Below are 57671 nucleotides of genomic sequence, written 5' to 3'. Positions count from 1 at the left end.
CATGCGGCGAGCGGCCACGCACCTGGCGCAGGTCGCCGACGCCTCCGGCAGGGTGCTGGGGCTGGTGGCCCTGGAGGACGTCCTGGAGCTGCTGGTGGGCGAGGTCCGTGACCCGGCCCACCGGGAGATGCCGGAGCCGCGGATGAGCGGGGAACCGGAGCAGGTGCTCGCTTCCTAGCCGGGGCGGTGGGAAGCCGCGCGGGTACGGGCCGGCCCGGCCCGCGCGGCGCAACCCGCCATGTCGAACACAGCCCCGCGCCCCTTCGGGGCGCTTCACATACCCGACGGGTCGTGCGGCCCGCGCCCCGACAGGACCTCTCCGTACGCCTGCATCAGGTCGGGCAACCGCAGCGTGGCCAGGTCCTCCCGGGACAGGGAACCCGGGTATGTCGACAGCCTGAGATCCCGGTAGGCGCAGCTCTTCTCGTACAGCGTCCGCAGGAACCGCCCGTTGCCCAGTTCGTCGATCCAGCCCTGTTCGACGACGTGCCCGGCGATCGAGCGCAGCTCCTCCAGCGCCTCCTCGTCCCACACGTCCCCGTTCTCCCCGGCCAGCACCTTGCCGATCTCGGTGAGCTCCTGCGGACGGTACGAGGGGAAGTCGACGCGGGTGGTGAAACGGGAGGACAGCCCGGGGTTCGCCGCCAGCAGCCGGTCCATGCCCTCCGGGTAGCCGGCGAGGATCACCACCAGATGGTCCCGGTTGTCCTCGGCCCGCTTCAGCAGCACCTGCAACGCCTCGTCACCGTAGGCGTCCCCCTTGCCGTACCCGGAGTTGGACAGCGAGTACGCCTCGTCCACGAACAGCACGCCGCCGATCGCGGAGTCGATCAGCTCGTTGGCCTTCACCGCCGTCTGCCCGAGGTACTCGCCGACCAGATCCGCCCGCTGGGCCTCCACCAGATGGTCGCCGCCGAGCAGCCCGAGCGCGTAGAACACCCGGCCCAGGATCCGGGCCACCGTCGTCTTCCCGGTGCCCGAGGGACCGGAGAAGACGAAGTGCCGCTTCGGCGGCTGCACCGGCAGCCCCTGCCCGGCCCGCAGCCGGGCCATGTTCAGCTGCGCGGACAACGCCTTGACCTGGCGTTTCACCGGTTCCAGGCCCACCATGCGCTCGAGTTCGGCGAGCGCCTCCTCCAGCAGGGCGGGGTCGGTCGGACCGGCCGGGATGGGCGAGGTGGACAGACCGGTCCTCATCCGCACCGCGGGATCGGCCACCGACGGCAGGGGCCCCGTCGGCAGGTCCGGCTCCGGCAGCCGCAGATCACGTCCCTCGGTGCCGAAGATCGGATCGAAACCGTCGGGGCCGTCCACGCTGTCCTGCCCGGCGCCGGTCAGCGTGATCGCGGCGAGGTCGGCGGTGTCGTCGTAGCCGTCGCCCTCGGCGATCGCGGCCAGCCGGGCCGAGGTGTCCATGAAGGCGGGGTCGACGCGGTGCACGGCCCGGTACAGGGGGAGGGCCGCCGCCGAGCGTCCGGTGCCCTCGTGCGCCCGCGCCAGCCAGTAGCGCAGCTCCTTGCGCTGCGGCTGCTCGCTGCGGCAGCGCATCAGCGCCGCCGACAGCAGGGGTTCGGCCTGGCCGTACATCTCCAGCCGGACCCGGGCCATGCCGCCGAACAGGCCCGCCTCGATGCCGAGCAGGGGATCGTCCAGCAGCGGATCGGTGTGCCGTACCAGCTGCTCCCAGTCCTTGACCAGGTAGGCGCGGCAGGCGTGCAGAAAGCGGACCTGGGGGTCGGTGTCGACCGGGGGCAGCCCGGCGAGGGCCCGGTCCAGCTCGGGCACGTGCCGGCCGTCCAGCCAGTGGGAGGCGTGCGCGAGCAGCAGGTCGCGCGGGCTCTCCAGCACCGGCTGCACCCACCAGCCCAGCCAGTACCAGGAGTTGAGCGACCTGCGGTGCCGGGCGCGCTGTTCCCCGAAGCGGTCGCGGTGCCGGAACATCCGCAGCAGCGAGGTCGTCGTGTCGACCCGGAGCGCGTGCAGTCCGAGCCAGCCGTCGGCCATCCCGGGGTCCATCCGCACCGCGGCGCGGAACTCCTCCTCCGCCTGGGGATAGGCGCCCATCGTGTAGGCGTCCACCCCCCGCAGCCAGGCCAGGTCGGCCGGGGCCTCGGGGCCCTGCGTGCCGAAGTCCATCCCGTCCCCCCACAGACCGTGTCCCCGTGGATCACCACCGGGCAGTCGCCCGACGGCCGCCGCGGTCGAACCGCTGTGCCGCGGACCGGAGTTGCCAGTGCGCGAGGCAGCCTCGAAGGTCGCACCGAGGGCATCGTACCCGCGCGGAGACCGCCTGCCGAAGGGTGCCGCACAGGCCGTTGGACGAGGTGGGAGCAGACGGGGCGCACAGGGCTCGGTGACCGTGGGTGAGCGGATCGGGGTGCGCGGGACCGGGGAAGGGGTGAAGCGGACAGAACGAAGCCCCCGATCACGGGGGAACAACCGGGGGCTTCGCGTCTGTGGCGGCTTCGCATCACCGCTCATTGAGAACGTAAGACCTGTACGGCCCCTGGGTCAAGCCGAGTTGGGACACTGGCGGAAGTTCCCCCGCAAGGGTCTTCACACGTTCACCACACCGCGGACGATCCATTACTGTGGGTGACATCTTGGTCCGGTCCAGTCGTTGACCCGGGCCCCGGAAGCACCCCGTATCCCTCGGGTGTCTGCAGCACCAGAAGATCGGCGTGGGGGCGTGAGGGGTCCCGGGCGAAGTGCGCGCGCTCCGCCGCGACCCAGCCCTGCCAGAACTCGCGCTGCTCCGGTCCGTCCCGCAGCCGGCCGCGTGCCCAGGACTCCTCCCGGGGCACCTCCATCCACAGCAGCAGGGCCAGATACGGCCGCAGCGCCCGGCGGCCCGCGCCGACGCCCTCCACGAGGACCACGGGCGCGGCCGGCAGCGGGCGGGGCGCGCCGAAAGTCCGGGCCCGCCAGTCGTAGGGCGTGTAGGAGGCGCTCTCGCCGCGGGCGAACGGCTGGACCACCTGGGTCATCAGCCGGCCGGTCCACTCGAAGAGCTGCTCGTGACTGGCGATGTCGTCGAGGTGCAGCACCGGAGCCCCGCCGAGCGCGGCGGCCACCTGCCCGGCGAAGGTGGACTTCCCCGAACCGGCGTGCCCGTCGACGCCGACCAGCCGGACCGGTCCGACAGAAGGAGGCAGCCCGCGCAGCCGGGCGGCGAGTTCACGAATGACGGTTCCCCCGGTTGCGGGTCGATGCGGGCGGTTGTCCGGAAACAGTGTAGTAGTGCCGTATAGAGGCCCGGTGTGACCCTTTGCCGCCGTACGGCAGGTACCGCGCGGAACCGAAAAAGTCGCGTTTTGAATCATCGGCGGGCGCCCGGTCATTGGCCTCGGATAAACATTCACGAAACCCCTGACCGATATGTCGAATCACCCGTTCCGGGTGTGCCCGGCACTGAGTAAGGTGCCTCCAGCACGACCGACCACGGGGACTGGCAGGGGGAGATGGCCGCGGAGTTATTCGAAGGGCACTATGTGTGGCACCCGGCGGCCGACGACCGTGTCCTCGCGAGCGCGTGCGTCGATGTGCGCGCCGGGCGTTATCGCTGCGCCCACGAAGCGCTCGCCGAGACGCGTTCCGACTTCGCCCTGCGCGCCCATCGCTCGCTGGTCCTCGCCTCCGAGGCGGCCGGGACCGATCTCGTCGAGCGCTGGCTCGCCGAGGAGCCGACGCCCGAGGCCGCGCTGATGTGGGCCAGGGTCGCGGTCCAGCGCGCGCTGCGGGCCGCCGACGCGCACGACGAGCGCGCCGAGGCGCTGGAGCGGATCGCCCTGACCGCCTGCGACCGGGCCGCCGCCATGGCCCCCAAGGACCCCACACCCTGGGTCGCCAGGCTCGCCATGGCCCGGCTGCACCGGCCCCGTGACCCGGCCCCGCACGGCCTGCTCACCTCGCCGACGGGCCCCTGGCGGCTGTTCGCGCACGTCCTGTCGCTCGACCCCTGGAACCGCGAGGGCCACCACCGCTTCCTGTCCTTCTTCTTCACGCGGCACGGCGGCTCGGTCAACGCGGCCTGGGACGTGGCCGCCTTCCTCAGCCAGCGGGCGCCCACCGACTCCGCCCTGCGGCTGCTGCCCCTCGTGGCCCTGGTGGAGAGCTACAACCCCACCCAGCTGCTCGCCGACCGCGTCTGGGAGCAGCCGCAGTGGCGCTCCACCGCGCTGGCGATCTACCAGAACTGGCTGCCGGCGGTGGCCGGTTACCGCTTCACCCCCGTGCTCGACCTGGCCTACCTCGCACACGCCCTGGTCATGGCCCAGCGCGCGTTCGAGGCCCGGGCCGTGCTCACGGCGATGGGCCCGTACGCCTCCCGCATGCCCTGGAGCGCCTTCGGCGACCCCACCGAGCAGCTCTCCCGGGCCCGGCGCGCCTGTGGCCTGCCCGTGCCGCGGCCCGACTGATCCGCATCTGCTCCGCCCCCCTTCCCCCGGATTCACTCAGAGAAAGGCCCATCTGTGTCGGAACGGACATCGAAGCCCCGGGCGCAGGCCCGCGCGGGCGCGGACCCGGTCGTACTCGACGACGACGCGACCCTGCATGCGATGGGTTATCCGCGAAAACTCACCCGGCGTTTCCAGGCGTTCGACAATTTCGCGATCTCCTTCACCATCATCAATATCCTCTCGGGTATCTTCTCGTCCTTCGGATTCGGTATGAACGCGGGCGGCCCCCGCATTCTCGTGTTCGGCTGGATCGGCGTCTGCGTCATGGTTCTGCTCATCGGCGCGTCCATGGCGGAAGTCGCCTCCGCCTATCCGACGAGCGGTGCCCTGTATTTCTCCGCCGGTAAACTCGCGAAGCGGCACAAGGGCGCCTGGTCCTGGTTCACCGGCTGGCTGAACTTCGTGGGCCAGATCGGCGGCACCGCCGCCACCGGCTATGCGGCCGCCACCTTCATCCAGGCGTTCGTGCAACTGCAGTGGCCCTCGTACCAGCCGACCGCGCACCAGACGGTGCTGATCACAGCCGTGATCATCGTCCTGCAGGGGCTCGCCAACACCTATACGGTGCAGCTCGTAGCCGTACTGAACCGTATTTCCGTGTGGTGGCTGCTGATCGGACTCGTGGTGATCGTGGGGGCACTGATAGTGATGCCCGATCATCATCAGTCGGTGTCCTTCGTGACGCATTTCGAGAACAACACCGGCTTCAGGAGCGGGCTTTACGGCGGCATGCTCGGCCTGCTGGTCACCAGCTGGACGTTCACCGGATTCGACGGCAGCTTCCACATGTCCGAGGAAACGGTGCACGCCACGGTGAACGCGCCGAAGGGGATCACCCGCGCCATCGGCTATTCCGCGATCACCGGCCTGATCCTGATGCTCGCACTGGTCTACAGCATCGGCGACTACGCCAAACAGGCGAGTGCCGACGCGCCTCCCGTCCAGATCCTCATCGACGGGCTCGGCCTCGGCGCCGCCAAGGTCATGCTCCTCATCGTCATCGGCGCGATGCTCTTCTGCGGGCTCGCCAACCTCACCAGCAACACCCGGCAGATCTTCGCCTTCTCCCGCGACGGCGCCATGCCGGGCTCCCGCTGGTGGCACTCGGTCTCGCCGCGCACCCGCACCCCCGTGAAGGCGGTGTGGCTCGCGGTCGCCTGCTCGCTGGCGCTGGTCGTGCCCGGCTGGTGGTCCCACACCGCGTTCACCGCGATCGTCAGCGTCAACGTGGTCGGTCTCTTCCTCGCCTACGCGGTGCCGATCTTCCTGCGGCTGCGGCTCGGTGACGCGTTCCAGCCGGGGCCGTGGCACCTGGGGCGCTGGGGGCGGCCGGTCGGCTGGCTCGCGGTGGTCTGGATCGTGCTCAGCAGCGTCCTGTTCATGCTGCCGCAGGCCTCGCCGATCACCGTCGACTCCTTCAACTACGCGCCGATCGCGCTCGCCGTCGTCCTCGTCGTGGCGACGGTGTGGTGGTTCGCCACGGCCCGCCGCCGCTTCCAGGGGCCGATCAGCTACGGCCGCCCGGACGAGGTGGCGGCGATGGACCTGGTCTGACCGGCACGCTCGGTGCAGGTGTGCGGGCGTGGGAGCCGGCCGCCCGGTCCCCGCGCCCCACCCGGCACGCACCGGCACCGCTCGGCCGTGGAAGGCGCTTTCACCGGTCCAGACCAATATTGGTGGCGCGGCATGCGTCGAAGTGCTGGCAGGGCCCTGCCGCCTGCTCCATAGTTGGCGCACAACCGCACCGGATCACCGGACACCTGGGGGTAATCGCGCCCATGAGCAGAGCCCAACAGCCGTCCCGCAGAAGCGTCCTCACCGCCGCCGTCGCCGCGGCGGTGGCCGGCGGCACGGCCCCCGCTGCCGCCGCCGCGCGGCGACCCGCCGCCGGTACGGGCGGCGCGCCGGCCCGCCCGATCGATTACCACGCCTGGACCACCTACCGCGAGTGGCGTCTCGGCACCGCCCAGGGCGTCCGGGCCGTCGCCGGCGCCCGCCCCGGCGTCATGATCGGCGCCCCCGCCGGCCGCACCGACTACACCGACCCGCACACCGGCACCACCGCCACCTGGGAGTACGCCGTCTGGACGTCTCCGGTGCACCGGCTCACCGTGCCCGCCACCGAGGCCGTCTCCTCCTGGAACGCGCACACCCCCGACGGCACCTGGCTCCAGGTGGAGCTGCAGGGCTCCTACTCCGACGGCACCGACACCCCCTGGTACGTGATGGGCCGCTGGGCGGCCGGCGACCAGGACATCAAGCGGACCTCGGTGGACGGCCAGAGCGACGGCAAGAGCAGCATCTGGACCGACACCTTCGCCATCGACGACGCGAGCACCGGCCTGCGCCTGACGTCGTACCGGCTGCGCCTGACCCTCTACCGCAGGCCCGGCACCCGTCTGACCCCCACCGTGTGGCGGCTCGGCGCCATGGGCTCCGACATCCCCGACCGCTTCACCGTGCCCGCCTCCACCCCGGGCCTCGCGCAGGAACTGGCCGTCCCGCGCTACTCGCAGGAGATCCACAAGGGCCAGTACCCGCAGTACGACGGCGGCGGCGAGGCCTGGTGCAGCCCCACCTCCTCGCAGATGATCATCGAGTACTGGGGCGGCCGGCTCACCCCCGAGCAGCTGTCCTGGGTCGACCCGGCGTACGCCGACCCCCAGGTGGACAACGCTGCCCGCTTCACCTACGACTACCAGTACGAGGGCTGCGGAAACTGGCCGTTCAACGCCGCCTACGCGGCCACGTTCGAGGGCCTGCAGGGCGTGGTCACCCGGCTCGCCTCGCTCACCGACCTGGAGACGCTGATCGCCGCCGGCATCCCGGCCATAACGTCCCAGTCGTTCCTCAAGACCGAGCTGACCGGCGCGGGTTACGGCACCTCGGGCCACTTGATGACGGTGATCGGCTTCACCGCGGACGGCGACGTGATCGCCAACGACCCCGCCTCGCCGAGCGACGACGCGGTCCGACGGGTGTATCTGCGCCGGGAGTTCGAGAACATCTGGCTGCGCACCAAGCGGTACAACGCCTCCGGCAACGTCGCCTCGGGCACCGGCGGAGTCTGCTACCTGTACTTCCCGGCCCATCCGACCCCGCTCCAGCGCAAGGCGCTCGCCGCGGTGGGCGTGCGCTGACCGTGTGAGCAAGCTCATCGCCGCGAACGCCGTCGCGGGTGGCAAGGTGGCCACATGGACACGACCGCACTCCCGGCCACCGTCACCCGCGCCCGCACCGGCGGCCCCCAGGACGACGGCCCGCGGATCCTCGAGCACGTCATGGGCTGGATCCTCGTGGCGGTCGTCGCGATGCTCGTGACCCGGCTCGGCCTGCTCTGACACGACCCGCTCACGTGTGCGGCATGTTCTGACATACTGCTCGGGTCCCGCCCACCGCCTGGAACAGGGCCGACCTTGAATACGCCGCACCAGCGTGCCGCCGTGTGTCCCCGGACCCGAGGCACCGAGCGCTCGGCAGCGCGCCGCGCCGAACTCATCGCCATCGGGCGGAAGCTGTTCGCCGACACGTCCTACGACGCGCTGTCCATGGACGACATCGCCCGCCAGGCCCATGTCGCCAAGGGGCTGATCTACTACTACTTCCAGTCCAAGCGCGGCTACTACCTGGCCATCGTCCGGGACTCCGTCGCCGACCTGGTCGCCTTCGCGGCGAGCGGGCTGGAACTGCCCGCCGTGGACCGTGTCCACCGCACCATCGACGGCTATCTGCGCTACGCCGAGAACCATCAGGCGGCCTACCGCACCATCGTCAGCGGCGGCGTCGGCTTCGACGCGGAGGTGCACGCCATCCGGGACGGGGTGCGCGAGGCGATCATCGCCACCATCGCCGAGGGCGCCTACGGCCGCGGCGACATCTCGCCGCTGGCCCGGATGAGCCTGCTGTCCTGGGTGTGCGGCGTGGAGGGCGCGACCCTGGACTGGATCGACCGCCCCCGGCTGTCCCGCACCGCCATGCGCGAACTGCTGGTGAAGACGCTCGGCGGAGCCCTGCGCGCCGTCGAGGAACTGGACCCCGCCTACCGCGCACCCGAGCCGGCCCGCCGCGACGCCTGAGGCCCCGGGGACGCAGGCGCGCAGCGGGCGCCACGGCCCCTTCCACGTCCCGTTCCGGCGCCGTACGGAGCCCTCGGCTGGATTATTGAAGTAAGCGGTCGTTAACTGGTGACGTGAAGTCGCTGATCGGGCATACTCACTGCGCAGCCGCTGGTCAGCCGCTTCCGCGACCCGGAAGAGGGCGCCTTCGGCCATCCGGAACGACCAGGCGGAGCCGCCCCCACCCGACGGGCCACACCGCCGGTGCCCGAAAGAGGGAGGAGACCGTCGCCATGTCCGAGCGCGACCCGCAGCCGGTGGAACGTCAGCTGCCGACGGAGGAGGCGCGGGATCTGCTCGCCCTCGTCCGGGACATCGCCCAGCGTGAGATCCGGCCGAGGGCCGCCGAGGAGGAGGACGCGGGACGCTTCCCGCGCGAGGTCTTCACCCTGCTGTCCGAGGCGGGCCTGCTCGGCCTGCCGTACGACTCCGAGTACGGCGGCGGCGACCAGCCGTACGAGGTCTACCTCCAGGTGCTGGAGGAGCTGGCGATGGCCCGGCTCACCGTGGGTCTCGGCGTCAGCGTGCACACGCTCGCGTCCTACGCGCTCGCCACCTACGGCACCAAGCAGCAGCAGGTCGAGTATCTGCCCGCCATGCTCGGCGGCGGTCTGCTCGGCGCCTACTGCCTCTCCGAGCCGTCCTCCGGCTCCGACGCGGCCTCGCTCCGCACGAAGGCCGTGCGCGACGACGGGGGAGACTGGGTGATCAACGGCACCAAGGCCTGGATCACGCACGGCGGCATCGCCGACTTCTACACCGTGATGGCCCGCACCGGCGAGGAGGGCCCGCGCGGGATCACCGCCTTCCTGGTCCCGGGGGACGCGCCCGGGGTGAGCGGCGCGGCGCCGGAGAAGAAGATGGGCCTGAAGGGCTCGCCCACCGCGCAGGTGCACTTCGACGCCGTCCGGGTCGGCGACGACCGCCGGATCGGCGAGGAGGGCCAGGGCTTCTTCATCGCCCTGTCCGCGCTCGACTCCGGCCGGCTCGGCATCGCCGCCTGCGCGATCGGGCTCGCCCAGGCCGCCCTGGACGAGGCGGTCGCCTACGCCACCCAGCGCCGGCAGTTCGGCCACCCCATCGCCGACTTCCAGGGTCTGCGCTTCATGCTCGCCGACATGGCCACCCAGATCGAGGCGGGCCGCGCCCTGTACCTCGCGGCGGCCCGGCTGCGCGACGCCGGCAAGCCGTTCGCCAAGCAGGCCGCCATGGCCAAGCTGCACTGCACCGACACGGCCATGAAGGTCACCACGGACGCCGTGCAGATACTCGGCGGCTACGGCTACACCGCGGACTTCCCGGCCGAGCGCTACATGCGCGAGGCCAAGGTGCTGCAGATCGTCGAGGGCACCAACCAGATCCAGCGGATGGTCATCGCCCGTCACGTGGCGGGACCCGAAGGTCGCTGAACTGCCCCTCGAGGACCGTCGGGGCCGCCAGCCTGATCCACTCCGGGTCGTGGCGGCCCGGCAGCGTCCGGCCCCGGTCGGCCCACGTCCGCATGAGATCACGGTAGATGGGCGGGTCCTGCGGCACGGGCGGCGGAACCGATTCTGCCGGGCGCGGGACGAAGATGCGGCGCTGACGCCCGGTGACCGAGTGCATGGGGGTCATGCCTGGCCAACGCCCGAGCCCCCGGACAGGTCACCGTCCGGCGGAATCGAGCGTCAGTTCAGCGGCGCCCACCCCCGGCTCCGGCCGCCCGGGGGCCGTCCGGCATGACGCCGGCCGGCCGTTCCCCGGCAGGGCTCCTCGCGTGGCCGGCGCACTGCGTGCGGTCGTGCGGTACGGGGCCCTACGGGGCCTTGTCCCGGCGGACCGGACACGCCTGCCCCCGACCACGACGGCCTGCGCGCCATGGTGCGGGGCAGGCCGGCTCGGGCGGTGCGGCGGCTCAGGCGGCCTGGCGGCGCATCGCCGGCACGCGCATCGGGCGTGTGCCCGGGCCGCCGACGTGCGAGAAGGGCTGCGTCCGCCAGTTCAGGCCCTGGGGGAGCGTCAGCAGCAGGGCGGTGTCCTGCTCCTGCGGCTCGGCGGACTCGTCCGCGGGGCGGGCGTCGGCCGCGGCCCGGCCCGTGCCGGCGCAGACCGTCAGTCCGAACGGGTTCCACGGCGAGGCGCACAGCGCGTGCTCCGGCAGGACCTGCTCGTCCGCCAGCAGCGCGATCGGCTGGGCGCAGTCCGGGCAGATCACCCGGTACATCTCGAAGGTGTCGTAGGCGTCCGGTTCGTCGTCGTAGGCGTCGGGTTCGACGCCCTCCGGCTCGGGCTCGACGACCGGCTGCTGCCGCTTGGACGCGGATCGACCAGGGCGATGGACACTCTGCATGGGATTCTCCCCCTAAGGCTGGGCCGTCAACGGCGCTGCGGCCTCGACCACAGCAAGCACTTCCCGTCCGCCCTCGGCGGTAATCACGGGAACATCTCGGAGGCCGCCCGCGCCGTGTGGCGTTCGTCACATGCCGCGTGCAGGTGCGCACTGTGGGCGGTTCGCGCCGGTTTTTGTATCGAAGCGGCCATGACCTGCGCCTCTCGGCTATCCCCGGAGATCAGGCGCACTGTAGGTTTTGGCGCCATGGAGGAGCTCGACCGACAGATCGTGCAGCTGCTCGTCAAGGACGGGCGGATGAGCTACACAGACCTGGGCAAGGCCACCGGCCTGTCCACGTCGGCCGTGCACCAGCGGGTGCGCCGGCTGGAACAGCGCGGCGTCATCCGCGGCTACGCCGCGGTGGTCGACCCCGAGGCCGTCGGGCTGCCGCTCACCGCGTTCATCTCGGTGAAACCGTTCGACCCCAGCGCCCCCGACGACATCGCGGACCGCCTCGCGGGCGTCCCCGAGATCGAGGCCTGCCACAGCGTCGCGGGCGACGAGAACTACATCCTCAAGGTGCGGGTGGCCACCCCGCACGAACTGGAGGAACTGCTGGCGCGGCTGCGCGGCCTGGCCGGGGTGTCCACCCGCACGACGGTGGTCCTGTCCACGCCGTACGAGGCCCGGCCGCCCCGGATCTGAGCACCGCACGGCGTGCCGTGCAGGTGCCCCGGGTGCGGCGGGCGCCGGCCGGCGCGGGAAACTGTCGCCATGAGTGACAGCACCGCCGAGCCCCCCAAGACCGTCCTGCTGCGCCGCGGCGAGGTGCACAGCCCCGCGGACCCCTTCGCCACGGCGATGGTGGTGGAACACGGCCATGTCGCCTGGGTCGGCTCCGAGGGCGCCGCCGACGCCTTCGCCGACGGTGTGGACGAGGTGATCGACCTCGACGGCGCCCTCGTCACCCCCGCCTTCACCGACGCCCATGTGCACACCACCGCCACCGGTCTCGCCCTGACCGGCCTGGACCTGTCCGGCGCCCCCTCCCTGGAGGCGGCCCTCGCCCTGGTGCGCGACTTCGCCGCCGCCCGCCCGGACGACCGCGTCCTGCTGGGCCACGGCTGGGACGCCGCCCGCTGGCCCGGCGGCCGCCCGCCGGCCCGCGCCGAACTCGACGAGGCCACCGGCGGTAGGCCGCTGTACCTCTCCCGCATCGACGTGCACTCGGCGGTCGTCACCACGGCGCTGCTCGACCTGGTGCCCGGAATCGCGCCGGGGGACGGCCCGTTGACCGCCGACGCCCACCACGCCGTGCGCGCGGCCGCGCTCGCCGCCGTCACCCCCGCCCAGCGCGCCGAGGCCCAGCGTGCCGCCCTCGCCCACGCGGCCTCGCTCGGCATCGGCTCGGTGCACGAGTGCGGCGGACCGCAGATCTCCTCCGAGGACGACTTCACCGGCCTGCTGAAGCTCGCCGCCGAGACGCCCGCGCCCCGGGTCATCGGCTACTGGGCCGAGCAGAACGCCGACAAGGCACGGGAACTGGGCGCGGCGGGCGCCGCCGGCGACCTCTTCGCCGACGGCGCCCTCGGCTCGCACACCGCCTGTCTGCACGAGCCGTACGCCGACGCCGGCCACACCGGCACCGCCTACCTGGACGCGGACGCGGTCGCGGACCACGTCGTCGCCTGCACCGAGGCGGGACTGCAGGCCGGGTTCCACGCCATCGGCGACGCGGCCGTGGCCGCCGTCGTGGCGGGCGTGCGCGCCGCCGCCGAGAAGCTCGGCCTCGCCCGGATCCGGGCCGCCCGCCACCGGGTCGAGCACGCCGAGATGCTCACCCCCGACACGATCGCCGGCTTCGCCGAGCTGGGCCTGATCGCCTCCGTGCAGCCCGCCTTCGACGCCCTGTGGGGCGGCGAGGACGGCATGTACGCCCGCCGCCTGGGCGCCGAACGAGCCCGCACCCTCAACCCCTTCGCGGCCCTGCTGCGCGCCGGGGTGCCGCTCGCCTTCGGCTCCGACAGCCCGGTCACCCCGCTCGACCCGTGGGGCACCGTCCGCGCCGCCGCGTTCCACCGCACGCCCGGGCACCGGGTCTCCGTCCGCGCCGCGTTCACCGCCCACACGCGCGGCGGCTGGCGGGCCGTGGGCCGGGACGACGCGGGCGTGCTGGTGCCGGGCGCGCCCGCCGACTACGCGGTCTGGCGCACCGACGAACTGGTCGTCCAGGCCCCCGACGACCGGGTGGCCCGCTGGTCGACGGACCCGCGCTCCGGCACGCCCGGCCTGCCCGATCTCACCCCGGGCCACGACCTGCCGGTCTGTCTGCGCACGGTCGTCGGCGGGCGGACGGTCTTCGTACGGCCGGGCGAGTGATCTACGGGGGTGGCGCGGCGGCGAGCGGCCGCCGCCGCTCCGCCGCCCCACCTGCGCATCCTCCCCGGCAAGCCCGCCCTTCCCCGCGTCGTGCCAGGTCAGACGGCTGTTGACAGTCGGCGGCCAGGGGCCGGTAGGTTCGTCCGAGTCCACCACCGGACGCCCGACCGGGGAGCGTTCGCGCAACTCGGCGCAGCGCCGCTGGGTCAGGGACGGTGTGCCGCACCGGGGCACCGCCACTGGGAGCCAGGCTCAGCGCCCGCGCCGCCGAGGGGACGCTTCGGCCGGTCGGCAAGGTGTGACCCGGGTGGGGCCCGTGCGCTCAGTAGACAACGGCTTTCGGTCGATCCGCAGCCAGCGGGTCCCAGGTCGGCCCGAAGGGCGCCGGGCCCCCATCCGCAGGGGGCCGCGAGGGTACCGAAAAGCGCATTCTTACCCCACTCTTGTGGAATCGACACCCCCATACGAACGACGTGTGCCGTCTTCCCCTACGGCGGCCACTATGGTGGACCCCTGCGTACGACCAGAAGGGGCAGCAGTGAACGACGGCGACGGGACCCGCGCGGCGAAGGCCCAGGGGAGGCAGTTCGGTCCGCTCGGCACGGCCTTGGTGATCATTCCGACCTACAACGAGGCGGAGAACATCAAGACCATCGTCGGCCGGGTACGCAAGGCCGTCCCAGAGGCGCACGTACTGATCGCGGACGACAACAGCCCCGACGGCACCGGCAAGCTCGCCGACGAACTGGCCGCCGAGGACGCCCATGTCCAGGTGATGCACCGCAAGGGCAAGGAGGGCCTCGGCGCCGCCTACCTGGCGGGCTTCCGCTGGGGCCTGGAGCGCGACTACGGCGTGCTGGTCGAGATGGACGCCGACGGCTCCCACCAGCCCGAGGAGCTGCCCCGGCTGCTCACCGCCCTGAAGAGCGCCGACCTGGTGCTCGGTTCCCGCTGGGTGCCCGGCGGCCGCGTGGTGAACTGGCCCAAGTCCCGCGAGTTCATCTCCCGGGGCGGCAGCCTGTACTCCCGGCTCGCCCTCGACCTCCCGCTGCGCGACATCACCGGCGGATACCGCGCCTTCCGCCGCGAGACCCTCGAGGGTCTCGGCCTGGACCAGGTCGCCTCGCAGGGCTACTGCTTCCAGGTCGACCTCGCCCGCCGCGCGGTCAAGGCCGGCTACCACGTCGTCGAGGTCCCGATCACCTTCGTCGAGCGCGAGCTGGGCGACTCCAAGATGAGCAAGGACATCCTCATCGAGGCGCTGTGGCGGGTGACCGCCTGGGGCGCGGGGGACCGGTTCGCCCGCCTCACCGGCAGGAACAAGAGCGCCGCGTAACCCGCGCCGGAGCGGCCGGTCAGCCTCTTATCCCGTGCTGAGCCGCCGCCAGGCACACTGGGGGCATGACGACTGGCGCTCCCACCTCTCCGTACACCGCCCGGCCCCGGCGTTCCCGGCTGCGCAGGTATCTGCCGCTGGGGGTCGCCGCCTGGCTGGTGCTGGAGATCTGGCTGCTGACCCTGGTCGCGGGCGCGGCCGGCGGGCTCGCCGTGTTCCTGCTGCTCGTCGCGGGCCTCGTGGCGGGCTCCGCGGTCATCAAGCGGGCGGGCCGGCGCGCCTTCCAGAGCCTGAACGAGGCGCTGCGGCGCGGCGGTTCGCCCGAGGGCGGCGGCAACGGCCTGATGATGCTCGGCGGACTGCTGCTGATGATCCCCGGTGTCCTGTCGGACGCCGCGGGTCTGCTCCTGCTGCTGCCGCCGGTGCAGCGCGCCGTGCGCCGGTACACGGAGAACGCACTGGACAAGCGGCTGCGCACCGCCGCCCCGGGCAGCCTCGGCGACGCCTTCCAGCAGGTCCGCATCCACCGCCCCGACGGCAAGGTGGTGCCGGGCGAGGTCGTCCGCGAGGACCGGCCGGGGCCGGGGGAGCAGCAGTGGCCGCCGCTGACGCGGTGAGCAGGGTCCGGACCGACGAAGACCGCGGGCGCCGTACGTGAATCCGTACGGCGCCCGCGGTCTTCGGAATGCGCTGTGTCCCGGCCCAGCCCCCGCGGGGACTACGCCGACTTCCGGCTGTCCCGGGGGTGAACCGCGATGTTCATCGCCCCCGAGCGCAGAACCGCCAGGCGCTCCTCGAGGACCTCTTCGAGCTCCTCACGGGTGCGCCGCTCCATCAGCATGTCCCAGTGGGTACGCGCGGGCTTGGCCTTCTTCTCCTCAGGGCCGTCGCCGTCGACGAGGAGTGCCTGGGCTCCGCAGACCTTGCACTCCCACTCCGGCGGGATCTCCGCCTCGACCGAGAAGGGCATCTCGAAGCGGTGCCCCTTCTCGCATGCGTACTCCACGGCCTGGCGCGGAGCCAGGTCGATACCGCGGTCCGTCTCGTAGCTGGTCACCACGAGGCGCGTACCGCGAAGAGCTCGCTCACTCATGAATCGTGCCTCCCGGGCTTGTCGCCCACAGGACAGGTGTCGCTGTCGTCGTCATCCGGTCAACGTCCGGTCGGCGGTAAAGATTCCCGTTCCGTGTCCCGTTCCGGGTCATGCGTCGCCGTCGTAGCCGCCCCTTGTTCTACCCACCGGCGCCCGGTTTGTCACATCTGCTAGCAGATGTCACCCAGCGTTTCGGCATCTTTGACGCGCAGTAACGGTACGCCTGGCAGGCCAAAGGCGTACACTACCGCCCTTTCGTGTTGAACGCTAAATCGGCGCTAAATCTTCTCCGGAACCGGATTCCCCGCGGCGCCGATCGCACGCCGCACCGGGACCCGGGCCAGCAGCACGAAACCGATGACGAAGAACGCCACCAGCGAGATGATCGCGGACCGATAACTCCCGGTCAGCTGGTAGGTCACGCCGAACAGCAGCGGTCCCAGCCAGCTCATCCCGCGGTCGCTCAGCTCGTACGCGGAGAAGTACTCCGCCTCCTTGCCGGGCGGCACGAGATGGGAGAACAGTGACCGGGACAGCGCCTGGCTGCCGCCCAGGACCAGCCCGATCCCGGCGGCCAGGACGAAGAAGAACACCGGGGCCTTCGGGGGCAGGAAGTAGCCGGCGGCCAGGGTGGCCGTCCACGCCACCAGCGAGCCGAGGATCGTGCGCTGCGCGCCGTACGTCCTCGCGAGCCGTCCCATCGCCAGCGCTCCGGCCACCGCCAGCACCTGCACCAGCAGCACGGCCGTGATCAGCGTCGACTGGCCGAGCCCCAGTTCCTGCGAGCCGTAGACGGAGGCCTGGGTGATCACCGTCTGGATGCCGTCGTTGTAGACGAGGTACGCCAGCAGGAAGGACAGCGTCAGCGGATGCCGGCGCATGTCCCGGACCGTCGCCGCCAGCTGCCGCAGGCCGGGCGCGGCCGAGCGCTCCACGCGCGCGTGCCGGTCGCGCAGCCTGCGCAGCGGTACGACCGTGAAGGCGCCCCACCACAGGCCCGCCGAGGCCAGGCAGACCCGGACCGCGGCCGTCTCGGTCAGGCCGAAGGAGCCGTGCGCCGAGTACAGGACCAGGTTGGCGACCAGGACCGTGGAGCCCGCGGCGTAGCCGAAGGCCCAGCCCCGTGAGGAGACCGCGTCGCGCTCCTCGGGCGGCGCGATCTGCGGCAGATAGGAGTTGTAGAGCATCATCCCGACGGACTGCGCCGCGTTCGCCACCACCAGCAGCAGCCCGCCGAGCAGATACCGGTCGCCGTCCAGGAAGAACATGCCCGTGGTCGCGGCAGCACCGGTGTACGCCGCCGCCGCGAGCAGAGGCTTCTTGCGGCCCGTGCGGTCGGCCAGGCTGCCCACGAGCGGCATCACCAGGACCGCGAGGATCACCGACAGCGACACCGAGTAGGCGAAGAAGGAGCCCGCCCGCACCGGGACGCCCAGGGGATGCACATAGCCGTCGGCGTCCGCGGCCCGCTCGGCGACCGCCGTGAGGTACGGCCCGAGGAACACCGTCACCACGCTCGTCGAATAGACCGAGCAGGCCCAGTCGTAGAAGTACCAGCCGCGCTGCTCGCGCCGGAGGCCCGCGGTTCCGGCCGCCGCCTCCGCGCGCACGGTGTCCGTGCCCACCCCTGCCCTCGCTTCCCCGCTCACCCGCTCAGGCGCGAAGGCTCGGGCCGGGCGCCGGCCGGTCAGACCCAGACGCCCCGCTCCTCCATGACCTTGCGCAACGTGTCGATGTGATCGGTCATGATGCCATCGACGCCCAGCTCCAGGAGCCGGTGCATCCGCTGGGGTTCGTTGACCGTCCACACGTGCACGTGCAGCCCGCGCGCGTGGGCGGCGCGGACGAAGCGGTGGTCGACCACCGGGACGCCCGACTGGGCCTCGGGCACCTGCGCGGCGACGGCGGACCGGCGCACGGCGGCCGGCAGCCCCCAGGAGCGCAGCCGCAGGTTCAGCACCCCGCGCGTGCCGAACGAGGTGGCCAGCCGCGGCCCGGCCAGCCGCTGGGCCCGCAGCACGCGCGCCTCGGAGAACGAGCCGACGCAGACCCGGTCCCAGGCGCCCATGCGCTCGATCAGGTCGAGGGTGGGGCGCAGGGCGGGCTCCGCCTTGACGTCGACGTTCCACCGCACCTCGGGGAAGGTCTCCAGCAACTCCTCGAACAGCGGCACCGGTTCACGGCCGGCCACGCGCGCCTGCCGCACCTCCTCCCACGGCAGGTCCGCGATCCGGCCCGCGCCGTCGGTGACGCGGTCCAGCGTCGCGTCGTGGAAGGCGACGAGCCGGCCGTCGGCCGTGGCGTGCACGTCGGTCTCCATGTAGCGGTAGCCCGTCTCCGCCGCGCGCCGGAACTGCGCGACGGTGTTCTCCAGCCCGTCGGCCGCCCCGCCCCGGTGGGCGAAGGCGATCGGTCCGGGATGGTCGAGATAGGGGTGGCGCAGGTGCGGGCTGGTGAGGGTCACGAACGCAGTATCGCCCCTTGCGGTGTCGTACCGGCAACGACCGTACTGCGACCCGGTGCCGGAGGGACGGCGAACACCCGCAGGAACAGCTGCGCCAGCGGGCCGATGGACACCGCGTACAGCACGGTGCCGACACCGACGGTCCCGCCCAGCAGGAACCCGGTGATCACCACCGCCACCTCGATGCCCGTCCGCAGCAGGCGGATCGAGCGGCCGGTGCGCCGGTGCAGTCCCGTCATCAGGCCGTCGCGCGGGCCCGGACCGAAGCTCGCCGCGATGTACAGGCCGGTCGCCGCGCCGTTCAGCACGATCCCCGCGAGCAGCAGGGGGACGCGCACGGTCAGCGTGTGCGGGTCGGGGACGAGCGCGAGCGTGCCGTCCATGGCGAGCCCGACGACGAAGACGTTCGAGACCGTGCCGAGCCCGGGGCGCTGGCGCAGCGGGATCCACAGCAGCAGCACCGCGGCCCCCACGACGATCGAGACGACGCCGATGGTCAGCCCGGTGAGTTCGGCGAGGCCCTGGTGCAGCACGTTCCAGGGCTCGAGGCCCAGGCCCGCCTCGACGAGCAGGGCGGAACTCGCGCCGTACAGCGCGAGCCCGGTGTACAGCTGGATCAACCGTCGTCCGAGACGGCGTGGAACGGACACGACGTACCCCCCTGGGTGGTGGCGGTGGCCTGGTGCATGCCACTCTGTGGCTTGCAAGCAATCGCCATCCATGGCCAATCCGGGGAAGGTGGACTGATCGTCATGGCGCAGTGGACCTCTGCGATGGGCGCCGCGCAGCTTGCCCGGCTGCTCAAGTCCCAGCAGGACCGCCCGGCCGGTCCCGGCACCCGCCGCCCCCCGGCCTACCGCGCCCTCGCCGACGGCATCCGGCTGCTGGTGCTCGAAGGGCGCGTGCCGGTGGCCGCCCGGCTGCCCGCCGAACGCGAACTGGCCCTCGCCCTGTCCGTGAGCCGCACCACCGTCGCCGCCGCGTACGAGGCACTGCGCACCGAGGGCTTCCTGGAGTCCCGGCGCGGAGCCGGCAGCTGGACCGCCGTGCCGGCCGGCAACCCGCTGCCCGCCAGGGGACTCGAGCCCCTGCCGCCGGAGGCCCTCGGCTCGATGATCGACCTCGGCTGCGCCTCCCTCCCCGCCCCCGAGCCCTGGCTCACCCGCGCCGTGCAGGGCGCCCTGGAGGAACTGCCCCCGTACGCCCACACGCACGGCGACTACCCGGCCGGGCTGCCCGCGCTGCGCGCGATGATCGCCGAGCGGTACACGTCGTGCGGGATCCCCACGATGCCCGAGCAGATCATGGTGACGACCGGCGCGATGGGCGCCATCGACGCCATCTGCCACCTCTTCGCGGGGCGCGGCGAGCGGATCGCCGTGGAGTCCCCCTCCTACGCCAACATCCTGCAGCTGATGCGGGAGGCGGGCGCCCGTCTGGTGCCCGTCGCGATGGCCGAGGGCCTGTCCGGCTGGGACCTGGACCGCTGGCGCCAGGTCCTGCGCGAGGCCGCGCCCCGGCTCGCCTACGTCGTCGCCGACTTCCACAACCCCACCGGCGCGCTCGCCGACGAGGACCAGCGGCGGCGTCTGGTGGACGCGGCGCGCTCGGCCGGCACGGTGCTCGTCGCCGACGAGACGATGACCGAGCTGTGGCTGGACGAGCAGTTCGCGGACGGCGGAATGCCGCGCCGGGTCTGCGCCTTCGACCCGGCCGGCTCGACCGTCATCACGGTCGGCTCGGCCAGCAAGGCGTTCTGGGCGGGCATGCGGATCGGCTGGGTGCGGGCCGCCCCGGACGTCATCCGCAGCCTGGTCGCCGCGCGGGCGTACGCCGATCTCGGTACGCCCGTGCTGGAACAGCTCGCCGTCAACTGGCTGTTCAGCACGGGCGGCTGGGAGCAGGCGGTGGAGCTGCGCCGGGCCCAGGCCCGGGAGAACCGGGACGCGCTGGTGGCGGCGATCCGGCGCGAGCTGCCGGCGTGGGAGTTCACCGTGCCTCAGGGTGGTCTGACCCTGTGGGTCCGTGCCGGCGGCCTGTCCGGCTCCCGGCTCGCCGAGGCGGGGGAGCGGACCGGCGTCCGCGTCCCGTCCGGCCCCCGGTTCGGCGTGGACGGCGCCTTCGAAGGCTATCTCCGGCTGCCGTTCACCGTCGGTGGAGCGGTGGCGGAGGAGGCAGCGGTCCGACTGGCGGCGGCGGCCCGCCTGGTGGAGACGGGCGGCACGGGGGGCACGGAGGCGCCGCGCACGTTCGTGGCGTGAGGGGGCGGCGCTCGGGTGTTTCGGGGGCGCGGGTTCCGGGACCGCAGGAGGGAAGCGTCCTACGGCTGCGGTGGCACCTGCGGCTGCGGCGGATGGCTCGGGGCGCGGTGCGCCGGCCTGTGTCCCTCACACCGTTCCCGGCGCGTGCAGGTGGCGGTCGCTCGCGTTGCCCGCGCCTGCCGGCCGTGGTTGCTCGTGCCTTCCGGTGCCCGCCCCGTACGGGTGCGGCTCCCCTCGTAGCCACGTGCCCGTCGGGGGCGGTCCGGCTGGGCGCAGGTACCGCGTCGGTGAGGAGCGTTGCCCCGACAGCGCCGGAACCCTACGAAGGTTCCGCCGCCATGACCTCCGCGCTCACCGGCGCCACGTCGGCCTCCGGCTTCGTGAGATCCGCCGGCTGAGGCGCCTCCGCGGCGGTCCGCGGAGGCAGCAGCTCCAGCACCGCCTGCCGGTCGGCATCGCTGGTCGCGTCGTCGTACGGATCCGGCGTACGCGGCACCTGCAGCCGGTGCACCGGTCCCGACCCGAGCCGTGCGTACCCCCGCCCCGGCGGCACGTGGCCCAGCGGCGTGGTGGGCGGCGGAGCGTCCAGCGCCTCCTCGACCTGCCGGGCCGCCACGGGCCCGAGCACGACACGCGCGCGCGTGTGCTGCCGTACCGGCTCGCTCAGCGCCTCCTCGCCGTCGAACTGCTCGGCCACCACGACCGTCACGTTCGCCGCCCGGCCGTGCCGCAGCGGCACCCGCAGCAGTGACTGCGGGTCCTTGCGGCCGTCCGCCATGGCGAGATGGGCGAAGACGGACGGGCGGTCCAGCAGGATCCACAGGGGGCGGCGCGCGTCGGCGGGCGGCGGGTCGCCGGCCTGCCGGGCCAGGTTGATCGCGATGAGCCGGCGTTCGGTCTCCTGCGCGGCCCACTCCAGGCTGGCCAGCGCCCCGGGCAGCGCGCACTCCACGGCCAGCACGCCGTCCCGGCCGGTCAGGCACGCGTACTCGCCGGTGCCACCGCCGTCGACGATCAGGACGTCGCCGAACCGCAGCACCTGCAGGGCGATGGAGCGCAGCAGGGTCGAGGCCCCGCTGCCGGGGTGTCCCAGGGCAAGCAGGTGCGGCTCGGTGGAGCGGATGCCGGTGCGCCAGACGACCGGCGGCACGTCGATCCGTTCCTCTCCGTAGGAGAGGGGGAGCGTGCGGTGGACCTCGCTCGCGTCGGTGAAGCCGAGCACGATCTCGCCGGGCGCGGTCACGAAGTGCTGGGCCGGGATGTCGGCGGGCAGCGGGGGCAGGGCGGTGACGGTGAGCTGGTTGCCCTCCTCGTCCCACGCGAAACGGTACTCGCGGCCCCGGCCGGCCTTCGCGGTGAGCAGGTGCTCGATCCGGGCCCGGGCCTCGGGCTCGCCGTCCGGGAAGTACGCGGGGTAGCGGATCACGAGATGGCCGACGCGTCCGGCGTCGTCGAACTCGTGCGAGGTGAACGCCTTCTCCCAGGCGCCGCCGTGCGCGTACAGGGGCGCCGGGTCGGCGGGGCTGGAGAAGTAGGGCACCAGGGCGTCGTAGAGCGACTGGAGCCGCTCGGTCCGGGACTCGTCGGGCTCCTCCGCGGCCGGCGGGGTGCGGTCGCGGCCGTGCCAGCCTGCTGCCGCCATCACGGCGATGACGGCGAGCAGGGGCCCGTACGGCATGAGGAACACGGCCAGGACCACGCAGGCCACCAGGAACAGCAGCGGCCCTCGCTTGTCCTTGGGCGTGTCGGCCCATCTGCGCCGCCCGGCCGAGGCCAGCCGGCGCAGCCCGCGCGTCACCGTGATCAGCGGATGGAGGACGTCGGTGGCGCCGTCGGCCGCCGTCCGGGCCAGCTCCCGGCTCCTGGCGAGCTGCGTCCGGGCGATCTGGGCGCTGTCCTTGCTCAGAATGCGGGGGAGAGGGCGCCGGGCCACTGCTGTCTCCTGTTGCCTGGTGGGTGCGGGTGGGCGGTGGGCGGACTCAGAACTTGATTCCGCCGAGGAGGCTCGCGAGGCTGTCCCCGCCTGCCTTGATGCTCGGGGCGATGCCTGTGCTCGACAGGTAGAAGCCGAACAGCGCCGACACGCACGCGTGCGAGCCCTTGAGGCCGTCCTTGCGGAAGAACAGGAACACGATGGTGCCGAGCAGGACGACGCCTGACATGGAGAGGATCATTTGAGGCCTCCTGGTGGGGAGAGGGGACAGTCACCATGAGTTCTTCCAGGATCACAGAATGTATCCATACGATTAAAGGTGCAACTGGGTGAATTTCGGGCGATTTCCCCCGGCTGGCGGAGGGCTCCTGCTCGCCCCGGCCGTCCGGTCCGCCCCGACGGGGCCATCGGTGATCTTTACCTCGGGCGGATCGGGTCATGTGCCGCACGAGCCAGTACCCTGGCGATTCACCCGTACGGCCGCGCTCCGCTCGCTTGCCGTACGCTCCCCGAAGTCCCGAAGTCCCGAAGTCTGCACGAGAGGCGGTCCGCCGATGAGTGAAGCCCCCGACCCCGAGGTCGTGGAGCTGGCGACCAAGATCTTCGACCTGGCCCGGCGCGGCCAGACCGAGGCGCTCGTGGCATACGTCGACGCCGGCGTTCCGGCCGACCTCACCAACGACCGCGGCGACTCCCTGGTGATGCTCGCCGCATACCACGGCCACGCCGACGCGGTGCGCGCCCTGCTCGCCCGGGGCGCGGCGGCCGACCAGGTCAACGACCGGGGTCAGACGCCGCTCGCGGGCGCCGTCTTCAAGGGGGAGACGGACGTGATCAAGGCCCTCCTGGAGGGCGGCGCCGACCCCGCCGCGGGCACGCCGTCGGCCGTGGACACCGCCCGCATGTTCGGCAAGACGGAACTTCTGGAGCTGTTCGGCGCGCACTGAAGCGCCCATCCTGACCAGGCACGACACGGAAAACGGGGGAGGCGGTACAAGGCCGCCGGAAATACGGTCGCGGCAGCGCAAAGCGCCGGGTCATCATGACGACGTGATTCACGGACGCGATGGCTGGGCAGGTGATGCCGCACCGCGCGGGCCGTGATGCGGTCCGCATGGGCCACCGACGAGAGGCAGAGAGAGATGGTCTACAGCAAGCAAGAGACGGCGGGCGCTCCGACGTTGTGTCACGCGGCCAGGTAAATGCGTGTTCACCGGTTGCGTCGACGCTTGATGTGAGGCTGTTTCCCATGTTCGATCCGGTCATAGCGCCCAGCGGTACGCTGCTCGGCCTGCTCCAGCGGGGCCGCGGCGACGGCACACTGCACGCGCTCACCGCCCCCCGCGCCGAAGCGCTTGCGGCCCTGAACCACTGCGTGCTGCGCGATCCCCGCCACGACTGGCAGGTGGAGAACCGCTCCCTGTACTACGCCCGCCTCTACCTCGACCTGAACGGCGAGCTGGACGCGGTCGAGGCGCATCTCTTCGACCCCGAGGACGTCCTCGACACCGACGAGTCCCGCACCGGCCTCGCCCTGGCCGTGCTCGGCCACCTCGCGTCCTACGGCAGGCGGGACGCGCTCGAACTGCTGCGCAGGTACGCCGCCCACGGCTCCAACTGGGCCTGGGCCCTGGACGAGCTGGCCCTGCGCGACGACGACGCCGGCCTGCGGGCCCTCGCGGCGCCCGTCCTGGCCCGGTTCCCGGCCGACCCCGAGGGCGAGGCGGAACTGGCGGCCGCCGTACGCGACGCCTTCGAGCCGCGGCCCTGGCGGCTGTGGGCCGAGGATCCGCGCCCGTCGGTCGCCGCACGCGTGCGTGCCGCGCAGGAGACCGGCTGCTTCGACCGCTGGCAGCGCCAGATGCGGCCCACCGGTCCCCGCCCGGACTGGAGCGTGCGCGCCGTCTTCGAATGGGCCCAGCAGGGACTGGACCGCGGTGCCGCCCTCCATGTGCCCGCCGCCCGCTGTCTGGTCGCCGTGGCCGGCCCCGAGGACCGGCCGGAGATCGTCCAGGCCGCCCGCACCGGCATCGACGGGGCCCGCTGCACGGCGTTGCGCTACCTCGCCGACGGCAACGACCCCGACGCCCTCGACCTGATCGAGGCCGCCGTCGCCGACGGCACCAGCGTCGTCGTCGAGGCCGCCGTCGACGCCTTCGAACGGATGCGCAGCGTCGCCGCCGTCGACCGCGCGCGCCGCTGGGCCCAGCGCCCCGATCCGCTCGGCGCCGCCGCCGGACGCATGCTCGCCTGCCGCGGCGGCGTGCGGGACCGCGACCTCGTCCTCGGCGCCCTGCGCGAGGCCGTACGCGGCGAGGGCCCCGACGCGCCCACGCTGTGGACCCTCGTCGACGGCGCCGGACGCCTCGGCATCGCCTGCGCGGCCCCGGTGCTGCGCCACATCTACCGCGAGACGGCCTCCTCGCACCTGCGCGGCCGCGCCGCCCGCGCCCTGGCCGCCACCGACCCCTCCTTCGCCACCGGCTTCGCCGTCGAATGCCTGTGGGACTGCGAGGAGACCACCCGCGAACTGGCCGCCCGGCACGCCGAGACCGGTGACGCCCGGGTCGTGGAGCGCCTGCGCCGCCTGGCCGCCGATCCTGCCGAGGAGGCGGAGGTGCAGACGGCGGTGCGCAGCCGCTTCGGACCCGACGCCGCCCTGGGCTGACCCCGCGCGCCCACGACCGGGGCGGACGACCGCCCGCCGGATGAACACCGGATGGCCCGCAGGTCAGGCGGTCATGACGGCCGTCTGACCTGCGCGGGTGCACAGCTCAACGCTCATGGGACGTTCCCCGCGCGGAAAGATCGACGTTGACGCGGCCACGTCCGGCACGGCGACAACACCCGTATGCGTGTCGTCATCGTGACCGAATCCTTTCCCCCCGATGTGAACGGCGTGGCCCACTGCGCGCTCCAGACCGCCCGGCACCTCGTAGATCGCGGTCACCATCCGCTCGTCGTCGCCCCCGCCCCGGCTCCGGGCAGCGGACCGGACACGGACGCCCCGTGCCCGGTCGTCCGGATCCCTTCCCTGCCGCTCCCCGGCTACCCCCAGGTCCGCGTCGCCCTGCCCAGCCGGCGGCTCGCCGCCGCGCTCGTCCAGCACCGCGCCGACCTGGTCCATCTCGCCAGCCCCTTCGTCCTCGGTGTGCGCGGCATGGCCGCCGCCGCCCGGCTCGGCATCCCCGCCGTCGCCGTCTACCAGACCGACCTGGCCGGATACGCCCGCACCTACATGGGCGCCGGCGAGGCCGCCGCATGGCGTCGCATCCGCTCCGTGCACGCCGCCGCCGACCGCACCCTCGCCCCCTCCAGCGCCTCCCTCGGCGACCTGGAGGCACACGGCGTGCCCCGGGTCCGGCTCTGGCCCCGCGGCGTGGACACCGAACGTTTCCGGCCAGATCTGCGGGACGAGACGCTGCGCCGCGAACTCGCCCCGAACGGCGAGCTGATCGTCGGCTACGTCGGCCGGCTCGCGCCCGAGAAACACGTCGAACTCCTCGCCGGCGCCTGCGCCCTGGAGGGCGTCAAGGTGGCGGTCGTCGGCGACGGCCCCAGCGACGCCCACCTCGCCGAGGCGCTGCCCGGCGCCGTCTTCCTCGGCCGCCGCACCGGCGGAGACCTCGCGCGGATCTTCGCCTCGCTGGACGTGTTCGTGCACACCGGCCCCTTCGAGACGTTCTGCCAGACCGTGCAGGAGGCCATGGCCAGCGGGGTGCCGGTCGTCGCACCCGCCGCCGGCGGCCCCCTCGACCTGGTCGCCCACGCCCGCACCGGGTACCTGGTCCCGCCGCGCGACGCCGACGCCGTCCAGGAGGCCGTCCGTGAACTGGCCGCCGACCCCGCCCGGCGCCTGGCCTTCGGCGCCGCCGCGCGCGCCATGGTCGAGGGCCGCACCTGGGCCGCCGTCGGGGACCAGCTGATCGCCCACTACGACGAGGTGCTCGCGGCACGCAGGACGGCGGTGGCGGCATGAGCGGGCAGTCCCTGCGCATCGTCCGGCTCGCCAACTTCGTCGCCCCGGCCTCCGGCGGCCTGCGCACCGCCCTGCGGGAACTGGGCAAGGGCTTCAAGGCGGCCGGCCACGAACCCGTCCTGATCGTGCCCGGCGAACGGCACACCGACCGCGACACCGAGCAGGGCCGGGTCATCACCCTGCCCGGCCCGCTGCTGCCCGGCACCGGCGGCTACCGCGTCCTCACCGACAAGCGGCGCGTGGCCGCCCTGCTGGAGGAACTGGCCCCGGACCGCCTGGAGGTGTCCGACCGGACCACCCTGCGCTGGACCGGCCGCTGGGCACGCCGCGCGCGCGTGCCCGCCGTGATGGTCTCCCACGAGACCGCCGACGGCGTGCTGCGCACCTGGGGCCTGCCCGAGAACGTCGCGCGCCGGTCCGCGGACGCCCTCAACATCCGTACCGCGCACGTCTATTCGCGGGTGGTGTGCACCACCGAGTTCGCCGAGCGGGAGTTCGTGCGCATCGGCGCCCGCAACGTCGTACGCGCCCCTCTGGGCGTCGACCTGATGGAACGCCACCCCGCCCTGCGCGACCCGGGTCTTCGCACCCTGCACGCGCGCGGGGGCGAGACGCTGCTCGTGATGTGCTCCAGGCTGTCCGTCGAGAAACGCCCCGGCACCGCCCTGGACGCCCTGGAGGCGCTGATACGGCGCGGGCGGCGGCCGGTGCTCGTGGTCGCCGGGGACGGGCCGCTCAGGCCCCGGCTGGAGCAGCGCGCGCGGGAGCACGGGCTGCCGGTGACGTTCCTCGGGCACGTCGCCGACCGTGCCGCCCTCGGCGCCCTCCAGGCGACCGCCGACATCGCCCTGCAGCCCGGCCCGGCCGAGACCTTCGGGCTCGCCGCGCTGGAGGCCATGGCCTGCGGCACGCCCGTCGTGGCCAGCCGGTCGTCGGCGCTGCCCGAGGTGATCGGCTCGGCCGGGGCGACCGCCGCCGACCGCGGCGAGGCGTTCGCCGACGCCGTGGAACTGCTCCTGGACCGTGCCGAGCCCGCACGCCGGGACGCGGCACGCGCGCGTGCGGAGTGCTTCGGCTGGGGCACGGCCGTGGAGGCGTTCCTCGCGGCCCACGACGCGGAGGTGCTCCGCCCGGCCGGCGCCCGCCGCACCGTCGCGGAGGGCGTGGCATGAGAACCGTCCGCTTCGTCGCCCTCGGGGACTCGCTGACCGAGGGCGTGGGCGACCCCGTCGGGGAGGGCCGGCGAGGCTGGGCGGCGCTCCTTGCGCCCTGTCTCGCCGAGACCGCCGGCGCCGTGCGGTTCACCAACCTCGCGGTCAGCGGCGCCCAGACCCGCGACGTGCTGACGCGCCAGACGCCGGCCGCCCTGCGACTCCGTCCCGACCTGGTGTCGGTGGTGATCGGCGTCAACGACACACTGCGCCGCACCTTCGACATCCGGGCGGTGACCGCCCACCTCGACGAGGTGTACGCGGCCGTCACCCGCCAGGGCGCCACCCTGCTCACCGCCTGTCTGCCCGACCCCGGCGCCATGCTCGGCCTCCCGGGTCCCCTGGCCCGTCCGCTGGCCCGCCGGCAGCGGGCCGTCAACACGGTCGTCCACGCGCTGTCCGAGCGCCACGGTGCCGTCCACCTGCACGCCGCGGACGGCGCCTGGATCAGCGACCGGACCCTGTGGAGCGCCGACCGGCTGCACCCGGGGGAGCGCGGGCACCGCCAACTCGCCGTCCGCTTCCACGCCCTGCTCGCCGAGGCCGGCCACGCGACGGGACAACCGCCGTCTCCGGAGCCGGAGTTCCCCCCGCCGACCCGGGCGGCGACCCTGCTGTGGCTGGCCACGGCCGGCACCGCCTGGGTGGTCCGGCGCTCCCAGGACCTGCTGCCGCAGCTGCTGCGCCTGGCCGCCGACGAGGTCCACCACCGGGCCCGCGGCACCAGCGCCCACCTCGACCTGCACGCCTCGGCCGCGGTCTCGGCGGCCCTGGCCGCCCTCCCGCACAGCACGGCCGTGGGCACCGGGGCTCGGCGGCGCCCCGGCGCCGGGAGCACACCGGCGATTCCACGGCAGGCCGTGCCGCTCGGCGCACCGGGCACGGGCTGCGCGGCTCCGGTGGTGAGCGCGTCCGGCGGGGCGGACGACGAGCCGCTGGTCGCGGTGGGATCCGCCGAGCCATGACGGCGTCGGCGCTCGCGGGGCCGGCGCGGCGCAGCGCCGGGCGGCCCCAGGAGCGCCGGCGGGTTCCGGGGCGTACGGCAGCGCGCACGCCGCACACACGCGCGTGCGTGCCGTGAAACCGGGGCCGTCTCCCCTCCGCACCGAGGCGGGCCCCTGCCTCAGTCGACGCCGACCAGCCGGTACTGCTCGTCGCGGGCGTCGGTCAGGAACATCTGGCCCGGCGCGTGGGTGATGGCGAACGGCGGCCGGGAGGCCGTCACCGCCGCCTGCGGGGTCACTCCGCAGGCCCAGAACACCGGGATGTCACCGGGTCCGAAGGTCACCGGGTCGCCGAAGTCGGGCCGGGAGAGGTTCGCGATGCCGAGCCCCGCGGGGTCCCCGCAGTGCACGGGACCGCCGTGCACGGCCGGCAGCAGGGTGCTCTCCCGGATCGCGACGCGCAGGTGCTCCGGCGGCACCGGCCGCATCGACACCACCATCGGCCCGCGCAGCCGCCCCGCCGGCCGGCACTCGCGCGTGGTCACGTACATCGGCACGTTGCGGCCCTGCTCGACATGCCGGATCGGCACGCCCGCCCGGGCCAGCGCCCACTCGAAGGTGAAGCTGCACCCGAGCAGGAACGACACCAGGTCGTCCCGCCAGTACGCCCGCACATCGGTGGGCTCCTCGACCAGTTCGCCGTCCCGCCAGATCCGGTAGCGCGGCAGATCGGTACGCAGGTCCGCGCCTTCGGCGAGGACGGTCGACGTGGCGCCCGCGTCCGTCACGTCCAGCACCGGGCACGGCCTGGGGTTGCGCTGGCAGAACACCAGCATGTCGTACGCCCAGTCGGCGGGCACGGAGATCAGATTGGCCTGCGTGTGGCCCGCCGCGACCCCGGCGGTGGGCCCCGGCAGGCCCTCCCGGAAGCGGGCCCGCGCGGTTTTCGGACTCCACGCGTGCGCGTGCTCGTCGACTGCGATGACCGGGAGGTCCTGGACACGCGAGGTCTGCGTCATGCCGGCTCCTCGAGGAGGTGGGCGGTGCCGTTCCCAGCACGGTAGAGGATTGTTCAACGATCCCTCAATACCCATGTTGTTTCGTTCCGGTCCGTGCGATTGAATTCCCGGCATGGCAGAGCAGCTGACGGCACTGGCCGACGACCGTGCGCTCCTGGGGCGTACCAGCACGGCGGAGCGCGTTTCGGACATCCTCCGGACCCGCATCGCCGACGGGTACTTCCCGCCCGGCACCCGGCTGTCCGAGGACGGCATCGGCGGGGCGCTCGGGGTCTCCCGCAACACCCTGCGGGAGGCGTTCCGGCTGCTCACCCACGAGCGCCTGCTGGTCCACGAGCTCAACCGCGGCGTCTTCGTACGTGTCCTGACCGTCGAGGACGTCGAGGACATCTACCGCACGCGCTCGCTGGTCGAGTGCGCCGTCGTACGCGGGCTCGGCCGGCCGCCGTACCCGCTGGACGGCGTGGCAGCGGCGGTCGCCGAGGGCGAGGCGGCGACGGCGGAGCGCGACTGGAAGGCGCTGGGCACCGCCAACATCCACTTCCACCGGGAACTCGTCGCCCTCGCGGGCAGCGAACGCACCGACGAACTGATGCGCAGTGTCTTCGCCGAACTGCGGCTCGCCTTCCACGTCGTCGACGACCCGCGCCGGCTGCACGAGCCCTACCTCGTCCGCAACCGCGAGATCCTGCGGGCGCTGCAGGCGGGGGACAACCGCGAGGCCGAGCGTCTGCTGGAGACCTACCTCGCGGACTCGCTGGAGCGGGTGGTCGAGGTCTACCGCCGCCGGGTCGCCCCGTAACGCGGGGCGGCGACTCCGCGGTGGGAAGCGCCCCGGCCAATCCGGCGGAGCCGCTCGTTTGGGTCGATGTCAGACCCAGGACCTAATCTGTGCACCGTGACTTCGCCTGCATCGACGGACAGCGTTCCGCCCCAGCTCAGCGCGGGGCCGCGCCCGGCTCCGGGCCCGGCCGCCGACGAGGGGCTGGCGCGGCGGCTGCGCGCGCTCGCCTGCACCGCGCCGCTGCACGACCTCGACGCGCGCAAGGCCAACCTCGCCGGTGAGTACTCGGTGTACGGCATGGCCGAGGTGGCCCTCGCCGCGATCGACCTCGTCACGCTCAACATGGACTTCGACACCGGCGCAGACCACGAGCAGATCGTCGCCCGGCTCGTCCCGCGCATCGCCGCGCAGGCCCCGCACCGGCCGGCCGCCGAGCACGAGCGCGTGGCCCGCTGGGTCCTGGAGAACCTGATCAACGTCGGCAGCGCGGACCGCGGCTTCCGCGCCGTCTACGGCACCTTCGCCCCGGACGGCACCTACGTCCGGCGGGACTACGACTTCAAGCTGATCGAGGAGGTCCCGGGCCCCGGCGGCACGGTCTACCTGCGCACGACGGACGAAGCGGTCAACGTCCTGGTCGGCGCCCTCGACACCGACGTCACCAGCGCCCAGATCGCCGCCGAGGTCAAGCTGGAGGTGCTCATCAACCGCGGCCGGCTGGCCGACGCCCAGCTCGCCGCCGAGCAGGCCCGCTACCGCACCGTGCAGTACTCGGAGAGCCTGCGCCGGGCCCTGGAGGCCACCCGGCGCAACGTCCGCGCGGTGGACTGGCTCAACGCCGTGCCCGACATGATCGCCGAGGCCCTGGACCACGTCGCCGACCGCTACCGCCACGAGAACGCGATCCTCACCAACATCCGCAAGGCCCGCGACGAGACCGAGGAGCCCGAGCACAAGCGGCGCGCCGCCGAGCTGGTCGACATCGTCAAGGACTGCATCCGGCGCCACACCCAGCTGCAGTCCAGGCTCCTGGAGGCGGGCCCGCTGTTCCGCGCCGAGCAGGACCGGCAGGCCTTCGCCACGCCCGCCACGACGTCCGGGACGGACCTGTACGGCCATCTCCTCGCCCCCGTCCTGCCGCTGCCCCTGGAGCAGGCCATCCAGGTCACCGACGCGTTCTTCGCGCACGGCACGGGCTTGCGCACGCCGGTCTCCGTCCGGGTGACGGACCTCGTCGACATACTGCTGACCCCGCCCGTCGAGCGGGAGCACCTGGGCGCGGAGATGCCCGAGCCCGACCTGATCGCCACACCGGACGACAGCAGGTTCAGCGAGGAGCAGCTGGCCGCCGCCATGGAGCTGCTGGACCTACCGGCCGACGCTCCGCGCAGACTGTCGGGACTCCTGGCCGAGGCCCGGCGCACCGGTGATCCGGACCTGGCCTATCTGGTCGCCCTGCTCGCCGTCCACGCGGCCAGCCCCGCGGTCGGCACGGCCTACCGGCAGGGCGAGGAGAAGCTGCTGTTCGCCGTCGACGACGGGACCGAGCTGGACGATCCGGAGTTCGGCGGAGCCGATCTGATCGTGGGAACCGCGCTGCTGGACGCGGCGGGGATGGCCGCGGGCCGGACCGAAGCAGCATGAGTGAGCACCGATGCGACAAGGAGTCACAGCCGTGAGCGAGCACGTCGAGTGGAGTGAGGCGGAGCCGTCCGCCCCGCCGGCGCCCGCCGCCGTCACCCCGGCCGACGCCGCCGACGCGGCCCGGCTCGTCGCCTTCGGGCTCCAGCCCAAGCTGCAGCCCGCCCGGGACCAGGAGTACACGGAGCTGCTGCGGCGCTACCGCGAGGACCCGGCGTTCGCGCGGCTCGCCGACGCCGTCGCCGCCGGTCTGGGGCTCGTCGTCCTCGAGGTGTCCCCGCGCGCCGGGATGGCCGTGACCGCCGCCGAGGACTCGGTGTTCGCCGTCCGCATGGGCGACTACGCGCGTCGCACAGCCGCCGACTCCGGCGACCGCTTCCTGCACGGACTCGCCCATCTCGCCGTGGCCGCACTGGCGTTCCCGCGCCCCGAGGACCTCGCCGACGACACCTACATCGGCCGCGTCACCGTCAACGGCGTCGACGCCTTCGTACGCCAGGCCTGCCGCCGCCTGGAGGAGCGGGCCGAGGAACGCGGCGAGAACACCGACCCGGCGACCGACGCGCCCGGCCTCGAGGCCGCCTGGCGGATCTGGGCCAGACGCAGCGCCACCGGAGCCACCAAGGACGCCCGGCGCCCGGCCGCCTCCACCACCGGCATCGTCGCCAAGGCCCTCGCCTTCCTCACCGACTCGGGCTTCCTGCAGCGCACCGGCGACGACAACGGCGGCACGTACCGCACCACGGCCCGCTACCAGCTCCAGGTCCGCGACATGGCCGGCAGCGCCGCCCTTGCCGAACTGCTGGAGCTGGGCGTCGTCCCGGTGACCGACGGCTCGGCCAGCCTGCTGCCCGCCGAGGACACCGACGACCTGGAGCTGGTGGCCGACGCCGGGCTGCCGTTCCACTCCTGACCTCCCGCACCCCCGCACGTTTCCCGAAGACTTACGACGAGAGTCCGCCATGTACGAGCTGTCCCGGGTCCGCCTCTACTCCATCGGTCCCGCCGGTGCGCGCTACGCCGACACCGTGCTTGACCTGAGGGGCGTCGGCGAGCCCGTGCCCGACCCGGCGCCCACGCAGGCGGAGTTCTTCGAGGAGGAGCCGTCCGGCCCGCCGCGCCGGCCCGCACCCGCGGGCGTGCTCTTCCTGGAGAACGGCGGCGGCAAGTCCGTGCTGCTCAAGCTGATCTTCTCGGTGATGCTGCCGGGCCACCGCAACACGCTCGGCGGCGCCAGCTCGGGCGTGCTGCGCAAGTTCCTGCTCGCCGACGACTGCGGGCACGTGGCGCTGGAGTGGCAGCACGTGCAGACCGGCGAGTGCGTGGTCGTCGGCAAGGTGAGCGAGTGGCGCGGACGGCAGGTGTCCAGCGACCCGCGCAAGTTCGCCGAGGCCTGGTACTCGTTCCGGCCCGGACCGGGGCTGAGCCTGGACAACCTCCCGGTCGCCGAGTCCACCGCCGTACGGCCGCCCGCCGAGGGCACCTCGGGCGCCCAGGGCCGCCGCCGCACCATGAAGGGCTTCCGCGACGCCCTGACGGAGGCCGGGAAGGCCTACCCGCACCTGGAGGTGCACTGGGAGGAGATCCACGACCGCTGGATCGAGCACCTCGGCGACCTCGGCCTCGACCCCGAGCTCTTCCGCTACCAGCGGGAGATGAACGCCGACGAGGGCGAGGCGGCCGGCCTCTTCGCGGTCAAGAAGGACTCCGACTTCACCGACCTGCTGCTGCGCGCCGTCACCGACACCCGGGACACCGACGGCCTCGCCGACCTCGTCAGCGGCTTCGGCAACAAGCTCGGCCGGCGCGCCGAGCTGATCGCCGAACGCGACTTCACCGCCGGCTCCGTCGACCTGCTCGGGCGGATCGTCGAGGCCGCCGAGGCACGCGCACGCGCGCGTGAGGTCCACGCCGGCGCCGAGCGCCGTACCCGCACCCTCGCCCGGCGGCTGTCCGCGCGGGCGGTGCGGGAGCGGGTGCGCGCCGCCGACCTCGCCCAGCGGGTCACCGCGGCCGCCTACGCCGTCACCCACTCCGAGGGCGCCCGCGAGCGCAGCGCCCTGATCGCCGCCGAACTCGCCTACCGGCACGCCTCCCTGGCGCTCGCCGCAGCCGAGAAGTCCGCCGCCGCGCAGAAGCGCGAGCTGGCCGACGCCCGCACCCTGCACTCCGCCTGGCAGGCCGCCGAGGCCGTGCTGCGGCACCGCGCCGCCGCCGACCGCGTCGCGCGCGTGTCCGCCGCCATCCAGGAGGCCGAACGGGACGCCGCGCCCGCGCTCGCCGCCCGCGCCAAGGCCGCCGTGGACCTCGTACGGGCCCTGCACGCGGCCGCCGAACGCGCCGAAGTCCTCGCCAACGAGGAGGAGGAGCGCTCCGCCTCCCTCCAGGAGGCCTCCGACTCCGCCTACCGCGACTCCACCACCGCCGCCACCGAGGCACAGCGCGCCCGCAGCGAGGCCGGGCATCTGCGCCAGCGCCTCGCCGAGGTCGAACAGGAGACCGCCGAGGCCGTCCGCGCGGGCTGGCTCGACGACAGCGCCCCGGACGCCGACCCGGCGCGCGCCGCCCTCGCCGCGAGCGACGCCGAGAAGAGCGCCGTCGCCGCCTGGGACGCGGCCCGCGAGGCGGCCCGCAAGGCCACCGAGCACGCGCGCGAGGCCGCGGCCGCCGAGTCCCGCGCCGAACTGACCGCGGCCCGCGCTGCGGACGCCGCCACGGCCGCCCGGCGCGCCTACGACGCCGAGCGGCGCCTCGCCGAGTCCCTGGCCGCCGAAGAGCGGCTCGCGGAACTGCTCAGCCTGCCCGGCGCGCCCGCCGCCGGCCGGCCCGGAGTGCCCGGCCCCCGCTCCGGGACCGACGACGCGATGGGCGCCCGGGGCGGCGCGCGCGCCGGGCAGGGCACTGCCGCGGAAGCGCCCGCGAGCCCGCGTGACGGCGCCGCACCGCCGGCGGGACCGGACGCCCACGGCACCGCCCGCCCGCTCGCCGAAGGCCCCCTCACCCCCGAGGAACTGGACCGCTTCGCCGACGAGTTGCGCGAACTCCTCGACGACGCCGTCTCGGCCGCCGAACGCCACCTGTTCGAACTGCGCACCGCCGCCGCCGACGACTCCCGGATCCTCGGCGCGCTCGGCGACGGCGGACTGCTGCCGCCCGGCCCCGACGTCCTCGCGACGGTGGAGTTCCTCGGCGAACACGGCATCCCGGCGCTGCCCGGCTGGCGCTACCTCGCCCAGGCCGTCGACCCCGCCGACCACGCGCGCGTGCTCGCCGCCCGCCCCGAGCTGGTCGACGGCGTCATCATCACCGACCCGGACACGCACGCGCGTGCCCGTGAGGCCCTCGAAGACGCCGCCCTGCTGCCCCGCTCCGCCGTCGCCGTCGGCACGGCCGCCGCCCTGCTCGCCCCGGCCCCCGGCGCCGACGCCGCCCCGGGCGACGTCTTCCTCGTGCCGCCGAACCCGGCCATGCACGACGAACACGCCGCCGACGAGGAACGCCGGGCGCTGCGCGCCCGGGCCACCGAGCGCGACGAGGAGATCCGCGCCCTCGCCGCCCGGCTCGGCAAGGACCGCGAACTGGCCGCCCGGCTCGCCTCCTGGCGCACCGGCTGCCCCGCCGGACGCCTCACCGAACTGGCCCGGGCGGCCGAGGAGACCCACGCGTTCGCCGAGGAGGCCGAGGCCGAGCTGGCCACGGCCCGCACCGTCCGCGCGGAGGCCGACGAGGCCGCCGCCGAGGCCGTGCAGGTCCGCGACGAGCGGCAGGAGGCCGCGCAGAAGGCCCGCCGCGCCGCCGACGCCCTCGCCGGACTCGCCCACCGGCTCCGCGAGCGCGCCGGCTGGCAGGCCCGGCTGCGCGAACTCGCCGACGAGGCCGCCGAGTCCGAGGCCCGCGCCCAGACCTGTCTGGAGCGCGCCCGCGCCGCCGACGAGGACCGCCGCGCCGCCCAGCGCGCCGCCGACGACGCCCGCCGCACCGCGCGCGCCCTGCGCGCCGAGCGCTCCGAGATCGCCGGCGCCCCCGACGACGTACCGGTCGAGGACGCCGGCGCCCCCCAGGCCTCCCTGCCCGCCCTCCGCGAGGCCTACCGGGCCGCCTCCCAGGTGTACGAGAAGGTCGGCGTCGGCGCCGATCTGCGCGCCGAGCAGGCCCGCGCGGAGAGCGACGAGAGCGCCGCCCGCGCCGAACTCGACCGGCTCAGCAACAAGGTCCGCACCCGCGCCGAGCAGCTGCTCCAGTCGCCCGACGGCTCCGACGGGCCCTCCCGGCAGGCCGCCGCCGCACGCGCGGAGGAGCTGGTGCAGCTCCTGGAGACCCGCATGTCCAGCGCGAGCGAACAGCTCGGCCGGCTGCGCGGCGAGGCCGAACGGCACGCCCCCGACGACGGCGAGGCGCACACCGAGCTGCCCGGGGAACTCGTCCCGCGCGACGCCGAGCACGCCCAGGCCCTGCTGCGCACCGCGACGGCCGAACTCGCCGCCCGCACCGAGGCGCTGGCCGAGGCCCGCGAGGCGCACGCCGAGCTGCTTCAGGCCCACCGGGCCGCCGAGGACGCGGCCGGCGGCTTCGACGAGATCGCCGCGATGCTCCGCGACCTGCTGCGCGAGCACACCCCCGACGAGGAGCCGGAGGAGCCGGAGCCGTACCCCGGCAGCCTGGAGGAGGCCCGGCACTCCGCCGCCGAGGCCCGCCGCTCGCTGCGCGGCTGCGCCGCCGACCTGTCCGCCGCCGAGGCGGCCGTGCGCGAGGCGAGCGACGTCCTGGTCCGGCACGCCAACTCCACGCGCTACGAACAGGTCCGCACCCCCGCCCGGCAGCAGATCCGCGAACTGCCCGCGTCCGCGCTGCCCGAGCACGCGCAGAAGTGGGCCGACGCCTTCGCGCCCCGGCTGCGCGTTCTGACCGACGAGCTGGCCCAGCTCGAACGCAACCGCGACTCCATCGTGGACCGCCTCCGGGGCCTGGTGGAGTCCGCTCTCGCCACCCTGAGGTCCGCGCAGCGGCTGTCCCGGCTGCCCGAGGGCCTCGGCGAGTGGTCCGGCCAGGAGTTCCTGCGCATCCGCTTCGAGGAGCCCGACCAGGCCACCCTCACCGAACGCCTCGGCGAGGTCATCGACGACGCCACCCGCGCCGCCGTCAAGAAGAACTCCGACCTGCGCCGGGACGGCATGTCGCTGCTGCTGCGCGGCGTCGCGGCGGCGCTCCAGCCCAAGGGCGTGGCCGTCGAGATCCTCAAGCCCGACGCCGTACTGCGCGCCGAGCGCGTCCCCGTCGGGCAGATGGGCGACGTCTTCTCCGGCGGCCAGCTGCTCACCGCGGCCATCGCCCTCTACTGCACGATGGCCGCGCTGCGCAGCAACGACCGGGGCCGGGACAAGCACCGCCACGCCGGCACGCTGTTCCTGGACAACCCGATCGGCCGCGCCAACGCCACCTATCTGCTGGAGCTGCAGCGCGCCGTGGCGGACGCCCTCGGGGTGCAGCTGCTCTACACCACCGGGCTGTTCGACACGACCGCCCTGGCCGAGTTCCCGCTGGTCATCCGCCTGCGCAACGACGCCGACCTCAGGGCCGGCCTGAAGTACATCAGCGTGGAGGAACATCTCAGGCCCGGACTGCCCCGGCAGCCCCAGGCCGGGGAAGCGGTGCACAGCGAGATCACGGCGACGCGGATGTTCAAGAAGCCGGCGCCGGCCACGCCGTAGCGGCGCGGCCCGGACGGCTCACGGGTGGGACAGCTGCCCGGCGCCGCCCCGCCGGCGTATCCGGCCCTGCTCGCGCAGGGCCGCGCGCTCCTCGCGTCGCCGGACGCGCCGCTCACGGCGCAGCGCACGGGCCGTGCTGCTCGGCTCGGAGACCACGCCGTACCGCTGGTTCCACACCTGGCGGGTCACCCACACGTCGACCGCGGCCCAGGTGGCCACCACCGTGCTCACCACGCTGCTGATCACCATGGGAAATGCCGGCCAGGTACCGGCCATCGTGCACAGGAACGCCACCATCGCCTGAATCAGCGTCACCGCGACGATCAGCAGCGCCCGCACCGCCGCCGCACGCACCGGATCCGGCAGCGGATGCCGCTTGGCCGGCTCCTCGACCCACAACGGCCGGTAGTACTGCGACGCGGCGGCCTCCTCGGCGCGCCGAGGCGCCGGAATGCCGCGATCCGGTGCCCCGAGGCCCCGCCCCGCCGCCGAGCGTCCCGCCACGCTCTCCTCAGGCGCTTCGCGCCGCTCCGCAGTGCCCATCACCGTGTCACTCCCCACCGCCGGCCGCTCACCCCGGCGTCACAAGACTCCGACTCCCCAGTGGCTGCCCGGCTTGCGCTGTTTTACGCCGCCCGGGTGCGGGATGCGGCTCCTGTGGCCCATTCCGCCCCCGTTTCCCGTAGAGAAGGACGAACGAGATCACCCGATGATTCCCGGTCGGCGAAAAATTCCAGCCAACCACCCGGTAACGACGTGTCGGTCCCTCCATGCTCGGGTGCCGGATCGCGGGGGCAATCTCCCGCAATGCCCGGACAACTCGCCCTGTCTCGCCGCCGCAGCGGAAGTTCGCCCTCCGGACATGCCTTCGAGTTAACTGTGAGGCGGTAGTAGGCTCGCGCCGTTTGTTGACGCACATGTGCACCCCCGGCCGGCGGGGGTCGAGCTGGGGGAGGCCATGCGCTTTCGCGGGAAGTCCATCCGCCGGAAGATCGTGGCGCTGCTTCTCGTGCCGCTGGTGTCCCTGACCGCCATCTGGGGCTTCGCGACGGTACTCACGGGCCGCGAGGCGGCCCGGCTGTTCCAGGTGACGGACGTCCAGCAGGACATCGCCTACCCCGCCGAGGACGCCATCCGCGTCCTGCAGCAGGAACGCCGTCAGACCCTCGTCTACCTCGCCGATCCCAGAGCCGCCGACGCCGTCTCCGCGCTGCGGCGCACCCGCGCCGCGACCGACCGCGCCATCGCCAGGATCCGCAGGAACGCCGGCGGCAAGCACATCTTCGACGGCCTGGACGTGGCCGACAACGAGCGCCTGACCGCCGTCCTGGACGCCTTCGAGGGCCTCGACTCACTGCGCCACGGCGTCGAGCAGGGCACGGTCACCCGGGCCCAGGCCTACGATCTCTACAACCGCCTCGTCGACCCCTGTTTCACGCTGCTCGCCTCCCTCGAAGGCATCGACGACGTCACACTGGACGCGCAGGCACGCGCGATGGTCACCATCGGCCGCGCCCGCGAACTGCTCTCCCGTGAGGACGCTCTCCTCGGCTCCTCGCTCGTCGTCGGCAGGCTGACCCACGCCGAGCAGCGCGACATCGCCGGCCTCGCCGCCCAGCGCACCGCCCTGTACGACGTCAGCCTGCCGCTGCTGCCCGCCGCCGAGCGGGACCGCTACGAAGGCTTCTGGAAGAACGCCGCCTCCGCCCCGCTGCGCACGGCCGAACGGACCGTCGTCGACGCGGAGTCCGGCACCCCGCGCGGTGTCACCGCGCAGAGCTGGGACTCCGCCGCCGCGAGCGCCCTGGACGACCTCGGCACCCTCGACGACCAGGTCGGCGACCGCCTCCAGGACCGTACGCGCCCGGTGGCCGTCGGCGTCATCCTGCAGGCGGCCGTCGCCGGGCTGCTCGGCCTGGTCGCGCTCGTCGCCTCCCTCGTCGTGTCGGTCCGGATCGGCCGCCGCCTCGTCCGCGACCTGCGCCGGCTGCGCATGGAGGCGCACGAGGCCTCCGGAGTCCGGCTGCCCAGCGTGATGCGCCGGCTCTCCGCGGGCGAAAAGGTCGACGTCGAGACCGAGGTGCCGCGCCTGGAGTACGACAAGAACGAGATCGGCGAGGTCGGGCAGGCCCTCAACACGCTCCAGCGCGCCGCCGTCGAGGCCGCCGTCAAACAGGCCGAACTGCGCGCCGGCGTCTCCGAGGTCTTCGTCAACCTCGCCCGCCGCAGCCAGGTGCTGCTGCACAAGCAGCTCACCCTCCTCGACACCATGGAGCGCCGCACCGAGGACACCGACGAACTCGCCGATCTCTTCCGCCTGGACCACCTCACCACCCGCATGCGCCGGCACGCCGAGGGCCTGGTGATCCTCTCCGGCGCCGCGCCCTCCCGGCAGTGGCGCCGCCCGGTGCAGCTGATGGACGTCGTGCGGGCCGCCGTCGCCGAGGTCGAGGACTACGAACGCGTCGAGGTACGGCGCCTGCCCCGGGTCGCCGTCACCGGTCCGGCCGTCGCCGACCTCACCCACCTCGTGGCGGAACTCCTGGAGAACGCCACGGTCTTCTCGCCCCCGCACACCGCGGTGCAGGTGCTCGGCGAGCGGGTCGCCAACGGCTTCACGCTGGAGATCCACGACCGGGGGCTCGGCATGACGGCCGAGGCGCTCCTGGAGGCCAACCTGCGCCTCGCCGAGACGCCCGAGTTCGAACTGTCCGACACCGACCGGCTCGGCCTGTTCGTGGTCAGCCGGCTCGCCCAGCGGCAGAACGTCCGTGTCTCCCTCCAGCCGTCGCCGTACGGCGGCACCACCGCCGTCGTCTTCATCCCGGACGCGCTGCTGTCCGACGACGTACCGGACACCAACGGCCTCGGCTTCCGCCTCGACCGGGACCGGCCGGCGAAGGGCAGCGCGCAGACGGGCCTGGCGGGCGTACGGTCCATGGCGCCGGCGCAGCTGCCCGGACTGCCCACCTCGCTGCTCGACGGCCCGGTCGAGCTGGAGGCGCCGGTGGATCTCGACGCCGTCGACGACTTCCCCGGCGTCCTGGCCGACGAGGACAGCACGCGCGGCGGACTGTTCCGGCCCCGCCGCTCCCGCTCCGGCGCGGACGACGCGGCGCCCGCCCCGTCCGCCGAGGCCGACGACACCAAGCCCGGCACCGGGCCCATACCGCTGCCGCGTCGGCAGACGCCGAAACTGGTCAGCTCGCACGGCAGGCCCGTCACCGGCCGGCGCTCCCGCCGGGACGAGCCGGACCAGCCATCCTCCGCCGGTTCCCGCAGCCCCGGCGCCGAAGGACCGGCCCCCCTCCCGACCCGCCGGCGCACCACCGCCCCCGGACAGCCCGCCGACGCCGCGGGCCGGGCCGGAGGGCGCGAGGCGGCCGCCCCGGAGCGCACCGACGTGCCCGTGCTGCCGCGCCGCACCCGCACCACGCCCTTCGCCGAGCCGCCCGGCCGAAGCGCCGAGGACCGCGAGGCGCCCGCCGCGCAGGACACCGACACGATGCCCGACGCCGCCGCCCTGCCCCGGCGTACCCGGCCGACGACCTCCGCCGAGGGCGCCGAGGCGACGCCGGATGCCGCCGCCCTGCCCCGGCCTGCCAAGCCCACCACCCCGGCCGACGGCGACGACGCGGTGCCCGGCATACCCGCCCTGCCCCGGCGCACCCGCTCCGCAGCCCCTGCCCGCACGGAACACTCCGACCCCGGAGCCCCGGCCGACTCCCGTGCCCCGGCCGCCGACGGTGCGGCCCCGGTGGGCGGCGGCGCCGGTTACGGCGGTCACACGGCCGGTGACTCGGGCGCTGCGGAACCGGCGGAGTCCGGCGCGCCCGGCACTGCCGCACCGGCCACCGGCGCCCTGCCCCGGCGCATCCGTCAGGCCAGTCTGGCCCCCCAGCTCAAGCAGGACACCGCGCCGCGCGCCGAGCGCGGGGCGCAGCCCGCCGACCGCGACGCCGAGGAGGTCCGCAGCCGGATGGCCTCGCTCCAGCGCGGCTGGCAGCGCGGCCGGCGGGAGAACGCCGCGGGCGACGACGCCCACGACGGCACAGCACAAGGAACGACAAAGGGGGACGGTCGATGACCGCACCGAAGGCGACCGGCCACACGGCGACCGACAAGGGAGGGCTGAACTGGCTCCTGGACGACCTGGTCGACCGGGTTGCCAGCATCCGCAAGGCCGTCATCCTGTCCGGCGACGGGCTCCCGACGGGTGTGTCCAAGGACCTGACCCGCGAGGACGGCGAGCATCTGGCCGCCGTCGCCTCCGGGTTCCACAGCCTGGCCAAGGGCGTGGGCCGCCACTTCGACGCGGGCGGGGTCCGGCAGACGGTGGTCGAGCTGGACGACGCCTTCCTGTTCGTCACGGCCGCCGGGGACGGCAGCTGCCTCGCCGTCCTGTCCGACGCCGACTCCGACGTCGGACAGGTCGCCTACGAGATGACCCTGCTGGTCAAGCGGGTCGGCGCACATCTGGGCAGCGCACCGCGCACCGATCTGCCCGCCGGCGGGTAGTGAGATGTCATGAGCACAGACGGTCAGGGAAGAAACCACTGGTTCGACGACGAGGCCGGACCGGTCGTCCGTCCCTACGCCATGACGCGCGGCCGGACCACGAGTCCGGGCCAGCACCGGCTCGACCTGATCGCGGTGGTCGTCACGGAACCCGGCGTCGACGACCCGGAAACGGATCCGACGCTGGCGCCGGAGCACGTGGAGATCATCGGGCTGTGCCGCCGCGAACCGCAGTCGGTCGCCGAACTCGCCGCCGAACTCGACCTGCCGGTCGGGGTGGTGCGTGTCCTCGTCGGCGACCTCGTGCACGCGGAACTCGTCCATGTCACGCGTCCGGTGCCACCGGCCGAGTTGCCGGACGAGCGGATCCTGCGCGACGTGATCAGCGGCCTCAGGGCCCTGTGACACCGGCCGGGATCCCTCGACCAGGCTCCCTCGACAACGATCCCTTCAAGCAGGACCCCTCAAGCAGGACCCCTGAAGCAGGAGAAGAGACCGATGATCTTCGGGCGTACTGAGCGCGGCACGTCCCCGGTCGAGCCCGTCACGCTCAAGATCCTGGTGGCCGGCGGCTTCGGCGTGGGCAAGACGACCCTCGTCGGCGCCGTCAGCGAGATCAGGCCGCTGCGGACCGAGGAACTGCTCACCGAGGCGGGCCGCCCGGTCGACGACACCAGCGGGGTGGAGGGCAAGCACACCACCACCGTGGCCATGGACTTCGGCCGGATCACCCTGCGCGAGGACCTGGTGCTGTACCTGTTCGGCACGCCCGGACAGGAACGGTTCTGGTTCATGTGGGACGAGCTGTCCGAGGGCGCGCTCGGCGCCGTGGTGCTGGCCGACACCCGCCGTCTCGAGGACTGCTTCGCCGCCGTCGACTACTTCGAGCGGCGCGGCATCCCCTTCCTCGTCGCCGTCAACTGCTTCGAGGGGGCGGCTCGTTACCCGGACGAGGCGGTCCGGCAGGCCCTCGACCTGGACGACGGCGTTCCGGTGCTGCTGTGCGACGCGCGGGAGCGGGAGTCGGTCAAGGAGGTGCTCGTCGGAGTCGTCCAGCACGCGATGGACCAGGCCGCGGACCGCCGCCAGGCCGCCCTGCGCTGACCGCTGAGGGGTCTCTCCGCTGCCTCGCGGGCACGGCCCGTACCCCCGCCGACCGGGGTACGAGCCGTGGTCCGGTGAGGAGCCCGCGAGCCCGCTACGCGTCGCCCTCCTCCAGCCAGCCGAAGCTCTTCTCCACCGCCTTGCGCCAGTTGCGGTACTCGCGGTCGCGTACCGACGGCTCCATCGCCGGTGTCCACTCCGCGTCCCGCTGCCAGTGGGACTTCAGCTCGTCCAGATCGTTCCACACACCCGTCGCCAGACCGGCGGCGTACGCGGCGCCCAGACAGGTCGTCTCCGACACCCGGGGCCGGATGACCGGTACGCCGAGGACGTCCGCCTGGTGCTGCATGAGCAGGTTGTTCCCGGTCATGCCGCCGTCGACCTTCAGGGTGCTGATGCGCACCCCGGAGTCCTGGTGCATGGCGTCCACGACCTCCCGGGTCTGCCAGCTCGTCGCCTCCAGCACCGCACGCGCGAGGTGCGCCTTCGTGACGTACCGGGTGAGGCCGGTGACGACGCCGCGCGCGTCGGAGCGCCAGTAGGGCGCGAACAGACCCGAGAACGCGGGCACGATGTAGGCGCCGCCGTTGTCCTCGACGCTCGCCGCGAGCGTCTCGATCTCGTCGGCGGTACGGATGATCCCGAGCTGGTCGCGGAACCACTGGACGAGCGCGCCCGTTATCGCGATGGAGCCCTCCAGGCAGTAGACCGGCGCCTCCCCGCCGATCTTGTACCCCATCGTCGTCAGCAGCCCGCTCTTGGACGGCACCGGCCGGTCACCGGTGTTCAGCAGCAGGAAACTGCCGGTGCCGTAGGTGTTCTTCGCGGTGCCCACGTCGTAGCAGGCCTGCCCGAAGACGGCGGCCTGCTGGTCGCCCAGCGCGGAGGCGACGGGCACCCCGGCGAGCTGTCCGACGGCCGTGCCGTACACCTCGGCGGACGACCGGATCTCCGGCAGCATCGCCGCGGGGATGTCCATGGCGGACAGGATGGCCGGATCCCACTGGAGGGTCTGGAGGTTCATCAGCATGGTGCGGCCGGCGTTCGTGACGTCGGTGACGTGGCGGCCGCCCCCGGTGCCGCCGGTGAGGTTCCAGATCAGCCAGGAGTCGATGGTCCCGAAGGCGATCTCGCCGCGCTCGGCGCGTTCCCTCAGGCCGGGTACGTTGTCCAGCAGCCAGGCCGCCTTTGGCCCGGAGAAGTAGCTGGCGAGCGGCAGTCCGGTCTGCTCCCGGAAGCGGTCCTGGCCGTCCGTGCCGCCCAGTTCGCCGCACAGGGCCGCGGTGCGGGTGTCCTGCCAGACGATCGCGTTGTGCACGGGTTTGCCCGTGGCGCGGTCCCACAGGACGGTGGTCTCCCGCTGGTTGGTGATGCCGAGGGCGCTCAGCTGGTCGGCGCGCAGCCCGGCCTTGGCGAGCGCACCGGCCACCACGGCCTGCACCTTGGACCAGATCTCGGTCGCGTCGTGCTCCACCCAGCCCGGCTTGGGGAAGATCTGGCGGTGTTCGCGCTGGTCGACGGCGACGATGGCGCCGCTGTGGTCGAAGACGATGCAACGGCTTGACGTGGTGCCCTGGTCGATGGCGGCGACGTAGGTGTCGGTGGTGTCCGTCATGGCGGTCCCCTGGGTCGCTGGGTCGGGTCGCTGGTCTGCGGGGCGCGGTACGGGGAGGGGGGGAGAAGCGGGCGTGCGGGGCCGGAGGGAGGGATACGGCGGATCAGAAGGCCGCGTTGTACAGGCCACCGGCGATGGCTCCGCCGATCAGCGGCCCGACGACCGGTATCCAGGCGTAACCCCAGTCGGAGGTGCCCTTGTGGGGGATCGGCAGGAAGGTGTGCACGATGCGCGGGCCGAGGTCGCGGGCGGGGTTGATGGCGTAACCGGTGGGCCCGCCCAGGGAGAGCCCGATGCCGACGACGAGCAGGGAGACGATCAGCACGGTGGTGCCGGACTCGCCGAGTCCCTTGGTCAGTCCGAAGGCGAGGATCGGCAGCACCAGGGCGACGGTCGCGATGATCTCGGTGACCAGGTTGGCGAGCGGGTTCCGGATCTCGGGGATGGTCGAGAAGATGCCGAGCGTCGGCACCGGTTCGTCGGCCGTGCCCTCGGTGGTGCCCTCCTTGCGGACGTTGGCCTGGAACTGGGCGAGGTACACCAGATAGGCGAGCACGGCGCCGAGCATCGCGCCGACGAGCTGGCCCAGCAGATACACCCACACCTTGCCCCACTTGCCGGTGTCGATGGCGATGCCGATGGTGACCGCGGGGTTGAGCTGGCCGCCGGAGAGCGGGGCGGCGGTGTACGCGCCCGCGAGGACGCCGAAGCCCCAGCCGAACGCGATGACCACCCAGCCGGAGGCCCGTGCCTTGGAGTATCTGAGGGTGACGGCGGCGCAGACTCCGGCGCCGAAGAGGATCAGGATCGCGGTGCCGATGACTTCGCCGACGAAAATGTCTCCGTTGCTCATGGCGGCTCCCTTGGCGCCTTTCGGGGCGGGCGGCCCCGGACTTCCGTGCGGGAAAGCTCCGTTGGCGTCTGCGGCCGGAGGCGGGGAGTCCTTGGGACCGCCCGGCGTCCGTGACGAGCGTGCCGTCGCAGCCGTATCGCCGGGCAAGGACCGGTCGTGGAGCAGGACAGACCGGTGGCGCAGTGCCTGATAACGCCGAGAATGTACGGCGATGTCGGCTGACACCGGGAAGTGTTCACCGGCGCCCGGGGGGCGTCAAGGTGGCCGACGGTGACGGTGACATCGACGTGCCGCCGCCCGGGTCACCGGCGCCGGGCGCGGCGGACATGTGGTCCGGCCGGCGCGCCGCTCACCCGGGGTGTGCCGCAACGGGCGGGCGCGGCAGGGATCTTCACCGCCCAGGCTCCACCACCGCGTACCCGGCCGGCGCCGGCGCCGCCCCCGAGCCGCGCCGGACCTCGTGACCGGGCAGGCCGGCCCGCCCCAGCACCCAGCTCGCGCCGCGCAGGGCCTTGGCCGCCTGCTTCAGCGGTGCCAGCTCTGCGGCGGCCTGCCGGTGGTCGCCCACGCTGCCCGGTGCGCACACCACGGTCGCCAGCGACAGCGTGACCGGCCGGCCCCCGGCCGACCAGGGCGCGTCGAGCACGGCGGCGACCAGCGGACCGAGCGCCTCCTCGTCGGCCAGCACCAGGAAGTCGTCGCCCCCGATGTGCCCCACGCGCGCGTGCCCCGGGGCCGCCTGTTGCAGCGCCCGTCCGACCGACCGGATCAGCTCGTCGCCCGCGGCGAACCCGGCGCCGTCGTTGACCTGCTTGAAGTGGTCGATGTCCAGCCAGCTGAGCGCGAAGGCGCGGCCGTCCGCGATCCGCCGGTCCACCTCGCCGGTGATAGCGTCCGAACCGGGCAGCCGGGTCAGCGGGTTGAGCCCGGCCGCCTCCTCGACTCTGCTCTCGGCCAGCGCCCGCACCAGGTCCGCGAGCCGTACGACGCCGACGCACCGGCCGTGCCGGTCGACCACCGCGACATCGTCGGACGTGCGGTCCCGGCCACCGACCGCGACGACGTCCAGCACCTCCCAGGCGGTCGCGTCGACGCCGACCGTCCGGGGCGCGTCGCCGAGCTTGAACGCCGGCCGGTCGGCGTACAGTGCGTGCCCGTAGCGGCCGGACATCGACAGCAGGAACCGGGACCGGTGCACCGAGCGCACGGGCCGGCCCGCCTGGTCCACCAGCAGCACCCCGGACACCTCCGGCGACCCGGTCAGCAGCGCCCGCACCTGTCCCGCCGAGGCGGTCACCGGCAGTACGGCGGCCGGGCGCACGAACTCCCGCACCGACGGCCCCGACCGGGGCACACCGACCGTGCCGGAGGAGCGCGGCGGAACGTATACGTCCGCGGCGGGGATCCGGGCCGGCGGCGCGAACAGCTCGCCCTGGCCGAGCTGCGCCCCGGCCGACAGCGCCGCCGCGTACTGCAGTTCCGTCTCCACGCCCTCCACCGCTACCAGGGCGCCCAGTTCCTCGCACAGCGTGCGCATCGCCCGCACCGCGGCCGGCCGCCCCAGCAGGCAGGCGTCCAGCTTGACCAGGTCGGGGGAGAGGTCGGTGAGCAGCCGAAGCGGTACGTCACCGTCCCCGACGCCGTCGGCGCTGATCCGGAACCCCTGTTCGCGCAGCGCGGCCACCGCCTCCAGCAGGGCCCGCTGCGGCACGTGCGTGTACGGCGGGACCACGTCCAGCGTCACCTCCCAGGGCAGCCGTCCGGCCGCGCGCACGGCGTCGTGCAGCGGGGTGAGGCCGCCGAGGTCGGCGAGCGTGGCCGCGAACACGTTCAGGTGCAGCGGCAGCAGGGTCTCCTTGTGCACCGCGGCACGCAGCGCCGACACCGCGAGTCTCCCGTCGAGTTCGGGATCCCGGCGGGCCTCGGCCAGGATGTCGCCCGTCTCCGGGCGGGCGAGTGTCTCCAGTGCGGCGACCGCGCCCGTCCTCAGGTTGACCACCGGCTGGAAGGCGAAGCGGAGAGTATCCGTCCAGGAGTGCACGGGAGCATGATGGCGCTGCCCGCGTACGCCCAGGCGCAGTTCATGAGACGTTCACGCAGCATTCCGGGTCGGTCACTCAGCGTGGAACCACAGGGGTCACCATCGCCTCCCCGACCTCACCGGTGCTCAGCGCCGCCGGTCCGGAAAGGGACACAGAGCTTCCCGGCCGCATTGCGCACCTGATAGATGCAGGAGACATGACACGACTCACCAGTGCAGTCCGCGGTCTCGTCACCGCCCTCGCCGCCCTGCTGGCCGTGACCACCGCCCCCGCGACCGCCGGGGCGACGACGGAGCCCAGGGCGCCCGCGGACTTCGTGGCCCTGAGCAGCGTGGATCCCACGATCATCCAGGAGATCCGCTACTTCACCCCGCACAACTTCGTGGGCGAGCGCATCGACGGCTACGAGCAGCCCCTGTGCATCCTCACCCGCCCCGCCGCCGAGGCCCTCCACAAGGCCCAGCGCCTCCTGCTGCGCAAGGGCTACACCCTCAAGGTGTACGACTGCTACCGGCCGCAGCGTGCCGTGAACCACTTCGTCCGCTGGGCGAAGGATCTCGACGACCAGGCGATGAAGGCCGAGTTCTACCCGAACGTCGACAAGACCCGGCTCTTCGCGGACGGTTACATCGCCGAGAAGTCCGGCCACAGCCGCGGCTCGACCATGGACCTCACGATCGTGAAGCTCCCCGCGCGGCCGACCCGCCCCTACCACCCCGGACAGCCGCTCGTGCCCTGCTACGCGCCCAAGGACGAGCGTTTCCCCGACAACTCCGTCGACATGGGCACCGGATTCGACTGCTTCGACACCCTCGCGCACACCCTCGACCCGCGCATCCAGGGCGTACAGCGCGCCAACCGCCTGCTGCTCAAGAACACGATGGAGAGCCTCGGATTCGTGAACCTCGCCGAGGAGTGGTGGCACTACACGTACCAGCCCGAGCCGTACCCGGACACCTACTTCGACTTCCCCGTGTCCCGGAAGTCGCTCACCAGCGGACACTGACCGCCTGCCCAAGACGACCCACTTCCGATCGGATACAGTCCGCGCGTGTCCGAAACTCAGCATTCAACTGCCAATTCCGCACCGGACTCGCATTGTTCGAGGTGCGGAGCGCCCTATGGAGAGGGCGTTTCCGGCTGGCCGCGTACCTGCCCCGCGTGCGGAACCGTCGCCTACCGCAACCCGCTGCCGGTCGCGATCGCGCTCCAGCCCGTGTACGACACCAAGGGCACGGCCCTCGTCGTCATCACCCGGACCGTCGCCCCCGCGCGCGGGGGCACGGCCCTGCCCGGCGGCTACATCGACGACCGGGAGGACTGGAAGCAGGCCGTCGTGCGCGAACTCAAGGAGGAGACCGGCATCGACGCGGCCGCGCGCGACGTGCGGCTCGTGGACGCCATGAGCTCCCCCGACGGGCACCTGCTGCTGTTCGGGCTCCTCCCGGAGCGCCCGGTGGAAGGCCTCCCGCCCGCCGGCCCCACGGACGAGACCGAGGGCTGGGAGCTGCTGCGCCGGCCCGAGGAACTCGCCTTCCCGCTGCACACCCTGGCGGTCAGGGCCTGGTTCGAGGGCCGGTACGTCTGACCGGGGCGGCTCAGCCGAGCCCCTGCACCCGCACCGGGTACGGCGGCTCGGCGGAACCTCCCTCCCCGTCCCGCGTGACCATCACCCGGGCGCCCTGGCGGCGGGCGACGTACCGCTCGGCCTCCGGCTCCTCCCACCCGTCGCCCGCGTCCGGCACCACCAGACCGCCGCCCGTACGGCCGTGCGCGGGCGCCCACACCTCCAGTTCGAGGCCGCCGTCGGCGCCCCGCACGGGGACGACCGCCCCCGCGCGCGCGAACACCGGTATCCGCGACAGCGGCGCGTCGACGACGACACGGGCCGGGCCGTCGTACGCCTCCTGCGTCACGGTGTCGTACCACCGGCCCCGCGGCAGCCGCACCGCGCGCCGTTCGGTGCCGGGATCGAGCACCGGAGCCACCAGCAGAGCCTCCCCGAGCAGAAACGCGTCATCGCAGTCGCGCAGCGCCCGGTCCTCCGGTGCCGACCACCACAGCGGCCGCACATAGGGAGCGCCGGTGCGCCGGGCCAGATGCGCCAGCGTCATGAAGTACGGCAGCAGCCGCCGCCGTTCGAGCAGCGCCACGCGCGCGTGCTCCAGCACCTCGGGACCGAACTCCCAGGGCTCCCGGCGCCCCGCCCGCAGGCTCGCGTGGGTGCGGAACAGCGGCAGATACGCCCCCAGCTGGAACCATCTGAGAAACAGCTCCGGCGACGGATCACCGTCGAAACCGCCCACGTCCGGGCCCGAGTACGGCACCCCGCACAACCCGAGCCCCAGCACCAGCGACAGCGACGCCCGCAGCCCCGGCCAGCCCGTCGCCACGTCCCCGGACCAGGTGCCCCCGTAGCGCTGCAGCCCCGCCCAGCCCGACCGCGAGAACAAGAACGGCCGCTTGCCGGGCGACAGTTCGCGCAGCGCCTCGTAGCCCGCGCGGGCCATGCAGAGCGCGTACACGTTGTGCGCCTCACGGTGATCGCCGCCGCACCCCTCCAGCGCGTGCCGGGCCGAACGCGGCAGGGTCGGCTCGCCGAAGGCGGTGAAGGACGTCGGCTCGTTCATGTCGTGCCAGAAGCCCGCGAAGCCCTGCCCCAGCCGCTCCTCGTAGAGCCCGCCCCACCACTTGCGCACGCGCGTGTGCGTGAAGTCCGGGAAGACCGACTCCCCGGCCCACACCACACCGCGCACCGTGCGCCCGGAGGCGTCCCGCACGAACGCGTCCACGGCCGACCCGCTGTCGTACACCGCGTTGCCCGGCACCGCCCTCACCGCCGGGTCGACGATCGACACCAGCCGGATCCCGTCCCGGCCCAGCTCCTCGGCGAGCTGCGGCAGCTTCGGGAACCGCTCCTGGTCGACCGTGAACACCTGGTGGTCGTCGTAGTGGTCGATGTCCAGGTGCACGGCGTCCAGCGGCAGCCCGCGCTCCCGGTAGCCCGCGACGATCCGGCGGACCTCCTGCTCACTGCCGAACCCCCACCGCGCGTGCTGGTGACCGAGCGCCCACGCGGGCGGCACCGCGGGCGCCCCGGTGAGCGAGGCCCACGTGTGCAGCACGCGCGCGGGGGTGCCCACGATCACCCAGCAGCGCAGCGGGCCGCCGTCCATCCGCAGCTCGCAGCGCCCCGCCCGGTCGTGCCCCGACCCGGCCCCCTCCTCACCCTCGCGCAGCACCACCGCGCCGTCCCAGGTCGTGTCGTGGAACACCAGATGCGTGCCGGCGTCCGCCACCACCAGCTGCACCGGCATGGTCAGGTACAGCGGATCGTCGCCGGGTCCGAACGCCCGGCCGGGATCGGTGTTCCACAGCCGGTACGCCCCGTCCCGCAGCCGGGGACCGGACGCCCGGCCGCCCAGACCGAAGAAGCGGGCGTCCGCCGGCACCTCCGACCGCTGCATCCAGCGCGCCGGGCCGCCGCCGACCGGCTCCCACCAGCGCGGCGGCAGGTCCCGCCGCAGGGTCACCCCGCCGGGCGTGCGCACCTCCACCGCGCCGTGCCGCGACACGGCGACCGTCACCCGCTCGGCGACCACGCGCCAGCCACCGTCCTTGTCCGGCTCCAGCACGGCACGCGGATCCGGCTCCGGGCAGCTCCCGTCGAGCGCGTACGACGGCTGCGGACCCGCCTCGTCCCAGCTCCAGAACACGGCCCCGTTCACCGCGACGGTGATCCGCAGCTCGGACCGTGCGAACCGGATCAGCCCGCCGCCCGGTCCCGGCTCCGCCCTCTCCAGCCGCCCCGGGACCCGTGCCCGCTCCGCTCCCCGCGGCGGCAGCGCGGCGGCGTCGATCCGCCGCCTGCGCCACGCCGCCCGGACGGTACGCAACCCCCGAGCCGCCCTCCCCGCACCGACTCCACCCACCGAACGCACCAGGTCACGACCGTCCATGCTGCTCACCCTGCCACTGCGCGCGCCACGCGCGCGTGTCGTTCAACTGCCGTTCACCCGTGGCGGGACCACATCTTCACGACACGGACTGTGTGGGGCACACCCTGGTGCAGAAGTCGATCACATGGCATCGTCCCTGTCAGCCGCGTCACGCGCACACCCCAGCCGTGCGCGGACCGACGCACACGACGCGCACAGCCCGGGAGCCGCCACCATGTCGACCGCGAACCCCCAGCCGCTCTGGCAGCCCGATCCCGAGCGGATCGACCAGGCCCGCATCACCCGGTTCCAGGCCTGGGCCGCCGAGCACCACGGCGCCCCCGCCGAGGGCGGCTACCCCGCCCTGCACCAGTGGTCCGTCGACCACCTGGAGACGTTCTGGGAAGCCGTCACCGAGTGGTTCGACGTCCGCTTCTCCACGCCCTACGCGCGCGTGCTCGGCGACCGCGCGATGCCCGGCGCCCAGTGGTTCCCCGGAGCCACCCTCAACTACGCCGAGCACGCCCTGCGCGCCGCCGCCGACCGCGCGGACGAGCCCGCCCTCCTCCATGTCGACGAGACCCACGAACCGCGCCCGGTGACCTGGTCCGAGCTGCGCCGCCAGGTCGGCTCCCTCGCCGCCGAACTCCGCGCCCTCGGCGTCCGGCCCGGCGACCGGGTCAGCGGCTACCTGCCCAACATCCCGCAGGCCGTCGTCGCCCTGCTAGCCACGGCCGCCGTCGGCGCCGTGTGGACCTCCTGCGCCCCCGACTTCGGCGCCCGCAGCGTCCTGGACCGCTTCCAGCAGGTCGAACCCGTCGTGCTGTTCACCGTCGACGGCTACCGCTACGGCGGAAAACAGCACGACCGCCGCGAGATCGTCGCCGAACTGCGCCGCGAGCTGCCCACCCTGCGCGGCGTCGTCCACATCCCGCTGCTCGGCGCACCGGCGCCCGAGGGCGCCCTGGAGTGGTCGGCGCTGACCGCGGGCGACACCGAGCCGGTCTTCGAGCAGGTCCCGTTCGACCACCCGCTGTGGGTGCTGTACTCCTCCGGCACCACCGGCCTGCCCAAGGCCATCGTCCAGTCCCAGGGCGGCATCCTGGTCGAGCACCTCAAGCAGCTCGGCCTGCACTGCGACCTGGGCCCCGAGGACCGCTTCTTCTGGTACACCTCGACCGGCTGGATGATGTGGAACTTCCTCGTCTCCGGCCTGCTCACCGGCACGACGATCGTCCTGTACGACGGCAGCCCCGGCTACCCGGACACGGGCGCCCAGTGGCGGGTCGCCGAACGCACCGGCGCCACCCTCTACGGCACCTCCGCCGCCTACGTCATGGCCTGCCGCAAGGCCGGCGTCCACCCCGCGCGCGACTACGACCTGTCCGCCGTCAAGTGCGTCGCCACCACCGGCTCCCCGCTGCCGCCCGACGGCTTCCGCTGGCTGCACGACGAGGTGCGCGACGACCTGTGGATCGCCTCCGTCAGCGGCGGCACGGACGTCTGCTCCTGCTTCGCCGGCGGCGTACCGACCCTGCCCGTGTACACCGGCGAACTCCAGGCGCCCGGCCTCGGCACCGATCTCCAGGCCTGGGACCCGAGCGGCAAGCCGGTCGTCGACGAGGTCGGCGAACTCGTCGTCACGAACCCGATGCCCTCGATGCCGATCCGCTTCTGGAACGACCCGGACGGCAGCCGCTACCACGACAGCTACTTCGCCACCTACCCCGGCGTCTGGCGGCACGGCGACTGGATCACCGTCACCTCGCGCGGCACCGTGATCATCCACGGCCGTTCCGACTCCACCCTCAACCGGCAGGGCGTCCGCATGGGCTCGGCCGACATCTACGAGGTCGTCGAACGGCTGCCGGAGATCAAGGAGTCCCTGGTCATCGGCATCGAGCAGCCCGACGGCGGCTACTGGATGCCGCTGTTCGTGCACCTCGCACCCGGCGCCGTCCTCGACGAGGCCCTGCTGAACCGGATCAGGCAGACGATCCGCGAACAGCTCTCGCCGCGCCACGTGCCCGACGAGATCATCGAGGTGCCCGGCGTCCCGCACACCCTCACCGGCAAGCGCATCGAGGTGCCCGTCAAGCGCCTCCTGCAGGGCACCCCGCTGGAGAAGGCGGTCAACCCCGGCTCCATCGACGACCTCGACCTGCTCGGCTTCTACGAGGAACTCGCCCGCAAGCGCGGCTGACCCCCGTCCCGCGCGCCTCACCCACCGCAGGCGGCCCCGGACTCGCCCGGTACGGCGGCGAAGCCCGGGGCCGGCCGCGCGGCCGGCCCCCCTCACGGCAGCCCGTTGTCAGTGCCGCCGGTTACGGTGAGTGAGCATTGATCGACTGCGCACTCAGGGGGAAACATGGCGCACACCGACCACCAGAGCATGCGACGCGTCCTGCGCCGCGAGATCGCCGGCACCATCGGCCTGCTCACCGACGAACACGACTTCCGCGCCATGCGGCGCTACCGCAGCTTCACCTTCGACGACCACCAGACCTACCTCCGGCAGGTGGAAGCCGTCCTCAGGGCCCGCGCCGCCCAGGGCACCCACACCACACTCGCCCTCTTCGACCCCGAGGACTACGCCGCCTACTGCGCGCAGGCCGGCCTCGACCCCGAAGACCCGGCCAGCCGGAGCCGCTTCACCGCGGAACTCGCTGCGACGGGCCCCACCATCCCCTACGACGGCCGGCCCCTCGCCACCCTCGTCCCCGCCCTCGTCGACGAAGCAGTACGACAGGCGACCTGGGAGTACGCCACCACCCTGCTCTCCCGTCTCGGCCCCTGCCCCACCTGCGGCGAGGACATCGGCAAGGCCGCCTTCACCCGCGCCTCCGAACTGCTGATCCGCATCCTCGACACCGCACCACCCGGCGACCGCCACCTCGTGTGCAGCGTCTCCGGACCACCCGAAACCCTGATCGCCGTCCTCCACGGCGATCGCGACGCCGACGACGGCATCCGCCTCGACGAGGCCGAGGTCCTGGAATTCACCAGTGTCCTCGCACTCGGCCTCGCGACCCGAAGCCCCGGCGGACTCGTCCTGCGCGCCGACGCCCCGGACACCCCCGACCGGGTCTACGGCTGGCGGTTGCGCTGCGGCCGCCTCGAACCGCTCACCGCCGCCGAAGTCTTCGACGCCTACTGCACCGACGTCGAATCCGGCGACCTCATCTCCCCGGAATCCGGCGTCGACTACTGCGAGCCGCCCGACCTCGGAGCCGAGAGCGACACAGCGGACCACCGGCACTGAGCGCGCCCACGGCGACAGCGCCGCCGAACGCGCCAGGGGCGCCCCACCCGAAGGCGGGACGCCCCTGATCCCGGCACACACACGCGCGCGCGAGGCGCGGCTACGGCCTACTCGCCGGACAGCACCGCCTGAGCCGCGGCCCGCGCCTCCTCGGCACTGTCCGCGGCACGCGCCGCCGCCGCGGCCCGCTCGCACTGCGCCAGCGTGTACTTCGCCAGCGTCGCCCGGACATAGGGAATCGACGCCGCACCCATCGACAGGGAGGTGACGCCCAGACCGGTCAGCACACACGCCAGCAGCGGGTCGGAAGCGGCCTCGCCGCACACGCCGCAGCTCTTGCCCTCGGCCTTCGCCGCCTCCGCGGACAGGGCCACCAGGTCCAGCAGCGCCGGCTGCCACGGGTCCTGAAGCCGGGACACCGCGCCCACCTGCCGGTCGGCCGCGAACGTGTACTGCGCGAGGTCATTGGTCCCCAGCGAAAGGAACTCCACCTCCTGCAGGATCGAACGCGCCCGCAGCGCGGCCGACGGGATCTCCACCATCGCGCCGAACTTCGCCTGCAGCCCGGCCGCACGGCAGGCGTCCGCGAACGCCTTCGCGTCCGTACGGTCCGCCACCATCGGCGCCATGACCTCGAGGTAGACCGGCAGACCCTCGGCGGCCTTCGCCAGCGCGGTCAGCTGCGTGCGCAGGATCTCCGGGTGGTCCAGCAGCGTCCGCAGACCCCGCACGCCCAGCGCCGGGTTCGGCTCGTCGGAAGGAGTCAGGAAGTCCAGCGGCTTGTCCGCGCCCGCGTCCAGCACCCGCACCACCACACGGCCCTCGGGGAACGCCTCCAGCACCTGCCGGTAGGCCTCCACCTGCTTCGCCTCGGAAGGAGCGTTCTTGCTGTCGTCCAGGAACAGGAACTCGGTACGGAACAGACCGACACCCTCGGCCCCGGCCTCGACCGCGGCCGGCACGTCCGCCGGACCGCCCACGTTGGCCAGCAGCGGCACCTTGTGACCGTCCGCCGTCGCCCCCGGCCCCGTCGACGCGGCCAGCGCCGCCCTGCGCTCGGCGGCAGCGGCCTGCAGCTGCGCCTTCTTCTCCTCGCTCGGGTTCACGAAGATGTCGCCGGTGCTGCCGTCGACGGCGATCACCGTCCCCTCGGCCAGCTCACCGGCACCCGGCAGCGCCACGACCGCCGGCACGCCCAGCGCCCGCGCCAGGATCGCGCTGTGGCTGGTCGGCCCGCCCTCCTCGGTCACGAAGCCGAGCACCAGCGAGGGGTCCAGCAGCGCGGTGTCCGCCGGCGCCAGATCCCGGGCCACGAGGACATAGGGCTGGTCGCTGTCCGGGACACCCGGCATCGGCACGCCCAGCAGCCGGGCGACGATACGGTTCCGCACGTCATCGAGGTCGGCCACCCGGCCGGCGAGGTACTCACCGGCACCGGCCAGCAGCTCCCGGTAGGCCGCGAACGCGTCGTACACCGCGCGCTCCGCCGTGCTGCCGACGGCGATCCGCCGGTCCACATCGGCCATCAGTTCGGGGTCCTGGGCCATCATGGCCTGCGCCTCGAGCACCGCCTGGGCCTCGCCCCCGGCCAGGTTGCCGCGCGCCATGAGATCGGCGGCCACGGCGTCCACGGCCTGACGGGCGCGCCCCTGCTCCCGCTCGGCCTCCTCCGCAGGTATCTGCTTGGCCGGCGGCTCCAGCACCGCCGTGCCCATGTGCCGGACCTCGCCGATGGCCACGCCATGGCTCACGCCGACGCCTCGCAGCGTTGTCTCCATGTCACCCGTCTCCGATAGTGCGGCGGGCCCCGCCGCCGCGGTGGTTGTGCTGATCGCCGCCCGATGACGGCACTGCCGTCAGTTCCAGGCGAAGAGGCTGTCGCCGGCCTTCACGTCTCCGCTGTCACGCAGGCCGGACAGGGACTCGGCCGTGGCTTCGAGTGCGACGACGGGGCAGACCGGCGACTTGCCCGCGGCCTCGACCGCGGCCGGGTTCCAGCGGACCACGGCCTGGCCGCGCGTCACGGTGTCGCCCTTGCTCACGAGCAGCTCGAAACCCTCGCCGTTGAGCTGCACGGTGTCGATGCCGAGGTGGGTGAGCACGCCGCGCCCGCTCTCGTCCACCACGACGAAGGCGTGCGGATGCAGGGAGATGATGACGCCGTCCACCGGCGCAACGGCCTCGGAAGGCTCACGCACGGGGTCGATCGCGGTGCCCGGGCCGACCATGGCCCCGGAGAAGACCGGATCCGGCACTTCGGCCAGTCCGATGGCACGTCCGGCGAGAGGGGACGTCACGGTGGTCATGGGAAGCCTCCCAAGGAGTGGAGCTGCTCAAGGGCCGTCACTGCGTGTCCCGGACGGCGCACTGGCAGCAGCGTATGTCATATGAACTGGCGGTTCCGGATAGAAGCTACCAGCTAGTGGTCTAGACCACCAACCCCATGGATTTGCACCGTCTCCGAGGCTCCGTGTACAGTCGTACTCCTGCCTGGGGCGGTGGCCTGCGCAAGCGCCATCGTCGGGTAGAACCCAAACTCATCAGATCCTATCTCTGGATCCGCTTCTGCATGCTCGCAGAGTGGTGGTCAGAGAGACGGAAAAAGCCTGATAGAGTCGGAAACACCGAAGGGAAGCGCCCGGAGGAAAGCCCGAGAGGGTGAGTACGAAGGAAGCGACCGTTCCTTGAGAACTCAACAGCG

At 73.4% G+C, this 57671-nt stretch carries 46 protein-coding genes (1 of these 46 running past the window's edge); 29 read left to right on the top strand and 17 right to left on the bottom strand.

Going from position 1 to position 57671, the window contains the following annotated elements; translation table 11 throughout:
- Positions 1 to 178, top strand: partial view of a hemolysin family protein gene (locus ACGFZN_RS20310; RefSeq protein ID WP_393859859.1) — the 3' portion only. The gene continues 896 nt to the left of window position 1, outside the view; 178 of the gene's 1074 nt are visible here — the last part of the coding sequence; its start codon lies beyond the left edge, outside the window; it ends in the stop codon at positions 176 to 178.
- A gap of 95 nt (positions 179 to 273) precedes the next feature.
- On the opposite strand, the gene ACGFZN_RS20305 is transcribed toward ACGFZN_RS20310, so the two are convergent.
- Both ACGFZN_RS20305 and ACGFZN_RS20300 read right to left on the bottom strand, forming a co-directional pair.
- On the bottom strand, positions 274 to 2136 hold the full coding sequence (locus ACGFZN_RS20305; RefSeq protein WP_393859858.1) for an AAA family ATPase: 1863 nt from the start codon (positions 2134 to 2136) through the stop codon (positions 274 to 276).
- A 428-nt stretch (positions 2137 to 2564) separates the two neighbouring features.
- A complete protein-coding gene (locus ACGFZN_RS20300; protein ID WP_393860198.1) occupies positions 2565 to 3233 on the bottom strand; it encodes a uridine kinase in 669 nt (222 codons plus the stop codon).
- A 228-nt stretch (positions 3234 to 3461) separates the two neighbouring features.
- Here ACGFZN_RS20300 and ACGFZN_RS20295 point away from each other — a divergent pair, with 228 nt between their 5' ends.
- The 6 genes from ACGFZN_RS20295 to ACGFZN_RS20270 all read left to right on the top strand — a co-directional run bounded on the left by ACGFZN_RS20295 (position 3462) and on the right by ACGFZN_RS20270 (position 9984).
- Positions 3462 to 4418: a hypothetical protein gene (locus tag ACGFZN_RS20295; protein WP_393859857.1), complete on the top strand. Its 957-nt coding sequence runs from the start codon at positions 3462 to 3464 to the stop codon at positions 4416 to 4418.
- A gap of 54 nt (positions 4419 to 4472) precedes the next feature.
- Positions 4473 to 6014, top strand: a complete 1542-nt coding sequence (locus tag ACGFZN_RS20290; protein WP_393859856.1) for an amino acid permease — start codon at positions 4473 to 4475, stop codon at positions 6012 to 6014.
- Positions 6015 to 6238: 224 nt separating this feature from the next.
- Entirely contained in the window at positions 6239 to 7600 is a 1362-nt protein-coding gene (locus ACGFZN_RS20285; RefSeq protein WP_393859855.1) for a peptidase C39 family protein, read from the top strand.
- 54 nt (positions 7601 to 7654) lie between these two features.
- Positions 7655 to 7801, top strand: coding sequence for an SCO1431 family membrane protein (locus ACGFZN_RS20280; protein WP_393859854.1), 147 nt, complete (start codon positions 7655 to 7657; stop codon positions 7799 to 7801).
- Between the two features lie 75 nt (positions 7802 to 7876).
- Positions 7877 to 8536, top strand: coding sequence for a TetR/AcrR family transcriptional regulator (locus ACGFZN_RS20275; protein WP_393859853.1), 660 nt, complete (start codon positions 7877 to 7879; stop codon positions 8534 to 8536).
- Between the two features lie 272 nt (positions 8537 to 8808).
- Positions 8809 to 9984, top strand: a complete 1176-nt coding sequence (locus tag ACGFZN_RS20270; protein WP_393859852.1) for an acyl-CoA dehydrogenase — start codon at positions 8809 to 8811, stop codon at positions 9982 to 9984.
- 485 nt (positions 9985 to 10469) lie between these two features.
- On the opposite strand, the gene ACGFZN_RS20265 is transcribed toward ACGFZN_RS20270, so the two are convergent.
- Complete coding sequence (locus ACGFZN_RS20265) at positions 10470 to 10904, bottom strand: hypothetical protein (protein WP_393859851.1); 435 nt, start codon at positions 10902 to 10904, stop codon at positions 10470 to 10472.
- Positions 10905 to 11150: 246 nt separating this feature from the next.
- Here ACGFZN_RS20265 and ACGFZN_RS20260 point away from each other — a divergent pair, with 246 nt between their 5' ends.
- The 4 genes from ACGFZN_RS20260 to fxsA all read left to right on the top strand — a co-directional run bounded on the left by ACGFZN_RS20260 (position 11151) and on the right by fxsA (position 15218).
- Positions 11151 to 11591 (top strand): Lrp/AsnC family transcriptional regulator, encoded by a 441-nt coding sequence (locus ACGFZN_RS20260; protein WP_043498889.1) that lies wholly within the window; start codon positions 11151 to 11153, stop codon positions 11589 to 11591.
- A gap of 69 nt (positions 11592 to 11660) precedes the next feature.
- A complete protein-coding gene (locus ACGFZN_RS20255; protein WP_393859850.1) occupies positions 11661 to 13265 on the top strand; it encodes an amidohydrolase in 1605 nt (534 codons plus the stop codon).
- Positions 13266 to 13803: 538 nt separating this feature from the next.
- Complete coding sequence (locus ACGFZN_RS20250; RefSeq protein ID WP_393859849.1) at positions 13804 to 14601, top strand: polyprenol monophosphomannose synthase; 798 nt, start codon at positions 13804 to 13806, stop codon at positions 14599 to 14601.
- A gap of 65 nt (positions 14602 to 14666) precedes the next feature.
- Positions 14667 to 15218: an FxsA family membrane protein gene (gene fxsA, locus ACGFZN_RS20245; protein WP_393859848.1), complete on the top strand. Its 552-nt coding sequence runs from the start codon at positions 14667 to 14669 to the stop codon at positions 15216 to 15218.
- A 101-nt stretch (positions 15219 to 15319) separates the two neighbouring features.
- On the opposite strand, the gene ACGFZN_RS20240 is transcribed toward fxsA, so the two are convergent.
- From ACGFZN_RS20240 to ACGFZN_RS20225, 4 genes are all read right to left on the bottom strand, one after another.
- A complete protein-coding gene (locus ACGFZN_RS20240; protein WP_003977404.1) occupies positions 15320 to 15694 on the bottom strand; it encodes an RNA polymerase-binding protein RbpA in 375 nt (124 codons plus the stop codon).
- 278 nt (positions 15695 to 15972) lie between these two features.
- Complete coding sequence (locus tag ACGFZN_RS20235) at positions 15973 to 17319, bottom strand: MFS transporter (protein ID WP_393859847.1); 1347 nt, start codon at positions 17317 to 17319, stop codon at positions 15973 to 15975.
- Between the two features lie 62 nt (positions 17320 to 17381).
- A complete protein-coding gene (locus tag ACGFZN_RS20230) occupies positions 17382 to 18158 on the bottom strand; it encodes a glycerophosphodiester phosphodiesterase (protein ID WP_393859846.1) in 777 nt (258 codons plus the stop codon).
- A complete protein-coding gene (locus ACGFZN_RS20225; RefSeq protein WP_393859845.1) occupies positions 18155 to 18808 on the bottom strand; it encodes a YitT family protein in 654 nt (217 codons plus the stop codon). Before ACGFZN_RS20225 ends, ACGFZN_RS20230 begins: the two co-directional genes overlap by 4 nt.
- A gap of 102 nt (positions 18809 to 18910) precedes the next feature.
- Here ACGFZN_RS20225 and ACGFZN_RS20220 point away from each other — a divergent pair, with 102 nt between their 5' ends.
- Positions 18911 to 20419 (top strand): PLP-dependent aminotransferase family protein, encoded by a 1509-nt coding sequence (locus ACGFZN_RS20220; RefSeq protein WP_393859844.1) that lies wholly within the window; start codon positions 18911 to 18913, stop codon positions 20417 to 20419.
- Positions 20420 to 20738: 319 nt separating this feature from the next.
- Here ACGFZN_RS20220 and ACGFZN_RS20215 read toward each other — a convergent pair whose 3' ends face one another.
- Both ACGFZN_RS20215 and ACGFZN_RS20210 read right to left on the bottom strand, forming a co-directional pair.
- A complete protein-coding gene (locus ACGFZN_RS20215) occupies positions 20739 to 22352 on the bottom strand; it encodes a hypothetical protein (protein WP_393859843.1) in 1614 nt (537 codons plus the stop codon).
- A 46-nt stretch (positions 22353 to 22398) separates the two neighbouring features.
- On the bottom strand, positions 22399 to 22593 hold the full coding sequence (locus ACGFZN_RS20210; protein WP_330341238.1) for a hypothetical protein: 195 nt from the start codon (positions 22591 to 22593) through the stop codon (positions 22399 to 22401).
- Positions 22594 to 22906: 313 nt separating this feature from the next.
- Between ACGFZN_RS20210 and ACGFZN_RS20205 the strand changes: the two genes are divergently transcribed.
- The 5 genes from ACGFZN_RS20205 (at position 22907) to ACGFZN_RS20185 (ending at position 28507) form a co-directional block, all read left to right on the top strand.
- Positions 22907 to 23299, top strand: a complete 393-nt coding sequence (locus ACGFZN_RS20205) for an ankyrin repeat domain-containing protein (RefSeq protein ID WP_330341239.1) — start codon at positions 22907 to 22909, stop codon at positions 23297 to 23299.
- A 302-nt stretch (positions 23300 to 23601) separates the two neighbouring features.
- The gene (locus ACGFZN_RS20200) at positions 23602 to 25020 is read left to right on the top strand and encodes a HEAT repeat domain-containing protein (RefSeq protein ID WP_393859842.1); all 1419 of its coding nucleotides are present in this window, start codon (positions 23602 to 23604) and stop codon (positions 25018 to 25020) included.
- Positions 25021 to 25203: 183 nt separating this feature from the next.
- Positions 25204 to 26331 (top strand): glycosyltransferase family 4 protein, encoded by a 1128-nt coding sequence (locus ACGFZN_RS20195; RefSeq protein WP_393859841.1) that lies wholly within the window; start codon positions 25204 to 25206, stop codon positions 26329 to 26331.
- Positions 26328 to 27503, top strand: a complete 1176-nt coding sequence (locus ACGFZN_RS20190) for a glycosyltransferase (RefSeq protein WP_393859840.1) — start codon at positions 26328 to 26330, stop codon at positions 27501 to 27503. The genes ACGFZN_RS20195 and ACGFZN_RS20190 overlap by 4 nt, the downstream gene beginning before the upstream one ends.
- Positions 27500 to 28507 (top strand): SGNH/GDSL hydrolase family protein, encoded by a 1008-nt coding sequence (locus tag ACGFZN_RS20185; protein ID WP_393859839.1) that lies wholly within the window; start codon positions 27500 to 27502, stop codon positions 28505 to 28507. Before ACGFZN_RS20190 ends, ACGFZN_RS20185 begins: the two co-directional genes overlap by 4 nt.
- 158 nt (positions 28508 to 28665) lie before the next feature.
- Here ACGFZN_RS20185 and ACGFZN_RS20180 read toward each other — a convergent pair whose 3' ends face one another.
- The gene (locus ACGFZN_RS20180) at positions 28666 to 29505 is read right to left on the bottom strand and encodes a putative hydro-lyase (protein ID WP_393859838.1); all 840 of its coding nucleotides are present in this window, start codon (positions 29503 to 29505) and stop codon (positions 28666 to 28668) included.
- Positions 29506 to 29617: 112 nt separating this feature from the next.
- Between ACGFZN_RS20180 and ACGFZN_RS20175 the strand changes: the two genes are divergently transcribed.
- From ACGFZN_RS20175 to ACGFZN_RS20160, 4 genes are all read left to right on the top strand, one after another.
- Positions 29618 to 30307, top strand: a complete 690-nt coding sequence (locus ACGFZN_RS20175) for a GntR family transcriptional regulator (protein ID WP_393859837.1) — start codon at positions 29618 to 29620, stop codon at positions 30305 to 30307.
- Positions 30308 to 30403: 96 nt separating this feature from the next.
- On the top strand, positions 30404 to 31933 hold the full coding sequence (locus ACGFZN_RS20170; RefSeq protein ID WP_393859836.1) for a hypothetical protein: 1530 nt from the start codon (positions 30404 to 30406) through the stop codon (positions 31931 to 31933).
- A gap of 31 nt (positions 31934 to 31964) precedes the next feature.
- The gene (locus ACGFZN_RS20165; RefSeq protein ID WP_393859835.1) at positions 31965 to 32843 is read left to right on the top strand and encodes a hypothetical protein; all 879 of its coding nucleotides are present in this window, start codon (positions 31965 to 31967) and stop codon (positions 32841 to 32843) included.
- A 49-nt stretch (positions 32844 to 32892) separates the two neighbouring features.
- The gene (locus tag ACGFZN_RS20160) at positions 32893 to 37638 is read left to right on the top strand and encodes a hypothetical protein (RefSeq protein WP_393859834.1); all 4746 of its coding nucleotides are present in this window, start codon (positions 32893 to 32895) and stop codon (positions 37636 to 37638) included.
- 18 nt (positions 37639 to 37656) lie between these two features.
- Here the strand turns inward: ACGFZN_RS20160 and ACGFZN_RS20155 are convergent, their stop codons facing one another.
- Complete coding sequence (locus ACGFZN_RS20155; protein WP_393859833.1) at positions 37657 to 38181, bottom strand: hypothetical protein; 525 nt, start codon at positions 38179 to 38181, stop codon at positions 37657 to 37659.
- Between the two features lie 415 nt (positions 38182 to 38596).
- Here ACGFZN_RS20155 and ACGFZN_RS20150 point away from each other — a divergent pair, with 415 nt between their 5' ends.
- The 4 genes from ACGFZN_RS20150 to ACGFZN_RS20135 all read left to right on the top strand — a co-directional run bounded on the left by ACGFZN_RS20150 (position 38597) and on the right by ACGFZN_RS20135 (position 43260).
- Positions 38597 to 41725 carry a nitrate- and nitrite sensing domain-containing protein gene (locus tag ACGFZN_RS20150; RefSeq protein ID WP_393859832.1) on the top strand — a complete coding sequence of 1043 codons (3129 nt, stop codon included), beginning with the start codon at positions 38597 to 38599 and terminating at the stop codon, positions 41723 to 41725.
- Positions 41722 to 42156 (top strand): roadblock/LC7 domain-containing protein, encoded by a 435-nt coding sequence (locus tag ACGFZN_RS20145; RefSeq protein WP_393859831.1) that lies wholly within the window; start codon positions 41722 to 41724, stop codon positions 42154 to 42156. Before ACGFZN_RS20150 ends, ACGFZN_RS20145 begins: the two co-directional genes overlap by 4 nt.
- A 9-nt stretch (positions 42157 to 42165) precedes the next feature.
- Positions 42166 to 42561: a DUF742 domain-containing protein gene (locus tag ACGFZN_RS20140; RefSeq protein WP_393859830.1), complete on the top strand. Its 396-nt coding sequence runs from the start codon at positions 42166 to 42168 to the stop codon at positions 42559 to 42561.
- A 93-nt stretch (positions 42562 to 42654) separates the two neighbouring features.
- On the top strand, positions 42655 to 43260 hold the full coding sequence (locus ACGFZN_RS20135; protein ID WP_393859829.1) for an ATP/GTP-binding protein: 606 nt from the start codon (positions 42655 to 42657) through the stop codon (positions 43258 to 43260).
- Positions 43261 to 43354: 94 nt separating this feature from the next.
- On the opposite strand, the gene glpK is transcribed toward ACGFZN_RS20135, so the two are convergent.
- The 3 genes from glpK to ACGFZN_RS20120 all read right to left on the bottom strand — a co-directional run bounded on the left by glpK (position 43355) and on the right by ACGFZN_RS20120 (position 47769).
- On the bottom strand, positions 43355 to 44875 hold the full coding sequence (gene glpK, locus ACGFZN_RS20130) for a glycerol kinase GlpK (protein ID WP_393859828.1): 1521 nt from the start codon (positions 44873 to 44875) through the stop codon (positions 43355 to 43357).
- A gap of 103 nt (positions 44876 to 44978) precedes the next feature.
- Positions 44979 to 45728 carry an MIP/aquaporin family protein gene (locus tag ACGFZN_RS20125; RefSeq protein ID WP_393859827.1) on the bottom strand — a complete coding sequence of 250 codons (750 nt, stop codon included), beginning with the start codon at positions 45726 to 45728 and terminating at the stop codon, positions 44979 to 44981.
- Between the two features lie 391 nt (positions 45729 to 46119).
- A complete protein-coding gene (locus ACGFZN_RS20120) occupies positions 46120 to 47769 on the bottom strand; it encodes an EAL domain-containing protein (RefSeq protein ID WP_393859826.1) in 1650 nt (549 codons plus the stop codon).
- 197 nt (positions 47770 to 47966) lie between these two features.
- Here ACGFZN_RS20120 and ACGFZN_RS20115 point away from each other — a divergent pair, with 197 nt between their 5' ends.
- Positions 47967 to 48776, top strand: coding sequence for a M15 family metallopeptidase (locus ACGFZN_RS20115; RefSeq protein WP_393859825.1), 810 nt, complete (start codon positions 47967 to 47969; stop codon positions 48774 to 48776).
- A 45-nt stretch (positions 48777 to 48821) separates the two neighbouring features.
- Positions 48822 to 49358 carry an NUDIX domain-containing protein gene (locus ACGFZN_RS20110; RefSeq protein ID WP_330341258.1) on the top strand — a complete coding sequence of 179 codons (537 nt, stop codon included), beginning with the start codon at positions 48822 to 48824 and terminating at the stop codon, positions 49356 to 49358.
- Between the two features lie 10 nt (positions 49359 to 49368).
- Here the strand turns inward: ACGFZN_RS20110 and ACGFZN_RS20105 are convergent, their stop codons facing one another.
- Positions 49369 to 51729 (bottom strand): glycoside hydrolase family 31 protein, encoded by a 2361-nt coding sequence (locus tag ACGFZN_RS20105; protein ID WP_393859824.1) that lies wholly within the window; start codon positions 51727 to 51729, stop codon positions 49369 to 49371.
- 214 nt (positions 51730 to 51943) lie between these two features.
- On the opposite strand from ACGFZN_RS20105, the gene ACGFZN_RS20100 reads away from it, so the two are divergent.
- Together ACGFZN_RS20100 and ACGFZN_RS20095 are read left to right on the top strand one after the other, a co-directional pair.
- Positions 51944 to 53911, top strand: a complete 1968-nt coding sequence (locus ACGFZN_RS20100; protein WP_393859823.1) for an acetoacetate--CoA ligase — start codon at positions 51944 to 51946, stop codon at positions 53909 to 53911.
- A 165-nt stretch (positions 53912 to 54076) separates the two neighbouring features.
- Positions 54077 to 54970, top strand: a complete 894-nt coding sequence (locus ACGFZN_RS20095) for a hypothetical protein (protein WP_393859822.1) — start codon at positions 54077 to 54079, stop codon at positions 54968 to 54970.
- A 107-nt stretch (positions 54971 to 55077) separates the two neighbouring features.
- Here the strand turns inward: ACGFZN_RS20095 and ptsP are convergent, their stop codons facing one another.
- Together ptsP and ACGFZN_RS20085 are read right to left on the bottom strand one after the other, a co-directional pair.
- A complete protein-coding gene (ptsP, locus tag ACGFZN_RS20090) occupies positions 55078 to 56748 on the bottom strand; it encodes a phosphoenolpyruvate--protein phosphotransferase (RefSeq protein ID WP_393859821.1) in 1671 nt (556 codons plus the stop codon).
- Positions 56749 to 56826: 78 nt separating this feature from the next.
- Complete coding sequence (locus tag ACGFZN_RS20085; protein WP_330341265.1) at positions 56827 to 57276, bottom strand: PTS glucose transporter subunit IIA; 450 nt, start codon at positions 57274 to 57276, stop codon at positions 56827 to 56829.
- Between the last annotated feature and the right edge of the window lie 395 nt (positions 57277 to 57671).

Origin of the sequence: Streptomyces sp. NPDC048192, from assembly GCF_043202415.1 — a bacterium.
Classification (GTDB): domain Bacteria; phylum Actinomycetota; class Actinomycetes; order Streptomycetales; family Streptomycetaceae; genus Streptomyces.
Note: the sequence above shows the minus strand (reverse complement) of the source record. Positions and strands in the feature narration are given on the sequence as shown.

What these genes read in the sequence shown, in the direction of transcription:
- ACGFZN_RS20285 (WP_393859855.1), top strand. Translation starts at nt 6,239, where the DNA reads ATGAGCAGAGCCCAACAGCCGTCCCGCAGAAGCGTCCTCACCGCCGCC.
- ACGFZN_RS20155 (WP_393859833.1), bottom strand. Translation starts at nt 38,181, where the DNA reads ATGGGCACTGCGGAGCGGCGCGAAGCGCCTGAGGAGAGCGTGGCGGGA.
- ACGFZN_RS20205 (WP_330341239.1), top strand. Translation starts at nt 22,907, where the DNA reads ATGAGTGAAGCCCCCGACCCCGAGGTCGTGGAGCTGGCGACCAAGATC.
- ACGFZN_RS20295 (WP_393859857.1), top strand. Translation starts at nt 3,462, where the DNA reads ATGGCCGCGGAGTTATTCGAAGGGCACTATGTGTGGCACCCGGCGGCC.
- ACGFZN_RS20255 (WP_393859850.1), top strand. Translation starts at nt 11,661, where the DNA reads ATGAGTGACAGCACCGCCGAGCCCCCCAAGACCGTCCTGCTGCGCCGC.
- ACGFZN_RS20195 (WP_393859841.1), top strand. Translation starts at nt 25,204, where the DNA reads ATGCGTGTCGTCATCGTGACCGAATCCTTTCCCCCCGATGTGAACGGC.
- ACGFZN_RS20185 (WP_393859839.1), top strand. Translation starts at nt 27,500, where the DNA reads ATGAGAACCGTCCGCTTCGTCGCCCTCGGGGACTCGCTGACCGAGGGC.
- ACGFZN_RS20180 (WP_393859838.1), bottom strand. Translation starts at nt 29,505, where the DNA reads ATGACGCAGACCTCGCGTGTCCAGGACCTCCCGGTCATCGCAGTCGAC.
- ACGFZN_RS20160 (WP_393859834.1), top strand. Translation starts at nt 32,893, where the DNA reads ATGTACGAGCTGTCCCGGGTCCGCCTCTACTCCATCGGTCCCGCCGGT.
- ACGFZN_RS20280 (WP_393859854.1), top strand. Translation starts at nt 7,655, where the DNA reads ATGGACACGACCGCACTCCCGGCCACCGTCACCCGCGCCCGCACCGGC.
- ACGFZN_RS20095 (WP_393859822.1), top strand. Translation starts at nt 54,077, where the DNA reads ATGGCGCACACCGACCACCAGAGCATGCGACGCGTCCTGCGCCGCGAG.
- ACGFZN_RS20210 (WP_330341238.1), bottom strand. Translation starts at nt 22,593, where the DNA reads ATGATCCTCTCCATGTCAGGCGTCGTCCTGCTCGGCACCATCGTGTTC.
- ACGFZN_RS20220 (WP_393859844.1), top strand. Translation starts at nt 18,911, where the DNA reads ATGGCGCAGTGGACCTCTGCGATGGGCGCCGCGCAGCTTGCCCGGCTG.
- ACGFZN_RS20260 (WP_043498889.1), top strand. Translation starts at nt 11,151, where the DNA reads ATGGAGGAGCTCGACCGACAGATCGTGCAGCTGCTCGTCAAGGACGGG.
- ACGFZN_RS20190 (WP_393859840.1), top strand. Translation starts at nt 26,328, where the DNA reads ATGAGCGGGCAGTCCCTGCGCATCGTCCGGCTCGCCAACTTCGTCGCC.
- ACGFZN_RS20175 (WP_393859837.1), top strand. Translation starts at nt 29,618, where the DNA reads ATGGCAGAGCAGCTGACGGCACTGGCCGACGACCGTGCGCTCCTGGGG.
- ACGFZN_RS20265 (WP_393859851.1), bottom strand. Translation starts at nt 10,904, where the DNA reads ATGCAGAGTGTCCATCGCCCTGGTCGATCCGCGTCCAAGCGGCAGCAG.
- ACGFZN_RS20270 (WP_393859852.1), top strand. Translation starts at nt 8,809, where the DNA reads ATGTCCGAGCGCGACCCGCAGCCGGTGGAACGTCAGCTGCCGACGGAG.
- glpK (WP_393859828.1), bottom strand. Translation starts at nt 44,875, where the DNA reads ATGACGGACACCACCGACACCTACGTCGCCGCCATCGACCAGGGCACC.
- ACGFZN_RS20135 (WP_393859829.1), top strand. Translation starts at nt 42,655, where the DNA reads ATGATCTTCGGGCGTACTGAGCGCGGCACGTCCCCGGTCGAGCCCGTC.
- ACGFZN_RS20305 (WP_393859858.1), bottom strand. Translation starts at nt 2,136, where the DNA reads ATGGACTTCGGCACGCAGGGCCCCGAGGCCCCGGCCGACCTGGCCTGG.
- ACGFZN_RS20085 (WP_330341265.1), bottom strand. Translation starts at nt 57,276, where the DNA reads ATGACCACCGTGACGTCCCCTCTCGCCGGACGTGCCATCGGACTGGCC.
- ACGFZN_RS20140 (WP_393859830.1), top strand. Translation starts at nt 42,166, where the DNA reads ATGAGCACAGACGGTCAGGGAAGAAACCACTGGTTCGACGACGAGGCC.
- ACGFZN_RS20105 (WP_393859824.1), bottom strand. Translation starts at nt 51,729, where the DNA reads ATGGACGGTCGTGACCTGGTGCGTTCGGTGGGTGGAGTCGGTGCGGGG.
- ACGFZN_RS20240 (WP_003977404.1), bottom strand. Translation starts at nt 15,694, where the DNA reads ATGAGTGAGCGAGCTCTTCGCGGTACGCGCCTCGTGGTGACCAGCTAC.
- ACGFZN_RS20145 (WP_393859831.1), top strand. Translation starts at nt 41,722, where the DNA reads ATGACCGCACCGAAGGCGACCGGCCACACGGCGACCGACAAGGGAGGG.
- fxsA (WP_393859848.1), top strand. Translation starts at nt 14,667, where the DNA reads ATGACGACTGGCGCTCCCACCTCTCCGTACACCGCCCGGCCCCGGCGT.
- ACGFZN_RS20100 (WP_393859823.1), top strand. Translation starts at nt 51,944, where the DNA reads ATGTCGACCGCGAACCCCCAGCCGCTCTGGCAGCCCGATCCCGAGCGG.
- ACGFZN_RS20115 (WP_393859825.1), top strand. Translation starts at nt 47,967, where the DNA reads ATGACACGACTCACCAGTGCAGTCCGCGGTCTCGTCACCGCCCTCGCC.
- ACGFZN_RS20200 (WP_393859842.1), top strand. Translation starts at nt 23,602, where the DNA reads ATGTTCGATCCGGTCATAGCGCCCAGCGGTACGCTGCTCGGCCTGCTC.
- ptsP (WP_393859821.1), bottom strand. Translation starts at nt 56,748, where the DNA reads ATGGAGACAACGCTGCGAGGCGTCGGCGTGAGCCATGGCGTGGCCATC.
- ACGFZN_RS20125 (WP_393859827.1), bottom strand. Translation starts at nt 45,728, where the DNA reads ATGAGCAACGGAGACATTTTCGTCGGCGAAGTCATCGGCACCGCGATC.
- ACGFZN_RS20150 (WP_393859832.1), top strand. Translation starts at nt 38,597, where the DNA reads ATGCGCTTTCGCGGGAAGTCCATCCGCCGGAAGATCGTGGCGCTGCTT.